The 57671-nt window shown below is 70.1% G+C and carries 41 protein-coding genes and 7 pseudogenes (1 of these 48 running past the window's edge); 30 read left to right on the top strand and 18 right to left on the bottom strand.

What is annotated here, in order from left to right:
* Positions 1-49, bottom strand: partial view of a tetratricopeptide repeat protein gene (locus ACFVWW_RS00240; protein ID WP_386879292.1) — the start only. The gene continues 3599 nt to the left of window position 1, outside the view; only the first 49 of its 3648 coding nucleotides appear in the window; its start codon is at positions 47-49; the stop codon falls past the left edge of the window.
* Positions 50-141: 92 nt separating this feature from the next.
* Here ACFVWW_RS00240 and ACFVWW_RS00235 point away from each other — a divergent pair, with 92 nt between their 5' ends.
* Positions 142-447: a trypco2 family protein gene (locus ACFVWW_RS00235; protein WP_384180402.1), complete on the top strand. Its 306-nt coding sequence runs from the start codon at positions 142-144 to the stop codon at positions 445-447.
* A gap of 50 nt (positions 448-497) precedes the next feature.
* Here the strand turns inward: ACFVWW_RS00235 and ACFVWW_RS00230 are convergent, their stop codons facing one another.
* From ACFVWW_RS00230 to ACFVWW_RS00215, 4 genes are all read right to left on the bottom strand, one after another.
* Entirely contained in the window at positions 498-935 is a 438-nt protein-coding gene (locus ACFVWW_RS00230; protein ID WP_386879291.1) for a VOC family protein, read from the bottom strand.
* A 178-nt stretch (positions 936-1113) separates the two neighbouring features.
* On the bottom strand, positions 1114-2202 hold the full coding sequence (locus ACFVWW_RS00225) for an ABC transporter ATP-binding protein (RefSeq protein ID WP_386879290.1): 1089 nt from the start codon (positions 2200-2202) through the stop codon (positions 1114-1116).
* The gene (locus tag ACFVWW_RS00220) at positions 2199-5045 is read right to left on the bottom strand and encodes an FtsX-like permease family protein (RefSeq protein WP_386879289.1); all 2847 of its coding nucleotides are present in this window, start codon (positions 5043-5045) and stop codon (positions 2199-2201) included. Before ACFVWW_RS00220 ends, ACFVWW_RS00225 begins: the two co-directional genes overlap by 4 nt.
* 1 nt (position 5046) lies before the next feature.
* Positions 5047-8418, bottom strand: a complete 3372-nt coding sequence (locus ACFVWW_RS00215; protein WP_386879288.1) for an FtsX-like permease family protein — start codon at positions 8416-8418, stop codon at positions 5047-5049.
* A gap of 134 nt (positions 8419-8552) precedes the next feature.
* On the opposite strand from ACFVWW_RS00215, the gene ACFVWW_RS00210 reads away from it, so the two are divergent.
* A complete protein-coding gene (locus tag ACFVWW_RS00210; protein WP_386879287.1) occupies positions 8553-9281 on the top strand; it encodes an ABC transporter ATP-binding protein in 729 nt (242 codons plus the stop codon).
* A gap of 114 nt (positions 9282-9395) precedes the next feature.
* On the opposite strand, the gene ACFVWW_RS00205 is transcribed toward ACFVWW_RS00210, so the two are convergent.
* Positions 9396-9899, bottom strand: a complete 504-nt coding sequence (locus ACFVWW_RS00205; protein WP_384180413.1) for a hypothetical protein — start codon at positions 9897-9899, stop codon at positions 9396-9398.
* A gap of 405 nt (positions 9900-10304) precedes the next feature.
* Between ACFVWW_RS00205 and ACFVWW_RS00200 the strand changes: the two genes are divergently transcribed.
* The 4 genes from ACFVWW_RS00200 to ACFVWW_RS00185 all read left to right on the top strand — a co-directional run bounded on the left by ACFVWW_RS00200 (position 10305) and on the right by ACFVWW_RS00185 (position 15469).
* Positions 10305-11261 (top strand): hypothetical protein, encoded by a 957-nt coding sequence (locus tag ACFVWW_RS00200; protein ID WP_386879286.1) that lies wholly within the window; start codon positions 10305-10307, stop codon positions 11259-11261.
* A 125-nt stretch (positions 11262-11386) separates the two neighbouring features.
* Complete coding sequence (locus tag ACFVWW_RS00195; protein ID WP_386879285.1) at positions 11387-12421, top strand: NlpC/P60 family protein; 1035 nt, start codon at positions 11387-11389, stop codon at positions 12419-12421.
* 338 nt (positions 12422-12759) lie between these two features.
* Entirely contained in the window at positions 12760-13950 is a 1191-nt protein-coding gene (locus ACFVWW_RS00190) for an RICIN domain-containing protein (protein WP_384180418.1), read from the top strand.
* A gap of 661 nt (positions 13951-14611) precedes the next feature.
* Complete coding sequence (locus ACFVWW_RS00185; protein ID WP_384327248.1) at positions 14612-15469, top strand: methyltransferase domain-containing protein; 858 nt, start codon at positions 14612-14614, stop codon at positions 15467-15469.
* Here the strand turns inward: ACFVWW_RS00185 and ACFVWW_RS00180 are convergent.
* Both ACFVWW_RS00180 and ACFVWW_RS00175 read right to left on the bottom strand, forming a co-directional pair.
* Positions 15436-15588 (bottom strand): hypothetical protein, encoded by a 153-nt coding sequence (locus ACFVWW_RS00180; RefSeq protein WP_386879284.1) that lies wholly within the window; start codon positions 15586-15588, stop codon positions 15436-15438. The genes ACFVWW_RS00185 and ACFVWW_RS00180 overlap by 34 nt on opposite strands.
* A gap of 11 nt (positions 15589-15599) precedes the next feature.
* Positions 15600-15946: pseudogene (locus ACFVWW_RS00175) on the bottom strand (transposase); the annotation flags it as partial.
* On the opposite strand from ACFVWW_RS00175, the pseudogene ACFVWW_RS00170 reads away from it, so the two are divergent.
* From ACFVWW_RS00170 to ACFVWW_RS00140, 7 genes and pseudogenes are all read left to right on the top strand, one after another.
* Positions 15903-16765, top strand: a pseudogene (locus ACFVWW_RS00170) (transposase); the annotation flags it as partial. The pseudogenes ACFVWW_RS00175 and ACFVWW_RS00170 overlap by 44 nt on opposite strands.
* Positions 16766-17161: 396 nt before the next feature.
* Positions 17162-19402 (top strand): telomere-associated protein Tap, encoded by a 2241-nt coding sequence (gene tap, locus ACFVWW_RS00165; protein WP_386879317.1) that lies wholly within the window; start codon positions 17162-17164, stop codon positions 19400-19402.
* Positions 19403-19408: 6 nt separating this feature from the next.
* Positions 19409-19966: a telomere-protecting terminal protein Tpg gene (gene tpg / locus ACFVWW_RS00160; protein WP_386879283.1), complete on the top strand. Its 558-nt coding sequence runs from the start codon at positions 19409-19411 to the stop codon at positions 19964-19966.
* A 189-nt stretch (positions 19967-20155) separates the two neighbouring features.
* Positions 20156-21511: a hypothetical protein gene (locus ACFVWW_RS00155; protein WP_386879282.1), complete on the top strand. Its 1356-nt coding sequence runs from the start codon at positions 20156-20158 to the stop codon at positions 21509-21511.
* A complete protein-coding gene (locus tag ACFVWW_RS00150) occupies positions 21432-22241 on the top strand; it encodes a hypothetical protein (RefSeq protein WP_386879281.1) in 810 nt (269 codons plus the stop codon). The genes ACFVWW_RS00155 and ACFVWW_RS00150 overlap by 80 nt, the downstream gene beginning before the upstream one ends.
* Positions 22242-22659: 418 nt before the next feature.
* Positions 22660-22866, top strand: coding sequence for a hypothetical protein (locus ACFVWW_RS00145; RefSeq protein WP_386879280.1), 207 nt, complete (start codon positions 22660-22662; stop codon positions 22864-22866).
* A 154-nt stretch (positions 22867-23020) separates the two neighbouring features.
* A complete protein-coding gene (locus tag ACFVWW_RS00140) occupies positions 23021-23470 on the top strand; it encodes a spore-associated protein (RefSeq protein WP_384180427.1) in 450 nt (149 codons plus the stop codon).
* Between the two features lie 345 nt (positions 23471-23815).
* Here ACFVWW_RS00140 and ACFVWW_RS00135 read toward each other — a convergent pair.
* Positions 23816-24942: pseudogene (locus tag ACFVWW_RS00135) on the bottom strand (transposase); the annotation flags it as partial.
* A 41-nt stretch (positions 24943-24983) separates the two neighbouring features.
* Between ACFVWW_RS00135 and ACFVWW_RS00130 the strand changes: the two are divergent.
* From ACFVWW_RS00130 to ACFVWW_RS00120, 3 genes and pseudogenes are all read left to right on the top strand, one after another.
* Complete coding sequence (locus ACFVWW_RS00130; protein ID WP_386879279.1) at positions 24984-25382, top strand: ArsR/SmtB family transcription factor; 399 nt, start codon at positions 24984-24986, stop codon at positions 25380-25382.
* On the top strand, positions 25379-25864 hold the full coding sequence (locus ACFVWW_RS00125; protein ID WP_384327233.1) for an SRPBCC family protein: 486 nt from the start codon (positions 25379-25381) through the stop codon (positions 25862-25864). Before ACFVWW_RS00130 ends, ACFVWW_RS00125 begins: the two co-directional genes overlap by 4 nt.
* A 524-nt stretch (positions 25865-26388) precedes the next feature.
* A pseudogene (locus ACFVWW_RS00120) lies at positions 26389-27223 on the top strand (IS30 family transposase); the annotation flags it as partial.
* Positions 27224-27292: 69 nt separating this feature from the next.
* Here the strand turns inward: ACFVWW_RS00120 and ACFVWW_RS00115 are convergent.
* Complete coding sequence (locus ACFVWW_RS00115) at positions 27293-28333, bottom strand: vWA domain-containing protein (protein WP_384180437.1); 1041 nt, start codon at positions 28331-28333, stop codon at positions 27293-27295.
* Between the two features lie 286 nt (positions 28334-28619).
* Positions 28620-28846, bottom strand: a pseudogene (locus ACFVWW_RS00110) (IS5/IS1182 family transposase); the annotation flags it as partial.
* Between the two features lie 323 nt (positions 28847-29169).
* On the opposite strand from ACFVWW_RS00110, the gene ACFVWW_RS00105 reads away from it, so the two are divergent.
* Complete coding sequence (locus ACFVWW_RS00105) at positions 29170-29724, top strand: hypothetical protein (RefSeq protein ID WP_386879278.1); 555 nt, start codon at positions 29170-29172, stop codon at positions 29722-29724.
* Positions 29725-29795: 71 nt separating this feature from the next.
* Here ACFVWW_RS00105 and ACFVWW_RS00100 read toward each other — a convergent pair whose 3' ends face one another.
* A complete protein-coding gene (locus ACFVWW_RS00100) occupies positions 29796-30770 on the bottom strand; it encodes a glycoside hydrolase family 6 protein (RefSeq protein WP_384180440.1) in 975 nt (324 codons plus the stop codon).
* Positions 30771-31021: 251 nt separating this feature from the next.
* Between ACFVWW_RS00100 and ACFVWW_RS00095 the strand changes: the two are divergent.
* From ACFVWW_RS00095 to ACFVWW_RS00075, 5 genes and pseudogenes are all read left to right on the top strand, one after another.
* Positions 31022-31129, top strand: a pseudogene (locus tag ACFVWW_RS00095) (alpha/beta hydrolase); the annotation flags it as partial.
* 63 nt (positions 31130-31192) lie between these two features.
* Positions 31193-31501 carry a transposase gene (locus tag ACFVWW_RS00090; RefSeq protein ID WP_386879277.1) on the top strand — a complete coding sequence of 103 codons (309 nt, stop codon included), beginning with the start codon at positions 31193-31195 and terminating at the stop codon, positions 31499-31501.
* A pseudogene (locus tag ACFVWW_RS00085) lies at positions 31498-31791 on the top strand (IS3 family transposase); the annotation flags it as partial. The gene ACFVWW_RS00090 and the pseudogene ACFVWW_RS00085, both read left to right, overlap by 4 nt.
* A gap of 56 nt (positions 31792-31847) precedes the next feature.
* Positions 31848-32069: a DDE-type integrase/transposase/recombinase gene (locus tag ACFVWW_RS00080; protein WP_386879276.1), complete on the top strand. Its 222-nt coding sequence runs from the start codon at positions 31848-31850 to the stop codon at positions 32067-32069.
* Entirely contained in the window at positions 32057-32365 is a 309-nt protein-coding gene (locus ACFVWW_RS00075; RefSeq protein ID WP_389679003.1) for an integrase core domain-containing protein, read from the top strand. Before ACFVWW_RS00080 ends, ACFVWW_RS00075 begins: the two co-directional genes overlap by 13 nt.
* A 162-nt stretch (positions 32366-32527) precedes the next feature.
* Here ACFVWW_RS00075 and ACFVWW_RS00070 read toward each other — a convergent pair whose 3' ends face one another.
* Positions 32528-34213: a discoidin domain-containing protein gene (locus tag ACFVWW_RS00070; RefSeq protein WP_384180446.1), complete on the bottom strand. Its 1686-nt coding sequence runs from the start codon at positions 34211-34213 to the stop codon at positions 32528-32530.
* Between the two features lie 453 nt (positions 34214-34666).
* Here ACFVWW_RS00070 and ACFVWW_RS00065 point away from each other — a divergent pair, with 453 nt between their 5' ends.
* The 4 genes from ACFVWW_RS00065 (at position 34667) to ACFVWW_RS00050 (ending at position 38602) form a co-directional block, all read left to right on the top strand.
* Positions 34667-34795: a hypothetical protein gene (locus ACFVWW_RS00065; RefSeq protein ID WP_386879274.1), complete on the top strand. Its 129-nt coding sequence runs from the start codon at positions 34667-34669 to the stop codon at positions 34793-34795.
* A gap of 159 nt (positions 34796-34954) precedes the next feature.
* Complete coding sequence (locus ACFVWW_RS00060) at positions 34955-36133, top strand: dsDNA nuclease domain-containing protein (RefSeq protein ID WP_386879273.1); 1179 nt, start codon at positions 34955-34957, stop codon at positions 36131-36133.
* 124 nt (positions 36134-36257) lie between these two features.
* The gene (locus ACFVWW_RS00055; RefSeq protein ID WP_386879272.1) at positions 36258-36677 is read left to right on the top strand and encodes a hypothetical protein; all 420 of its coding nucleotides are present in this window, start codon (positions 36258-36260) and stop codon (positions 36675-36677) included.
* Positions 36674-38602, top strand: coding sequence for a hypothetical protein (locus ACFVWW_RS00050; RefSeq protein WP_386879271.1), 1929 nt, complete (start codon positions 36674-36676; stop codon positions 38600-38602). The genes ACFVWW_RS00055 and ACFVWW_RS00050 overlap by 4 nt, the downstream gene beginning before the upstream one ends.
* Before the next feature lie 122 nt (positions 38603-38724).
* On the opposite strand, the gene ACFVWW_RS00045 is transcribed toward ACFVWW_RS00050, so the two are convergent.
* Both ACFVWW_RS00045 and ACFVWW_RS00040 read right to left on the bottom strand, forming a co-directional pair.
* Complete coding sequence (locus tag ACFVWW_RS00045; protein WP_386879270.1) at positions 38725-39444, bottom strand: hypothetical protein; 720 nt, start codon at positions 39442-39444, stop codon at positions 38725-38727.
* Positions 39445-39773: 329 nt separating this feature from the next.
* Positions 39774-41072, bottom strand: coding sequence for a GNAT family N-acetyltransferase (locus tag ACFVWW_RS00040; protein ID WP_386879269.1), 1299 nt, complete (start codon positions 41070-41072; stop codon positions 39774-39776).
* Between the two features lie 1005 nt (positions 41073-42077).
* Here ACFVWW_RS00040 and ACFVWW_RS00035 point away from each other — a divergent pair.
* Positions 42078-43043 (top strand): hypothetical protein, encoded by a 966-nt coding sequence (locus ACFVWW_RS00035; RefSeq protein WP_386879268.1) that lies wholly within the window; start codon positions 42078-42080, stop codon positions 43041-43043.
* Between the two features lie 344 nt (positions 43044-43387).
* Positions 43388-43624, top strand: a complete 237-nt coding sequence (locus tag ACFVWW_RS00030; RefSeq protein WP_386879267.1) for a hypothetical protein — start codon at positions 43388-43390, stop codon at positions 43622-43624.
* Between the two features lie 85 nt (positions 43625-43709).
* On the opposite strand, the gene ACFVWW_RS00025 is transcribed toward ACFVWW_RS00030, so the two are convergent.
* From ACFVWW_RS00025 to ACFVWW_RS00015, 3 genes are read right to left on the bottom strand one after another with little or no spacing between them, the layout of a single operon-like run.
* Positions 43710-46541, bottom strand: coding sequence for a pPIWI_RE module domain-containing protein (locus tag ACFVWW_RS00025; protein ID WP_386879266.1), 2832 nt, complete (start codon positions 46539-46541; stop codon positions 43710-43712).
* Entirely contained in the window at positions 46538-49912 is a 3375-nt protein-coding gene (locus ACFVWW_RS00020) for a hypothetical protein (RefSeq protein WP_386879265.1), read from the bottom strand. Before ACFVWW_RS00020 ends, ACFVWW_RS00025 begins: the two co-directional genes overlap by 4 nt.
* Positions 49913-49914: 2 nt before the next feature.
* Complete coding sequence (locus tag ACFVWW_RS00015; protein ID WP_386879264.1) at positions 49915-51108, bottom strand: hypothetical protein; 1194 nt, start codon at positions 51106-51108, stop codon at positions 49915-49917.
* Between the two features lie 402 nt (positions 51109-51510).
* On the opposite strand from ACFVWW_RS00015, the gene ACFVWW_RS00010 reads away from it, so the two are divergent.
* Together ACFVWW_RS00010 and ACFVWW_RS00005 are read left to right on the top strand one after the other, a co-directional pair.
* Positions 51511-56358 (top strand): type II toxin-antitoxin system prevent-host-death family antitoxin, encoded by a 4848-nt coding sequence (locus tag ACFVWW_RS00010; protein WP_389678998.1) that lies wholly within the window; start codon positions 51511-51513, stop codon positions 56356-56358.
* Positions 56358-56978: a hypothetical protein gene (locus ACFVWW_RS00005; protein ID WP_386879262.1), complete on the top strand. Its 621-nt coding sequence runs from the start codon at positions 56358-56360 to the stop codon at positions 56976-56978. Before ACFVWW_RS00010 ends, ACFVWW_RS00005 begins: the two co-directional genes overlap by 1 nt.
* The last annotated feature ends 693 nt before the right edge of the window (positions 56979-57671 follow it).

Here is a 57671-nt window from a genome sequence, read left to right as displayed (position 1 = left end):
AACTCTCCCTGCTATGAGCAGAGTTGGAAGCGCCGCTCGGCTCGGTCATACTGCACAACCATAGCCACAGACGGTGACAATGGGATCCCGTCGCGCGACGGGGGACCATGTCTGCCCTTCGGGGCACGGGGGAGGAACGCGGTGGGCGAGCAGCGCGACGACACGGCGGTGGCCGGACTGGCCGAGGTGATCGGCCAGGTACGCCACGAACTGGAACAGGCGCAGCACAGCGGCGCCGAGAGCGACCTGCGCTTCTCGGTGGAGAGCGTGAACCTGGAGTTCGCGGTCCAGGTACGCAAAGAGGGCTCGGGCCGGGCCGGCGTGCAGATCGGCGTCATCGCCGTGGGAGCGGGCGGCTCAGCGTCCCGCGATACGACCCACCGCATCACGATCGAACTGAAGCCGCACGGCCGGGACACCTCGCACTACAGCGTCGGCGGAGAATAACCGGAGCCCCGGCCCCGCGTAGCCGCCGGCGAGGCCCCGCCCGCCGACGGCTACGCGGGAAGGGTCTGCGAGGTCACCATCCAGACATGGCCGTCCGGGTCGCAGAAGGCGCCCGCGTATCCCCACGGCTGCGGCCCGGGCGGTGTGACGACGGAGCCCCCCGCGCGGTGGGCACGCTCGATCACCTCGGCGACCGCGGCCTCGTCGTCCGCGTGCAGGCTGAACACGCACTCGCTCTGGTCGCGGCCCGCCACCTCGCGGCCGCCGATGACCCAGCCGAAGCCGCCGCTGGGAACCAGCATGAGGCGCAGGCCGTCGTTGAGAGCGAACTGCAGCGGTTCGGGCACACCGTCCTGCGCCGCCTCGCCGATGGCGTCCAGGCCGAGCCCGTCACGGTAGAACGCGAAGGAGGCCCGCCGGTCGGCGACCGGGAGGCTGACAATGACACGGGAGAGCTGCATGGACGGGCCCTTCTGAAGGTCGTTCACCTTGCGCGATTCCAGGAACTCCGACCCGGCGGCGGCACAAAACTCATCGGCCGGCCAGGAACACGTCAGAAGGCAGCCCGGTGTCAGCACCTGCCGCACCTGCCCCGCACCTGCCCCTTACGGGCCCGCGAAGCGTTGTCCGGCGCGTGAACCCGCCGGCCGGCAGGACGACCGGGACCTACTTCCCCTCCGCACCCTTCCCGCCCGCGTTCTTTCCGCCGGTGCCGTCGGGCCACACCCCGATATGGTCCTGCTCCAGCTCCAGCATCACCCGCTGCTCCATGCCCAGGGACGCCGTGTACTCCGCGGGCAGCTGAAGCCGTCCGGCCCGGTCCAGCATCGCGTACTCCCGGGCCACCACCGACTCCCGGCCCTCCGCGTCGATCTCCGTGCGGCGCAGCACCTCCGACGACGTCCGGCCGTCACGGATCGCCACCGTACGGCGCACCTCGCCCGCGACCGCCTGGTCGTGCGTGACGATCACGATCGTCGTGCCCAGCTCCTCGTTGGCCCGGCGAAACGCCGCGAAGACCTGCTCACCCGTCGCCGAGTCCAGCTCGCCGGTCGGTTCGTCGGCGAGCAGTACGGAGGGGGAGTTGGCCAGCGCGACGGCGATTGCGACGCGCTGCTGCTGGCCGCCGGACAGCTGGTGCGGACGCCGGTCGCCGCAGTCGGCGACACCGAGCATCGCCAGGAGCTCCTTCGCCCGCTCGGCTTTTGCCCGGGCACCCTTCCGGCCGCCGCCGCGTCCCCGCAACTGCATCGGCAGCGCCACGTTCTGGGAGGCCGTCAGGTAGGGGAGGAGGTTGCGGGACGTCTGCTGCCAGACGAAGCCCACCACCTCGCGGCGGTAGTTCAGCCGGGCCTTCGCGTCCATCGTGAGCAGATCGCGGCCCGCGGTCCTGGCCGCGCCCGCCGTGGGGACGTCCAGGCCCGCGAGGATGTTCATCAGTGTCGACTTGCCGCTGCCGGACGCCCCGACCAGCGCCATCAACTCGCCCTCCTGGACCGTGAGATCCAGTCCCTGGAGGGCCTGCACCTCCACCCCGTCCGTGGTGAAGACCCGTACCAGCCGGTCGCAGGTGATCAGCGCGTCATGCCCGTACGAGGGGCGGTCCCGGCTCGCCGCCGCCCGCCGCTCCAGCTCCGCGAGGGTCTGCCGCGCACCCGCCGCCCCGCCCGCGGGATCGCCCGCCGCTCCGCCCGCAGTCCCAGCCACAGGATTGCCTGCCGGATTGCCTGCCGGGCCGGTCGTCGTATCGGTCATCGCGTGTCTCCTGCTCTGAGTTCGGTGATCGATCCGCGCCGCCCCGCCCACCAGGCCTGCCCGGCGGCCACCGCGCCGGCCAGCGCCACCACACCCGCCGCGGGCAGCGCCAGCGACCACATGTCGGTCCGCAGCGACACGTCCTGCACCGGCGCGAGAGCGGGAGCGGCGGCCACGGCGAGCCGGGCCAGGTCGATGCCGGGAGCGAGCAGCCGGATGGTGGCCCAGCCGACGAGAATGCCGCCTCCGGCGGCGAGCAGCGCCTGGGGCAGCGCCTCCAGGCCGAGCAGCTGACGGCCCTGGCGCCTGGTGAGACCCATGGTGCGCAGCCGGGCCAGCAGCGTGGAGCGCTCCGGCGCGGACTGCAGCAGGGAGAGCACCAGGGCGATGACCGCGTAGGCCGCGCCGGCCGCGACGGCGGCGGCATAGATCCGCTCGGCGCCCGACTGGAGCGGAGAGCCGGTCAACGCCGCCCGTTCCTCGCTCCGCAGCCGCACGTCGAGCTCCGGCCCGGCGCCGAGGGCGGCCGCCCGCAGCGCCCGTGCGTCCAGTGCCTCACCCGTGGCCAGCAGCGTCGTGGGACCGGTGTGCTCCAGGCCGGCACGGTCGACCAGCAGGAATTCGGAGCGGGGAGCGGCCGGCGTGCGGGGCCGTACGGCGGTGATCCGTACGGTGATCTCGCCGGCCGGCGAGGCGATCCGGCGCGGTGCGGTGCCCAGCCGCGCGGCGACACCGGGGGAGGCGACCGCGTTCAGCACCCCGCCCGTGTCCTTCAATACGCCGGCGGGGAACGCCCCGAGGTCCAGCTGCCGGGCCAGCCGGCTGTACGACCCGGGCTCCACACCGATCAGCGTGAGCGGCTTCCGCGCGTCGGCACCGGCACCGGCACCGGTGCGGTTCGCGTCGGGTGCGAGTTCCGCCGTCCATTCGATACGGACGGCCGTCACCTCCTCCACCCCCGCCGTGTTCCGCACCGCCCGTTCCGCGTCCGCCGGCAGCGCTGTGGCCTCTCCCTCGGTGGAGACCCGCGCGTCCGCGCCGACCGCCAGCAGCGCGGCCCGGTCCCGCGCGTCCGCGACCCCCGCCAGCACGGACCCGCCGAACGCCGCCGTCGTCAGCGCGATGAGCAGCGCCAGCAGCGGCAGCGCCCCCGTCGCCGAGGACCGGCCCGCACGGGCCAGCGACAGGAAACCGATCGCTCCGCGCAGCCGCGCGGCCGGCCGGGCCGCCCATCGCAGCGGCAGCGGATACAGCCGTACGAGCACCAGCGCGGCGATCAGGGAGACGAGGACCGGGGCGGCGCTCACCAGCAGGTCACCCGAGCCGGAGGCGCCGCGACGGCGCAGGGCCACGACCGAGGCGACGGCCAGGGCCAGCAGGGTCAGTTCGGCGACGGTGCGGCGTCTGCCCGGCCTGGCCCGGACGAGGTCGTCGCGGTCGTCGTGCGCCCGCGGCCGGCGGTGCAGCAGGACGGCCCGTACCGGCAGCGCGGCACAGGCGAGCAGTGCCACGCCGCTCGCACCCCACACGGCCGGCAGCAGACGTGCCTCGTCGACGGCGAGCAGGGCCAGCAGCAGGCCGGCCCCGGCGGCGGGCAGCGCGATCACGGCGGTCTCGGCCAGGAGCCGTCCGCCGATGCCGCGCAGGGAGCCGCCGCGCGAGCGCAGCAGGGCGAGTTCACCGGCGCGGCGCGCGGCGACCAGAGCGCCGGCCATCGCGAGGACGACGGCGGCGACGGCGCCGATCCCGAAGGCCGCGACGGTGACGATACGGGTGATCGCCGCACGCGCCGCGAGGTGCGAGCCGAGGACCGTCTCCAGCCCGGTGCTCAGGACCGCGGTGCCACCGGCGATCTCACGCATCCTCAGCAGGCCGGGCCCGCTTTCGAGGGAGGTGACCTCCCGCAGGAGCGCCGGCGTGTCCTGGGCGGCCAGCCCCGTGGTGTCGGGCGCGAGGCGCCAGTACCTCTCCGGCATCGCCTGGGTGCCGAGGAGCGCCGGCGCGGCGCCGGGCGCCAGCAGGAGGCCCGCCTCCCACCGGTACTGCGGCGGAGCGGACGGCAGGACGGCCAGCCCGGGGGTGCGCAGGACCGGTTCGGCGGACCAGTAACTGCCCTGCGGACGGCGTGGTTCGACGATCCCGGTGATCCGTACGGACAGCGCCGTGGACCCGGTGGGGCCGCTCAGGCGGATCACCGAGCCGACCCGCAGGCGCATCACGCGGGCGGTCGCCGTGGTCGCGGCGGCCTCCACCTCCTTCGTCTCGGCCGTCACCCGGCCCCCGGCGGCGGGCAGCCGCCCGCCGCGCACGGCGGCGTGGGCGGCGAGCTCCGACTGCGCGGCCATCGTGAAGCGGGGCCCGATCCCGTCGGGACGCGGCAGCCAGGTGTCCGTGCCGGTGAGCGCCTCGGAGGTCCGTACCCCGTACGCCGACTCCGCGGCGTCCGCCCGCACCGGTGCCGGCAGGCTCGCCAGCACCTTGCGGTGGACGGCCGACAGCGCGGCGGGCCGCATCGCCTCCTCGCGCGCGGACCGCGGAATCTCCAGCCCCGGCTGGGGCGCGCTCAGCCCCAGCACGGTGGCGCCCGGGGGCGCGCCGCCGATATCCCGCCGCAGTCCCTCGCTCTCGTAGGCGTCGACAGCCCGCGGCAGCACGGCCATGAGGAACGCCGTGATCAGCACGAGCACACCGAAGGCGACAGCCGCCCCGGGGGCGGTCCGCAACCGCGTCCGCACCCACGGCGCGACCGCGCGCCCGGGACGCTCCGGGCGCCCGGGACGACGCTCCGTGCCGCCGGGGCGCTCCGTGCGCCCGGTCCGTACGTCAACTGGCCGGCGGGTCATCTCAGTTCTCCCCCTGGTGGCGAAGCGAGAGCGCGGGATCGGCGCGCCGGACGGCGACGGCCGCGGTGATCAGCAGGGGCACGGCGGCCACACCGGCGAGGAACAGGGCCACCTGGGACACCGGGAGTTCCACCAGGACCCGGGGGACGGGCTGGGCGGCCTGCGAGGTCAGTACGACCAGCGGGACGACCGCCCGGGTCAGCAGCGCCCCGAGCCCCACACCGGCGAGCAGACCGATCCCGATCAGCAGGCCCTGTTTCGCCGCGACCAGCCGGGCCAGAGTCCGGCGGGAGGCCCCCAGGGCGCGCAGGACGGCGAGTTCGGCGGACTGCTCCCGCAGGGAACCGGCGGCGCTCACCGCGAAACCCACCGCGGCGAGCGCGGCCGCGGCCACCGCGACGGCGATCAGCGCCGAACGGGGCCCGCCGCCGAGCGGGTCACCCAGCAGGCCGGCCGTGGCCTCCGCACGTACCAGCACCTGGCCCGGCTCACTGTCCGGGCGGTCCCGCAGCGCCGACGCGACCTCCGCGGCCGTGCCGGGAGCGGTGCTCAGCCACCACTCGGTGGGCGCGAGTCCACTGCTCCCGCGGTCGGCCAGCACCGCGTTGACGGCCCGCAGATCGATGAGCAGCGCACCACCGTCCGCCACCACGCCCGCGCCTGATGCGGTGTCCGCCGTGCCCCCGCCCTCGGCCCCCGCCGGGCTCCCCGACGTCGGCAGCTCCCGTACCGCCTTCACGAGGGTCACCCGCAGCTGCTCTCCCGCCAGCGTCAGATCGACGCTCTGCCCGGGCTCGGCCCCGGCCGCGCGCAGGAAGCTGTCGGTGGCGGCGGCCGCGATCCGCGGCCGGACGGGGGCGGACGCGACATCCAACTGGACGGCGAGATAGTCGCCGCTCTCGTATCCGGCCCCCGTCGTGTACGAGACCGTCAGCGGCGCCGTCTTCGACGCGGCCGGCCGCAGGGCCACCGGGGCGCGCTCCTGCCCGTTCTCCGTCATGGTCCCGCTGCCCTCCCAGCGCTCCGGGCCGGGGAGGGACACCGGCCGGCCGGCCCCGTCCGGCCCCGTCACCAGCAGCCGTTCGATACTCAGCCGGTGCCGCTCGGGCCCCTTGACGGGGGCGGTCCCGCCGAGCCGCAGCCCGCTCACCCCGAGCGGCCCGGCAGGGGCACTGCGCGTGCCCGAGCCGGTCACATCGAGGTCGAGGACGACGCGGTGGACCCGCCCGTCGACGGGCACCTCCCCGGCGCTGAGCCGGTAGGAAAGGCCGTAGCGGTCCACGACCACGACCTGGAGCAGCGGCGCGAGCCCCGACGCGGACCGGCCCGAAGCCGTCCTCTCCTCGGTGATCCGCACATCGAGAGCGAGCCGGCGAGTGCCCTCGGGCAGCGCCACCACCGCCCCGGACGGGGCCTTCGGCGGTGCGAGCGCCCGCAGCAGCCCCTCCACCGGCTCATCGGCGAGATCACCGCGCATCAGCATCCGCTCCCCGGCCCCCGCCGTATCCAGCGCGAGGACCGTAGCCGTCCGGCCGCCGGACAGATCCACAGCCGTACGGTGGGCGGGAGCAGCCTGCCGCACCCCCGGCAACGACGTGTACAGACCGGCCTGACCGGGGCCGGCGGGCCTGCCGTCCACCACCCGTACCGACGCACCCGTGGCGAAGTCCGCCTGGTCGCGCTGGGACCGGTCCCACGACGCGCTCTGGCCGATGGCGAGCATGCCCATCGCCACGGCGAGAACCAGCAGCAGCACGGGCCCGGCGCCGCGCAGCGACCGGCGGCTCAGATGCCAGCCCGCCAGCGCGGCCGGCAGCCCCCGGCCGCGCGAAGCGAGCCGCTCCGCGAGCCGCGCCGCGGGGGGCAGCAGCCGCAGCGTGAGCACCGTGCCGGCGAGCAGCGCCAGCGCGGGCGCCGTGACCAGCAGCGGGTCGATACCCAGATCACCCTCACGGTCACCGCTGAGCGCCCCACCGCCCGACGTCCCGGTCTGCCGGTCCAGTTGCCAGTAGGCCACCGCCGCGATCAGCAGCAGCCCGACATCCGCCCCGGCCCGCGCGGACGCCGGCAGCGCGGCGCCGCGGCCACCCCGCAACCCGCTCCCGGCCGTCGCGGCCAGCGCGGGCGAGACGACCGCCGCCGCACAGCAGACCGCGACCGCCGCCGAGACCAGCCACACCGGCCCGGACGGTACGTCACCCAGCCGCGGCCCGGCCCCGTCACCGAGCGCGGAGCGCCGCGCGAACATCCCGGTCAGCGGCCCCGACAGCAGCGGCGCGCACAGGGCCGCGGGAACCGCCAGCAGCAGCGCCTCCACCGCGGCGAGCGCGGCGAGCCGGCGCCGCGAGGCACCGCGCGCCCGCAGCAGACCCGTCTCACCCGCCCGCTCCGCACCGAGAACCCGCGCCACCAGCAGCAGCGCGTACCCGGCCAGCACAAGCAGCTGCAGGGCCACGATCAGCAGGGTGGACCGGGACACCAGCAGCGCCCGCTCGGTCCGCTCCAGCAGGGACGGCAGCGAGGTGCCCACCACCGCACCGCCCCCCAGCGCCGGGTCCGCGCGCAGCAGCGCCGGCACCCGCGTGGACGCGGCACGCAGCGCACCGATCCGCCCCGTGGTGACCGTGCGGTAGTCGGCGGCGGCCACCCAGGCGGTGGCACCCCGGGAGACCCGGCCCGAGGCGAGGACGGACGGATCCGTGAGCAGCGGACCATAGGTGGTGAAGTCGACGTCACGGACCCCACGGCCACCGAGCGTGTCCAGCCGCCAGTACGGATCCGTGGTGTCGGTGGCCCGGTACACACCGGTGATCCGCACCGTAAGCCCCGCCCCGGCCAGGCGGTCGGTGAGCGCGACACGCGCTCCCGGCCCCAGATCCAGCTGCCGGGCGGCGGCCTCGGGCAGAGCGACAGGCACAGCACCATCAGCGGCGGGCGGGCCGGAGCCGGGCAGCTCACCCGACACGAGAGTGATCCGGGAGGGGTCCAGAGCGGCGAAGTGCGTCAGATCCGGCTTGTCCCCGGCCACAGCGGACACCCGAGCGGACGCCCGCAGGGACGCCGGCAGCGCGTACGGCCCCGAACGCTCCAGCTTCCGCAGCGTCACCGGCAGCCCGTCGAAGGCCTGCCGCGCCCCCCGCACCACGGCCTCCTGGGCCGCGCCCCGCCGCTCCGGCGCGATGTCCGCGCTGACGACGAGCGCCGCGGAAGCCGCGCCCCGGCCGCCCAGCGTCTCCCGCAGCGCCGTATCCGAGAGAGAACCCGAGAACGCGGTGAGCGAGGCGAGCACACACGTGGTCAGCACCACCGCGAGCAGCGCGGCCGCCAGCAGAAGCCGGTGCCCCGCCGCCCGCAGAAATATGAAACCCGCCACCCGTCCCCCCACCCCCGACACCACGGCTCTCTCACAAGAATCCGCACTCCGGCACAGAGAATACGGCCGTTGCCCACACCCGAGGCGCCCGCCCATACTGGGCCCGGACCGAATCACGCACGGGGGGCCCACCAATGACACAGCACCACACCACCCAGGCCGCCCCCACGACAGGCGGCCGGCCCACCACCCCCATGGTCAGGGCGGAAAACCTGCACCGTTCCTACGGCAGCGGCCCCGCGGCCGTCCACGCACTGCGCGGCGCCTCCCTCACCCTCACACGCGGTGAACTCGTCGCCCTCAAAGGACGCTCAGGCGCCGGGAAAACCACCCTGCTCAACCTGATCGGCGGGCTCGATTCCCCCGACCGCGGACAGGTCGTCATCGACGGCACCGACCTCAGCGGCCTCAGCGAGAACGGACTCCTCGAACTGCGCCGCGACCGCATCGGATTCATCTTCCAGTCCTTCGGCCTGATCCCCATCCTCACCGCGGCGGAGAACGTGGGCGTACCGCTGCGCCTGCGCGCGACCGCACCGCGCGAACGCGAGGAGCGGGTGGCACTGCTGCTCGCCCTGGTGGGCCTCACCGACCACGCGGCACAGCGCCCCGGCGAACTCTCCGGCGGCCAGCAGCAGCGCGTCGCCATCGCCCGCGCCCTCGCCAACCGGCCGGCCCTGCTGATCGCGGACGAACCGACCGGCCAGCTGGACACCCAGACCGGCCTCGCGGTCATGGAACTGCTGCGCACCGTGGTCCACGGCGAGGGCGTCACCGCCCTCGTCGCCACGCACGACCCCCAGCTCCTCGACCTGGCCGACCGGGTGCTGGAACTGAGCGACGGCGAGGTCGTCGAACACTGAACGCCCCGGCCGGCCCGACGGCGCGCCCCCACCCCCCCTTGCCGCCCTTGCCGTCTTACCGCGCGCCCGGTCCGCCGGCTTTCCGGCCGGCGGACCGGGCGCTCCCTGGGCGGGTCAGGGCTTCCAGGTCCTGCTCTCGCCCCGGTAGCAGGCGACGATGACGTTCACCTTGCTGTTCTTGCCGCAGTACTCCGTGTTCGGGGACCAGGAGCCGGCCCGGGGCACATAGGCCTCGGGGCCCTTGCCGAGGGTCTGGTACTCGCTGACGCCGGCCTTCCAGGCCTCGACGCGCTTGCACTGGCTGTTGAGCCGCCAGTAGTACTCGCCTCCGTTCGAGCGGAAACGCACCCTGACCGCGTCGTTGACGTAGAACCAGCCGGAGGTCTTCTGCCAGAGGAAGGTCTTACGGGGCTGGTACCTCTGCCAGGAGGTCATGCAGTCCGGCACCCCGTTCTTCGCCTCGGCGGCTGCCACCGAAACGGTGTCGGCGGCGGGGGAGGCGCCGCTGTGGGTGAACGCCCCGTTGATCCCGGCCAGGCCGGCGCCCGCGGCCAGCAGTCCCGTCAGGGCTGCGGTGATCGCGAGGGGCCGGGGCCTTCTGGTTCGTGTGAGGGTCATGCTGATGCTCCCGTGTGTCTGAGGACCGCTGAAAAAAGAAGGGGGGACCGTGCCGGGCTCTGCGGCCTTCGGCGGTTCCCTGCGGACGCCCGGCCCCGGTCGTCGACACCGGTGTGCGGCAGGGGCCCCGGCGACCGGTGCGATGACGTCTTCGACGGGGCGTCACCGGCCGGTGCGGGGCGATGGGAGAAGCGTTGCGGTCCCTCACGGCGCGGGGCAACGGATCGCGGCGGCTCGGACAGTCCGGAGACGTCCGGCCTGGTCAGAGGCGGTGTCTGCACCTGTCCGGCGGCACAGTCGCAGGTGTCCGCGCACCGCCGGCCAGGTGCGCCGGCGTACGGGCCCGCCCAGGCGGTGAGCGGGTTCGGGTCACCGCTGCCACCGCGCTTGCCTAAGCTGCCGGGGATGACTGATCGCCGACAAGCAATCCGGGAGCCCGGAGTGGAGAGCGGGCCACCACAGCCGCGGGACGCGGATACTCCCGCGCAGTTCGTCGCGGTGATGCGGCAGTTACGCCAGTGGGCGCATCTGAGCTATCGCGAGCTGGAGAAACGGGCCGAGGCCGTGGGGGAGGTGCTGCCGCGTGCCACGCTCGCCGGCGTACTGAACCGTCAGGAGCTGCCCAGGGAAGAACTCCTCGCGGCGTTCGTCCGGGCCTGCGGCGGTGACGAGCCCGCCGTCCAGGCATGGGTCCGGGCCCGCAAGAACCTGGCCGTCGAGCGCGAGCGCCCCACCCCCGATCCGGCCCCCGCCCCGGGCCCGGACCTCGTCCCCGAGGCCGATCCCGATCCCGAACCCGAGGCCGAGTCCGCCCCAGAGGCCGGTTTTCACGGCGTCCCGGCCGAGGCCCACGCCGGCGCGGGCTCCACGGACACCGCATCGGACACCGCACCGGAGGCGGAGAAGCCGGCCCCGCGTCGCCTCCGACGACCAAACCTCGTCCTCACTGCCGGCGCTGTGCTCCTGCTCCTCGCGGCCGCCGTCACAGGAGTCACACTGCTGCCCGACGACGGCACGGGTGAGCCGCACATGACCCCCACCGGCGAACCGGCGGTCACGACCACGCCGTCGGGAACATCGGGCCCCGCACCGGACCGTGCCCCGCCCGCCGAGGCCGTTCCCGACGACAAGCCCGCGCGGAGCAGGGCACCACACACCACGCCCTCCACGTCCACGGCCCCGGCCAAGGTCACGCCCTCTCCCGCCCCCGAGCGCACTACCGCCGAGCCGAGTTGGCCCGAACAGGGGCAGGGACCGACCGCGTACGAACCGCCTCCGCAGCCCTCCACGTCATCCCCCGCACAGAGCCAGGACCCCTTCCCGGAGGAAACCTGCTGGGACGTCACCGACGGATGCGTGTGATCCCCCACGGCCCGCGCCCTGACGGCCAACCCCTCCCAATCGGCCGGCGGACAGGGCTCTGAGCTGCCCGGACGTACCCGGACTGTCCGAGACGCCGCAAGCTCTGGCCGGACACCACACTGCCGATGAAACCTCCTTACCGGGCCACCACCGAGGCCCCCGAGGAGGATGTGATGACGCACCTGACGGACCGGACCCGCCGGACCCGCCAGCCCGCCACGAAGGCGGGCGCAGCCCGCGAGCAGCCGCTCACCACGCGGGCACGCCACGCTGTGCGGGCCCCGTGGACGCAGGCGCTGAAGCCGGTGAGCTGGGCACGGACCGCGACCGTTCTGGGCCTGCTCTTCCTCGTCTCGCTGCTCGTCGGCTCGGTCATCGGCGTGTACGGACCGGCGACCTCGGCGTCCCCGCCCGCACGTCCGCCGGTCACACTGACGCCCCCCGAGGCGCCCGGCGGAGAGACCCCTCAGATATCTGACGGCGAAGCACCCGAAGCACCCACGGCCGTGCCCGGGCCCAAGCCCACGAAGAACCCGGCCGCGGCGGCCGAGAAGCCCACGAGCACAACAAAGCCCACCAAGGCGGCCAGGGCCGGCAAGAAGATCGTGCTCCGCCACGGCGACACGCTCTTCGCCCTGGCCCAGCGGCACGGCACCAGCGTCCGGACCCTGCAGCAGCTCAACGGACTGGGCACCTCCACCCTCATCTACGCCGGCGACACCCTGCGCGTCCCCGCCCCCTCGCCCACCGCCGCCGGGGCGGCCGCTCCGCCGCGCGGCACACCGCCCCCCGCCGCGGACCGGGCCACCTCCGCGCCCCGGGCGGTCACCGACTACGCCAGGGCGCAGCTGGGCAAGCCCTACATCTGGGGCGGTGTGGGCCCGCGGGGCTTCGACTGCTCGGGGCTCGTGATGCGGGCCTGGCAGGCCGGGGGAGTCTCGCTGCCGCGCACCACCTTCAGCCAGATACACGCGGGCACGGCCACCACCCGGGCCGGGCTGGTGCCCGGGGACCTCGTACTGTCCAACGGCGGCGGCCACGTCGGGCTCTACATCGGTGACGGCCGGGTCATCCACGCCCCCCGTCCCGGTGCCACCGTCACCAGCGCACCGCTGCCGCCGCCCTCGCAGGTCGTCGGGTACCGCCATATCCGGCGCTGAACCGGCGCGATCAGCCATCCCTCTTCCCGCCCCTGGCGTGCCGACCGCATGCCGTACCGCGTGACGGCGAGGCAGCACCGTATGACCGGACAGCATCTGCACCGCCTCCTCCTCTCCCGCCCACTGGCTAAGGGCTGTCCCGTAATCCGTGGCGGGCGCACGACGACAGCTACGGCACCTCGCTGCGTTGTCGGAACGCCCGAATACATCCAGTATGCGGACGTCCCTCCGCCTTGCGATGCACCGCATCTGACGCCGTGCGCTGATCCACCACGGACTACGGGACAGCCCTTAGGCTGCCGCGATGGCAGTTCGAGGTCGAGGGAGAGGGAGCGGTCATGGGAGAAAGACCCGACCCGGAAGCGGCACACAGCTCCGCGGAGTTCGTGGCCCTGATGCGGCAGTTACGCCGCTGGGCGGATCTGAGCTACCGGCAGCTGGAGCGCAACGCCGTCCGTGCCGGACAGGTCCTGCCCCGCGCGACCGTCTCCGGGGCACTCAACCGCGACGAACTGCCCCGTGAGAACCTCCTGTCCGCATACGTACGGGCCTGCGGCTGCGACGAGGAGACCGTGTCCGCGTGGCTGACCGTACGCCGCCGGCTGTCCATATCCGGCGAGAGAGCGGAACCGCCCGCCGCCCCGGCGCCCGCCGCCCCGGACGCGGCGTTGTCCGAAAGCGGCGCCACGGACCGGACACCGCCGGGAACGGAACCTGCCGGCGACGACGAACACGGCGAACACACCGGCCCGGCCCCGGCCGGCCCCGGGACCGGAACGCCGCCGCGGCGCCGGTACAAGCCGCTGATCGCGACCGGCCTGTGCGCCGCCGCGGGAGTCCTGGCCCTGGCCTTCTGGCCGTTCGGCGGTTCCTCCACCGACGCCTTGGACGGACCACGCCCGACCACCCCGTCCACCGGCGCCCCGGCCCCCACCACGGCCCCGCCCGACACCTCCAGCACCCCGCCCACGACCGGCGACGCCGAAAGCCCCACGGCCTCCACACCCGCCGGGCCTGCCGCCAACGCCCCTGCTCCGGCCGGCCCCACTGCGACAAACCGGCCCCCTACCGCCGACGCACCTCGCACCCCGGCCGCGGGCTGGACGCGTATCCATCCCGCCACGGACCCCGCCCTGTGCCTGACCGAGGGCCGGGAGCGCAACGGACGCACGGACCGTCCCATCGCGGTCCAGCACGCGTGCGCCGACGCCGCCGTGCCCCGTGTCTACCTGGAGGCACTGGGCGAGGACATCTACCGCATCCAGTGGCACCACCCGGAGTACGACAGGGGCTGCCTGGACGTCGACGAGGCCCTGACCGGCCCGGGCGCCCTGGTGTCCCCGAGGGACTGCGCGGACGCCGACAACCAGAAGTTCCGCCTGCAGCCCTCCCACGGAGGCTTCCGGCTGCGCCCCGTGCACAGCGGCCTGTGCATCGGTTTCCTGTCACCCGCCACCGACGGCGCCGAAGCCGTCCAGTCGGCCTGCACCGGCACCGCCGGCCAGGCCTTCCGCTTCACCGCGACCTGACCCGGGCGGATCTGGCCGGGTCAGGGAACCCCGGCCAGGCCCTGTCCGGCGCAATCCCGGCCGCCGCCGGACGGCGGCCCCCGGCGAACGGCCGTCCGCAGGACGGGGGACTCTACCGCCCGGACTGGATACACATCATCCGCTCCCAGGCCTTCGCCAACCTGTGGACGAAGGCACTGAAGGCCCACCACGAGGGCCTGGCCGTCGTCCGCGCGATGGGCACCGAACACTGGCTGCGGCGCGAGGGTTTCGCGCCGCAGCCAGTTCTGGACCGGCCCGGGCCGGTAATTCGGTCACCTCCCGTGCCAGACGGCAGGATGACCATCCGGCTTTGGCGGGTTCTTCCGCTCGTGCTCGGGGGCGAGGCGGTCGACGATGGCCGCGCAGGGCCGGGGGTCGGTGAAGGTCTTGGTCCAGCCAAGCCGGATCTGCGTCACCCCGATCGGCCACTTCCAGCAGATCACCGATACCACCGACCTCGCCCGACACAGGCGATTCAGTGACAGGACCGATCTGTGCTTCCGTGCGCCCCGATGTGGGGCCATGCCCTGCACCCGCCCCGGGGAAATAGTGGAGGTGGCGGGCCGCTCTATCGGGTCGGCACGGCCCGCTGTGATGTCACCGCACCTGGGTAGCCCCACCTGACAGCAAGGAGTTGGATATGACCGATCCATCGGCGCAGGAAGTCGGCGACTGGTACGACCGCTTCGGGGATCTGTACGGCCTGACTATGGGCGACAGCATGCACTTGGGCATGTGGACCGACGGCGTGCGAAGGGAGACAGAGGAGCTGACAGCCGACGAGACATGGCAGGAGCTGACCCGTGCCCAGGACTCCTGGACCGGCACCCTCATCGACGAGGTCGGGCTGCTCCCGGGACAGCGGATGCTGGACGTCGGCTGCGGCACCGGCCGGCCCACCGTGCGGATTGGCGCCACGTCGGGCGGGAACGTGCTCGGCGTGACGGTCAGCGCCGCGCAGACGCAGGCCGGCCACGACCGCGCGATGCAGGCGGGGCTGTCCGACCGCGTGACCTTCGAGCAGGCGGACGCTATGGCCCTGCCTCAGCCGTCCGAGACGTTCGACGCCGCGTGGGCGATCGAGTCGTTCGCCCACTTCTCTGACCGGCCCGCCGCGATCCGCGAGGTGTGGCGTGTGCTGCGGCCCGGGGGGCGGTTCGTCCTCGCGGACTGCTACGAAGCCGTGCCCTTCACACCAGAGGAAATCCAGCTGTTCCAGGCTGCGTTCGCCCTCTCCCGTCTCCCCGCCGGAGCCGAGGACTACTCCCGCATGCTCAGTGAGGCCGGCTTCGACATTCGAGATTCCCGCGACATGTCCCGCGAGTTCAAACCCACCTACGACCTGATCCCGCGCCTGTTCGCCGCCAGGCGCACCCAGATCGCGGAGCTGGTGGGCATGGACGCGATGGCCCAGCTCGACGTCGTCTACCCGCGCATTCTCACTCTGTGCCGGGACAAGATGGGCTACATCATGGTCAGCGCGGTGAAATCCCCGTAGGAAACGCTGCTCCGGACGCGCACCAGGTCGTGAAAGCGGTAGCCGGGCTCCGAGGCATCGCTCCTGTGCGCCTCCATCAGCCCCACCATGACGAGTTCGTCGGAGACGCCTCCCGTCATCGCCGCGGTCGGCGGTCCACGGGCGACGGGCCTGTGAGTTCGCCCCCTCTTTTTGGCCCTTACATGGGCCGAGTCGAGAACCACACGTGACAGGTCGAGCAGGCCGCACTCGTCGATCCTGTCGACGGCCTCATGCAGCCGCCCCCAGACGCCGGCCCTCGACCAGATCACGAAGCGCCGGTGAGCGGTCGACTCCGAGACACCGAATCAGGGCGGCAGAGCCCGCCAGGCACATCCTCTCACCAGGGGTGTCCTGCGTCCCACCGCCCTGCGGCCGCACCCTCGAGGCAGGAATCAACGGCTCCGCGATCTCCCACAAGCCGTCCGGAACAATCCAACTCCACGTACCCCGCCCCACGCACAGCCCAACGAACCGTCTGGCGGATGTGGGCATGCTGCGGGCCGCCTCGGACCCGACCGTCTCCCGGCTCATCGCCCCCCTTGCCACGGCCGGGCCTATGGCTCTGACGGCGATCCGGCACGGCCCGTTCCGAAGTCCGCCAACGCGTCTGTAAGTTGGCCGCGGATTCCGCTCCGGACGCGGAGGGTCAGGTGACCGTGGACCTGGGCGCAGTACTCGTGATCGCACACTCCGACAAGCAGGACGCGCCTGCGACCTGGAAGAAGAGCTTCGGCCATCACCCGCTGATGGGCTTCGTCGACCATGGCCGCGGCGGGTCCGGGGAGCCGGTGGCCGGGCTGCTACGGCCGGGCAACGCCGGGTCCAACACTGCTGCCGATCACATCGAAGCCGCGAAACTCGCCGTGGCCCAGCTGCCGAAAAGGTACCGGCGTGGGCGGCAGACGCTGATCCGCACGGATTCCGGCGGAGGCACCCACGCATTCGTCGAATGGCGCGCGAAGCAGGGCTGGTGGCTGTCCTACTCGGTCGGCATGACCATCACCGAGCAGATTCACCAGGCCGTGCTGTCGGTCCCGCCCTCCGCCTGGACGCCCGCCGTCGAACCCGGCGGCGAGATCCGCGACGGCGCCTGGGTCGCCGAGCTCGACGGGGACTGCCTGACCAACTGGCCGAAGGGGTTGCGGCTGCTTGTCCGAAACGAACGGCCGCACCCGGGTGCCCAGTTAGGTTGCGCAGGCCGATGGCGCGCGCATTGCGGATGCGGTCCTCGGCGCGGGCACGCTGTCGGTGCCGCAGCTCCAGCTGCGCGATCGGGGTGTCCTCGGTGTTGGTGGCGAAGCAGGTGAGCCGCAGGCCGTCGGCCGGGCCCGGCGCCGTGCCCGCGCCCGGCCGACGTCACTCCGGCAGCCCCGTCCCCGGCCGCGCCCACCGGCTCGGCGAGGACCAGGGAATGGCGTGCGAGGGCTACCGCCGCGCGCTCGCCGTGCACCAGGAAGCCGCGCCGCCGCGCGTTCCCCGGAGGCCGACGTCGTCCCGGACCATGCGCCGACCCCGATCGAGGCGGCTTGTACGGAGCGCCGCCACAGTCGGCCCCGCTCCAGGCGTTCGCAATATCGCTACACCCCCCGAACGCGCTTCGTACGCTATCCGTACGGTGAACGTACGTGGTTCGTACGTTCCATGAGTAGAGTGTTAGTCAGGAGGTGTTCCATGTCCGAGTTGTTCGACGCGGTCGACGCGCTGGTCGCATCCCGCTCTCCGCTCCCGCCACCGGCAGAGCGCAAGCGGCTGCGCGCCGCGCACGGCCTGACGAGTGACGAGGTGGCCACCGCGCTGAAGGTGCGCCGGGCCACGGTCAGCGGCTGGGAGTCCGGCAAGACCGAGCCGCGCGGCCCGGAGCGTGAGGCGTACGCGCGGCTGCTGGAGAAGCTCGCGGAGCTCTACCCCGCCCCGGCCGACGCGGCCGCACCCGCCCAGGACGTTGCGGTGCCGGCTACGTTCACCGGCACGCCTGCCCTGACGGAGCAGTCTCTGTCCACAGGGCCGGCGCCCGAGGCTGCGGCCATGACTGCATCCGAGAACACCCAGATCAGCCCTGCCCCCGTCGCCGCCGCTCCGGCGGCCGCGCCGCGTCCGACGCGCACCACCAGGCCGTCGTCGACGTCGCGCCGTCCGGGCGCGCGGAAGGCTGCCCCGGCCGGCACCCCGGCGGCCGCCGCCGACCCGCGGTTCGAGAACGGCCCGCTCGCGGTCGTCGACGCCGACTCCGACGGCCAGGTCCTGGCGTACTGCGTCGGCGGCCTGGTCCTGGACGTGCCCGCCAAGTCCATCCCGGCCCTCGTCGACTGGACGCTCAAGGAGGCGAAGCTCGGGCAGCCGAAGCTGTCCGGGCCGGGCAAGGACGCCGATCCGCTGCTCGTGCTCACCGAGGCCGCGTTGGAGCGCTACGGACTCCCGGTCACCCTCACCGAGGAAGAGCGGCTCGCCGGACGGCTCCCGGAGGGCCACAAGGTCATCAAGCAGGTGACGCGCGCCGACTGGAAGCTGACGAAGCGCGGGTTCGGGCCGTGGGCGAGGATCTACCGCCCCACACAAAGCTCGGAGCGTGCCTGCGTCCAGCTGTGCATCCCGTCCTGGAACGCGCTCGACACCCGGCACTGGGGCGAAGCCGGGCAGCTCCCGCCGGCCGAACTCGCCCGGATCCTGGGCGTGTTCGCGTCCCGGGTGATGACGCCGCGCGGCTCCACCGCCGTCACCGGCCTTGAACTGATGACCGCCCTGCACCCGCCGACCCGCGCCTCCGAGCCCGATGAGACGGGCAAGCGGCACTCCGAGCACAACCCCGGCAGCCTGGGAAAGGACCCGGTCGACCCGGCGCCGTGCGAGGCCCCCGACGGGCACCCCCTCCTCAAGGACCTGCCGCGCTTCCACGTCCGCGGCCCCGAGGAGAAGCTCTTCGAGGAGGCGTACGACTGGGCGCGCCCGCTCACCGACGCCGAATGCCTGCGCCGCAACCTGGTGGGCATCGACGTGAACATGGCCTTCGCCGCCGGAGCCAACGGCCTGATCGTCGGCCTCGGCAAGCCGACGCACGTCAAGAACCCGGTATTCGACCCGAAGCTCCCGGGAAGCTGGCTGGTCGACCTGTCCCACGTCGACCTGTCCCGCGTGAAGTCGGGCAAGGAGTGGGTGGAACTGGACAGCGCGCTGCTGCCCAGCCCGTTCACGCCGAAGGGCGAGCGCCCGGAGGGCCCGGGCTGGTACGCGACGCCCACCGTCGCCTACGCGGTGGAACTCGGCTACGAGGTGCGCCCGACGGAGGCACACGTCCGGTACGAGAACGGCCGCTACCTGGACGGCTGGTACAACCGGCTGCGCGACGCGTACATCGCCACGATGGCCGACCTCGGGGTGCCCGTCGACGTTCCGCCGGAGGAGTTCCTGGCGGCGATGGACGGCTACCGGCAGCGCGACCCCGGACTGGCGATCGTGGTGTCCGCGATCAAGGCAACCGTGAAGGGCGGCCTGGGCAAGCTGCGCGAGCGCCCCCGGGGCGAGGGCTGGCGACCGGGCGAGCCGTGGCGGGCGCTGTCCCGGCCGACGTGGAACCCGCACCTGCGCGCGTCGGTCATCTCCCGGACGCGGATCAACGAGCACCGCAAGATCGTCAGGCACGCCGCCTTCACCGGGCAGTACCCGGTCGCGATCCTCTCGGACTGCGCTGTGTACGCGGTCGACGGCGAGAGCCCGCTGGACTTCCTGCCGTATCGGGAGGGCAAGCCGCTGCCGGGCGGCTTCAAGCTCGGGGTGAACCCGGGTCTGGTGAAGCACGAGGGTACGCAGAGCGTGTTGTGGGGCGAGGGCGTGAGGGAGCAGTTCAGGGCCCCGGAGCTCAACCTCGCCCGGTACATCAAGGACGGCACCGTCACCGACCAGGACAACGGGGAGTAGCAGGCGATGAGCATGTTCGGGGACGGCCTGGACCAGGCGGTGCAGAAGGCGTTCACCCGCCCCATCCCGAAGTCGGCCGGCGCGCAGATGCGGTACCTGGTCACACAGCTCAAGGGCACGAAGGCGGTCGCCCAGATGCTGCGGGTCTCCCAGCGCACCGTCGAGCGGTACGTGAAGGACCAGATCAAGAAGCCCCGCCCCGCCCTCGCCTCGCGCCTGGAGCGCGAGGTGAAGGCCAGATGGCAACCGCAGATCCGGGCGAAGGCCCGCGAGAAAGCGGCGACGACCGGCGGCATCGTCATCGACACCCGGGCCCGCCTCGGCTACACCGCGCCGATCGGATCGACGGACCAGGACCGGATCCGGCACCTGACCGTCGCCCTGCCCCCGCACCACGCCGCCCGCCTCTTCGATGCCCAGGACCAGGGCGCCAACGACCAGCAGTTGCGGGAGATCGCCGCCGAAGCGCTCAAGGAGGTGTACTTCCAGGACGGCGGCCGCCGCGCCGGAAGCCTCGAAGAGGTCCGCTTCACCGATGTTGAGCACCTGGAGTTCGACCTGTAGAGGCCGCGCCCCGAACAGCAGTGAGGCCCCCGATTGTGATCCGGCTACCCGACCACACCGATGTGGCGGCCGAGCCCACGCTGCCCACGAGCCGTCAGGCACCGACTGACCCGACCAGGTAAGTCAAGCCTTACTTTCGATCTCTTTGCTTCGCATACTGGATGACCTGCGGAGAGGAGACATCTACGTATGCGGGTGGACAGCGGCGTGGCGCAGCAGGTCGAGCAGCAGGTCGAGGTTGAGCGGCGGCTGGTTGATGCGATGTATGACCGGCTCGACTCCGAGATTGCTGACGCTCTCGCCGCGCGCGGCCGGGTGCTGGCCGGCCCGGCCGAGGGTCCGCAGGAGCTGTATGCCCGCGATGTCGAAGTCGCCCGCCTCACACGCACCGTACGCGAACTGCGGGCAGCGGAACGCTCACTGTGCTTCGGGCGCATCGACAGTACGTCGGGCGAATCGGTGCACATCGGCCGTACCGGCCTTCGCTCTGCGGACGGCGCCTTGCTGCTGGTGGACTGGCGTGCAGATGCCACGCGGCCGTTCTACGCGGCGACGCCGGCATCCCCGCTGGGGCTGCGTCGCCGCCGACACTTGCGGCTGAACGGTCGCAGAATCGTGGATGTCAGCGACGAGATCCTCGACGGCTCGTCACCCACACCCCAGGATGTCGTCGGCGACGGTCCCCTCGTCGCCGCACTGAGCAGGGCACGAACCGGTCGGATGCGTGAGGCGGCGGCCACGCTCCAGGCCGAGCAGGATGCGATTGTCAGGGCACCTCATCGCGGCGTCACCGTCGTGGACGGCGGCCCCGGAACCGGCAAGACGATCGTGGCACTGCATCGGGCCGCGTACGTGCTCTATGCCTTCCCGGCCCTCACCGGACAAGGCGTGCTCGTGTTCGGCCCGAATCGGCGGTTCCTCGACTACATCTTCGAGGTGCTGCCCTCCCTCGGCGAGAACGACGTGCAGATGGCGACCTCGGCCGATCTGACGGGCGTCGAGCCGACCACGATCGAGTCCGACTCCGCCGCGCGCGTCAAGGGACGAGCCCAGCTCGCCACAGCCCTCACGCGCTGGGTGCGCGACCACCAGCCGCACGGAGTGCCCCTCGACATCAGGATCGGGCAAGAGACGCTCGTTCTGGACCCGGAATCGGTGGATGACGCTCACCGCCACGCCACCCAGGGCGGACTCGCCCACAACCCCGCTCGCGAGGCCTTCAAGGAATACGTGGTCAGTGACCTCGTGAACCTGCTGGAGAAACGGACCACCGAGGCGCTCACCGAGATGGACGATGAGGTGGCTGCCCTGCTGGGCATCGACCTCGACCAGGCCGTCGCCGAGGATCTGCGCGCACTCGGCCTCGATGGCACCATCGCGGCCACGGGCGATCCCGAGATCGACTGGGACGGCATCCGCGACGGGCTCCTCGAAGACCCCCGGCATCGACCTCGCCATCGAGGCGGTGTGGCCGCGGCTACACGCCACCGACGCGCTGCGGCGGCTCCTCGCCGACAGCACCGCGCTCACCACCTCGCTGCCTGATCTCTCCGACGACGAGATCGCGATCCTCACCCTTCCCCGCAGAACGGGATACACGAACGCCGACCTCGCACTGCTGGATGAGGCGCGAGCGCTGGTCGACGGCCCCCCTGAGCAGGTGTACGGCCATATCGTGATCGATGAGGCGCAGGAGCTCTCCGAGATGCAATGGCGGATGCTCATGCGCCGCTGCCCGGCACGTTCCCTGACCGTCGTCGGCGACTTCGCCCAGGCGGGATCGGCGACGACAGTCCGATCCTGGACCGAGGCCCTTGGGCCGTTCGTCGGAGAACGATTCGCGCACCACACCTTGACGGTCAACTACCGCACCACCGCCGAGATACTGCACGCGGCTGCGCCCCTGCTCGCGCGGATCGCCCCAGAACAGCAACTCTCCCGCTCGATCCGGCACGGTGAACGCCCCAGCACTGTCCTCGTGACCGACCCCGGCATGGATGAGTTCATCCGTGAACTGGTCGAGCAGGCAGCCGACGCCCACCCGGACGAGCTGATCGGCGTCATCGGTCCATCCGATCGCATTGGCCGGCTCACGACAGTGCTCGACGGGACCGGCGCCGTGGTCGTCGCAGCCACGGATACACGAGGGTTGGAGTTCGACAGCGTGTTCCTCATCGACCCGGCCGCCATCGAAACCGCCCGTCAAGGCGGCGCCCGCGACCTTTACGTGGCCCTGACGCGCGCCACCAAGCGCGTCTTGACACTTCAACTCTGAGCCACCTGACCAGCCCTCGGCGGCAACCGCCATGTGAAGCCTCCCCGATGCCGAAGGAATCTCGCGAGGCCAAGCGGGCACGGAAGGCTCCGGCAAAAGCAGCGGCGCGCCCGTGCCGCTCGCATCGTCGCTGGTGAGATGCCCGACTACCTACGGCAGCCGATCACGGCTGACCAGGAGCCTCAATTGCCCAGGCCGCGGCACAAGGTGGTCCCGGCCCCATCCGAGCAGCCTGCCACGGCGCTCATCCCCCCCGGCGGACACCCCGCTTCGACCGCGGGATCGGGAACACTACGCGGACAACACACAGCCGGTCTGGGCGAAGGAAGGGCCCCTATGCCCAAGATGGCCAGCGGCTCGGCCCAGTCGTGGCATCCGGGAATGACCACAACCTCGGCGTAAGCGCGTCGCCCGCCTGATGCCCGAGGCCGGGCTGACCGATGTGTACCGCCGCACCGGCCGGGCCTCGCTCACTCGCCAGGACCGGCAGGCCACGGCCGCCCCCGACCTGATTGGCCGCGACACCGAGGCCCTCGCCCTGGCGGTCACGTCCCGCAGACCCCGCCCCGGCCTCGGGCATCACAGCGACAAGGGCTCCCCAATACACCAGGCGCCGCTGCCGTGAGCGCTGATAGCTCACCCAGGCCCCGAACGTGATCTTCCGCTGCTCCTGGTCCTCGCATCCGCTTACCGCAGCGTGAACCCGGCACAACCATCCATGCCGCTCGCGGGTCACATCAAGTGAGAGCAAACAGCTCTCAGGGGTACAAGGGGGAAATATGAGAATCGCACGCAATATCGCGGCCGCCGGGGCGTTAACCGCACTGGCGGTGGGCGCCACGACCGCGTTCAGCACGACCGCCTCCGCCGCGCCCAACGTCACACCGCAGGGCGTCTGCGGCAGCGCCTACAAGACCGTGAACTCGGCGCCCATCGGCTCGCTGGGCACCGTCTACCTGACGTACAACTCCTCGAACGGCAAGAACTGCGTCGCGACCATCCGCGCCAACCCGGGCGCGGCCAAGTACATGTCCGCGTACATCTACGTCCCCGACACCGGTGAGTGGTCCGGGGACTCCGGGAATTACACCTCATACGCGGGGCCGTCCTACGTCTACGGCAAGGGCTACTGCGTGAGCTGGGGCGGCAGCATCGACAACGTGTACGTGTCGGTGGAAAACTCCAACTGCGCCGCCCTGAAGGAGCACCGGGTCACCGAAATCCGCTGATCCGGCTCATTACCCGGCCAGCGAGTTCCCGCGCCGCCGCCTCCCGCAGTTCGACCTTGCGGACCTTGCCGCTGACGGTCATCGGGAAGGCATCCATGAGCCGCAGGCGGCGCGGGATCTGGGGAACTACGCGGGATGATCGACGGGATGCGGGAGGCGATCGCCCCCACCTGGCCAACGAGCCATCACCCGACCGCACCCAATACCTGATCAGCCCGATCCACTTCCCCGTCGAAGCACCGCCGACCGAGACCGGCGCCGATAACACACTGTCCCCGTGCCCGGTTTGCCCCGAAGCCCAAGCCGCACGACCAATTCCGCCACCGAGAATGCTGATGCACCTTCCTACGCATCATCGGCGGTCTCGGGGGCCCGCAGCGGGCGCAGGCCCCCAGGCAGGTCGGGCGGCTGGAACGAGTACCGGCCGAGCATGTTGACGTGGTGCCGTACGAACGGGGAGAGGCGGCCCACGTCCTTGTCGCGGACGTCGAAATCGTCCGCCCACGGCTGGGTTACCGCCGCGTCCATGTACCGGGTGGTGAACAGCACAAGGGCGTTGAGGACCAGTCCGAGTGCGCCGATCATGCCGTCCTGGTAGAGCTGTCCGGCCCGGCCGTGGAAGATCTTCCGGGCGAGCGCGTGGCGGCCCTCCTGGAGGTTGGCCTGCACCTTGATCTGCCTGCTGCAGCCGGGCTCGTCGGCCAGGCGCAGGATGTGCAGGGTCTTGGCGATCCGCCCGTAGTGCGCGCTCGCGTCGCCGAGCGGGGTGGGGCGTCCGTCCCGGGACAGCATCCGGATCACGTCGTAGGCGCGGACGGCCCCGGCGCGGATGGAGCCGATGATCCGCAGGATGTCCTCCCAGTGCCGCTCGATCCGGGCGAGGTCGACCCGGCCGCGGGCCGCGGCCTGGAAGGCGCCGTAGTCGGCGGCGCGGTCGACGCGCCACATCTTCAGATCCGGCAGGTCGGCGAGCTGGGGTGCGTACGCGAACCCGGCCAGGGCCAGGAGCCCGAACACGATGTCGGAGTACGAGGCGGTATCCGTGACGACCATCTCCAGGCGCTTGCCGCCGTCGCGGTCGTAGAGCACGTCCAGCACGTACAGCACGTACAGCGAGTCGCGCGGGGTGCCGGCCACGACCTTCCCGCCGAGCCCGGCCGCCTGATCGTTGATCATGTTGAGCCAGGTGGCGCCGCCCCGACGCCCGAAGTACTTCGGGTTCGGCCGCGCGTACACGCTGGGCACAGGGACGACGAACCGCATCCGTCGACTGAGGCGACCAGCCCGCCACCCCACGCCTGGGCGAGCGGGATGGCCGCCTGGTGCTCGATCAGCGTGGCGTTCGCGGCCCGGTACGTGGCGAGCCGCAGATGCGTCTGGTCGACGTGGGAGAGCCGCCCGTACTTCAGCACGTCGATACCGCCGATGACCGGGGTGCAGCCGACGTTGCAGCCGTACGCGATCAGGGCGGCACGCCGCTTGACGTATGCCTATATCGGCATACGATGGAGTCATGGCGAGAGCGGCGACCACCACCGACGCGTTCAACGCCGTCGCCGAACCCCGGCGGCGGGAGATCCTCGACGCCCTGGCGCGGGGCGAGCGGTCCGTCACCGACTTGGTCGAGCAGCTCGGCGTGGCACAGCCGGTGGTGTCCAAACACCTGCGGGTGCTGCGCGAGGTCGGGCTCGTGCAGGTCCGCGACGAGGGCCGGCAGCGGATATACCGGCTCGAACCGGCGCCGCTGCGCGAGGTCTACGAGTGGGTCAAGGACTACGAGCGGCTCTGGACCGAGCGCTTCGAACTCCTGGACGCGGTACTCGAGGACCTCAAGGCGCAGCAGGCGGAATCCGGCCGCCACGGCTCGCAGCCAGCTCAATCGGAAACTACGGACAAGGAGCGGAAATCATGACTGCGACGAACGACCGGCGGGCGACCGTCACCACCCCCACCGACACCCAGATCCTGATCACGCGCGAGTTCGACGCGCCCCGGGACCTGGTATACCGGGCCTTCACCACCCCGGAACTGCTGCGCCGATGGTGGCACGCGAACCGCTCCGAGGTGACCGGCGTCGAGATGGACGTACGCGTCGGCGGCAGGTGGCGCTGGGCGGCGAAGGCTTTCAACGGCTACGAGTTCGCCTTCTACGGCGAGTACCGGGAGGTCGTCCCGGACGAGCGCCTGGTCACCACGGAGACCTTCTCCGGCGTCCCGGACGCCCAGGCGGTCAACACCACGACGTTCGTCGAGAAGGACGGCCGGACCTACCTGGAGATGCTGGTCGAGCACCAGACCAAGGCGAACCGGGACGGCCACCTGCAGTCCGGCATGGAGGACGGCATGCAGGATGCGCTGGCCCTGCTGGAGGAGCTGGTGCGCGAGCAGGTATGAGTCCGCGCGCGGCCTACCTCGCCGCTTCGGTTGGCCGGGACCTCGCCGGGTTCCGACGCCCCCATCGGCGAGGCCCGCCATGCACATCAGCACGCACGCGGTCCTGTACGACCCCGACGGACTGATCGAAGCGGAACTCCCGGGGCGTTGGCAAGCTACTGCACCAGGTGAAAGCTGCTGGAGGAGAAATACGCTCGGCACTCACGCGCCTACGGAGGCTTACAGCATCGTGCCCGTGATCGCCCGCCGCGGTACCCGGCGCGGAGTCGGGCCGGGTGCCTTCGCTGGATGATCGCTTCGATCCAATTCAGCCAGGAGCCGTAGGTCGGCAGGAAGACCAACTGGATTTGCCGATCGGGCGCCCAGGCTGTCGACCGAGGGCCCGCAGCCGTTACCGGCCACGGGCCCTGGTCATGTCATCATGAGCTCTTATGAGCCCACAGCCGCTGAGCGCCGGGGGCGAAGGGGTTAGGGCTTGGTGATCCTGTACGTGCTCGTCCACGGCCTGAGGGCGGTACCGCTGCCTATCTTCACGCAGGTGTAGGGCTTGCAGCGGGCGTCGCCCGTCCACAGTCAGCCGGGAGATACGCCGCAACGGCATGCCCCTGCGCGGTGACCGCACCCGATGGGTCTACCGTCCCCACGCCGCTCAGCGCCGGGGCCGGCCAGCGCCGGCCCCGGCCCAAGCCCGGCAAGATCGGCCAGAACGCTGAGCTGCGTGACTTCATCCAGGCCCACCTGGCAATGCGGTGGAGCCCGGAACGGATCTGCCACGCTCTTCGCAGACGGTTCCCCGACCGGCCGGAGATGCACGTGGTCCACGAGACGATCTACCAGGCCCTCTATGTCCGAGGCCGCGGTGAACTCCGGCACGAGCTGGCCAGAGCCCTGCGGACCGGACGGGCCCGGCGCAAGCCGCACCGCCAGAAGGACAGTGCCTCCGCCATCGGCACCCTGGTCGAGCGGCGGGCCACCCGATACGTCATGCTCGTCCACCTGCCCAAGGGCCGCGGCGCCGAAGACGTCAGCACGGCCTTGCAGACCACCGTCCAGGCCCTGCCACGCCACCTGGCCAAGTCACTGACCTGGGACCAGGGCTCCGAGATGGCCGCACACCGCGCCTTCACCGTCGCCACCGATGTCCCGGTCCACTTCTGCGATCCGGCCAGCCCCTGGCAACTGGGCTCGAACGAGAACACGAACGGCCTGCTGCGGCAGTACTTCCCCAAGGGCACCGACCTCTCCGCCCATGGCCCCGACCAACTGGCTGCAGTTGCCGCCGAGCTCAACAGCCGCCCACGCAAAACGCTCGACTGGGAAACCCCAGCCGAGCGCCTGCATAAACTGCTCGCGGCCTGACCAACCGACCACGTGTTGCAACGACCTCTGGAATCCGCCTGCCGGCGGGGCTTTCCTGAAAAACGGGCGTCAGATCATGAGCAGCAGCCGGGTGTGGGGGACGAGCTTGCGGTTGACGCTGGTGCTTTGGACGAAGATGGTGAAGTCGTCGTTGTGGTCCGGCTTGACGCGGACCTCGGTGTCGGGCAGGCCGAGCAGGGTTCGGGCTTGCGGTCCGGTGTAGACGCGGTCTGTCTTCTTCTCGAGCACCGCGATCTGCTTTCGTGCCTGGACCTTCTCCGGCTTGCTGAGCTGGTAGAACGCGCAGCCGGTGCGGTAGGTGTGTCCGCATTCGGTGACCCAGTCCCGGATTCCCGCTTCGCGAGCGACCGGAATCAGCTGGTACTCGGATGGTTTCACCGGGGTGAGGCCGGCTGCTTTTATGGTGTCCTTGTTGACAGCGTCGGCACCGGTGGAGAACACCGCTCGCGACCCGCGGATGCCCTTTGCGCGGCCCACCATAAAGTTTTCGGTTGCCTGCTGAATGACCTGCCCAGCCTCCTCCAGACCCTGTGTGCTCGTGGCGTCCCAGATGGCGATGTTGTCCTTGGGGAAGCCGCACTGCATGGCCTCGCGCTTGCCCATCTGGTCCGGCACCAGGACGGCCAGCGTCCAGTTGTCCGCTTGAGTCTGGGTCAGCTTGGCCACGGCCTGGACCAGTTCCCGCGGATCCGTGGCGGGGGCGTCGGGGCAGCGGTGGCTTGCGTTTTCCTGTCCGTCGGTCAGGACGAACGTCAGGAAGCTGTGGTCGCCGTAGAGTTGAGCCGTCTGCGCCAGCTCGTTCTGCGACTTCAGCGTGGCTGCGAGCAGAGCCGTCATGCCGCCGACCCGGTAGAGCTGTTTGAGGGACGGCATCCGCAGCACGTCCTTGTCGTAGACGACGCACTCCACCTTGTTCGCGAAGACGTACACCGTGACGCGGGTTTCCTGGTCCAGTTCCTTCGACCGGCGGGCCAGATAAGCGATCTGCTGGTCGGCGACTTCAACGACCTTGCCGCTCAGGTGTGACATGGACGAACTGGCATCCAGCACAAGAGCAACGTGATTGATGTAGTTCTGAGTTCCGGACATGAAAAGCTCCCCCTTTTTTCCGGCTCGATGCACTGATCGTCTCACCCACCACTGACAATCGATCTTGGTCCGCAGGGGGGCAGACAGTAGGCGCCCGGGGCCGGGGTGTGCACCGGATGGATCCGGGCCCGGGGCCGTCGCACGGGCCGCCTGCCTTTCCGGGGCGGGGCGTGGCGTGGCGGGGTGTTGATGGGGGTGCGCCGGTGTCGAGCACTGTGGGAGAGGCTGATGAGTGGGCTCGGCCGGGTTCAACGGCTTCCGCTGGTGCAGTGCCTTAGACGGTGCCCTATGTGGTGAGGCGGACAAGTCGTCTGTAGCAGCAGAGTGTGGCGGCGAGGCCGAGGAAGGCCAGGTAGTTGCGGGGTTGGCGTTCGTAGCGGTGGTTGAGCCTGTGGTAGCCGGTCAGCCACGACATGGTCCGCACCGCCCCCAGCAGCCGGACCCGAACCGCGGGCCAGAAGCCGGCCGCTGAGCGCCGGGTGCGATGCCGTGCACCCACCGGGCGCATATCGGTAGAGGAAGCCCGTTGGTGCCGTCACGGACGAATGAATGAGCTGCTGCGGCGGCCGGTCAGCTGTACCGGTGGGCCGTCCTGACGGCACACATCCTCACGCAGAAGGCCCGCTACCGCTACCGTTCCCGCTGCACCGGCATCGGGCACCAGGCCGGCCTCCAGCACCTCCAAGCCCTCCAGGGGCAAGACCCGGTGCCGGCCGTCAGCCGGGACCAGGCCCGCCTGGAGGCCGCCGTGTTCGAGCGACTGGGCGGCACGATCGACTACTGCGCCCACCCCGCCGGCATCGCGCACGTCCGTCCCAGTGCCGGGCCACCTGGCCGTGGAGGTCGATCCCAAGCTCGGCCCCGAGCACTCGCTGTCGGAGCACTGCCTTCAAGCTCTCCTGCCCACCCAGCACACCGGGTCTGACGAGGACGAAGGTCGGGAGCCGGGAGGCATTGCCGGGGTCAGGCTCCTTGGGATCGACGCGGCCGGTCTCCACCTCGGCCTGGCAGGCACCGACGCCCGCGTCACCCTCACCGGACCGGTTTCCAAGCAGTGGCGGACCATCGTCACCGAACACCGGGCCTCATGCCATGACGACGACCTCGTCCCGCTGTGGGACGCGCCCGCGTTGACCCCGCTCGAATCTGCCTACCTGGCCGCAGACCCCACCTGGTGGGAGGAGCAAGCAGACCACGCGTGGGTCGCCAGCGGCCTGCTCCGCCGCATTGCCCTCTTCCACACGGTGACCAAGCCGTACTCCGTCAAGTACTGGCCGCAGGATCGCCGGCAACCCGGCCAGCGAAGTGATCACCACGTTCGGCCCGAACTGGTTCAGCCGCCGCGAGAACCTCAACCCAGCGTCCCCGCGGTACCGGGCTGCATCGCCTGAGCCCGGGACGGGACCGATGACTGCGGGCTGCGACCGGGAGGAAGCAGCCCACAGTGACGAATCGGGCGGTCTCAGTATCCGTAGATCATCTTGTACGCGACTTCCGGGAGGAACTGACCGGCCACGGAGCCGGCGCCGACTCCGCAGTTGCCGTCGGACTCGCCGGGGGTCTTCAGCCACAGCAGCATCTCGGCTCCGCCGCCTGTCTGGCTGACGGCCCCGGTCCTCCGCCCGGCGGGGTTGCACCACTCGCCGTTGGAATCGTTGCCGTTGCGGCTGGTGTCGATGACGAACGGCTTCGTGTAACCGTAGGACGCCGACAGCGCCGAGTTGATGGCGTTGCCGTAGCTGATGTTCCGGCCGTTGCCGTAGTAGTTCGAGATGTTCGACGAGAAGCCGTGCGCCTGTCGGGCCCCGGCGCCGTCGAGATGCCGGGCCATGGTGCCCGCGTCGATCCAGGCGGGGTTTCCGGCATCCAGGTACGTCCACGTGTTGGGAGCGTGCGCGGAGAACTGCGCCAGGGCGTCTCTGAGCATGGCGTTGCGCTCGTCGATCTGCTGCTGGGACAGACAGCTGTAATCACCGAGGGAGTCGGGCTCGATCACCACCAGCGCCGGTCGCCCGCCGATGGCCGAGGCGAAGGCGGAGATCCAGGTGCGGTACGCCGCCGGAGAACCAGCCCCGCCGCCGGAGTGGCCGCCACAGGCGTCGCGGCCGGGGATGTTGTAGGCGATCAGGACGGGAAGCTTGTCGGCGGCGTCCGCGGCTCCCACGTAGGAGCCCACCGCGGCCCCGATGTCACCGCTCCAGGAACCGAACCACCGGGCCATGGGGCGCGCGGCGATGTTGTCCCGGATCGCCGGCGCCCGTCCGTCGCCGGGGTTCGCCGCGACCCATGCGGCCGGAGTCGAGTTCGGGTCCGCGTAGAACCCGCTGGTCATGCCGATCGGATCGGCCAGGACGCCGGCGTCGGCCTGCCCGGTGCCGAGGGGCAGGAGCAGGCACGCGAATGCCGACGTGACGAGCGTGCGCATCATCTTCCGCATGAGTGCAACCCTCTCTGGGAGCGCTCCCACATCGGCGGTGACTCAGCTGCGAGGGAGACGCGGGGGTGGGGGGAGGATCGAGCGGCGGTCCCCTCGGGGCTTCCTCCGAGAACTGCCGCTGTCAGACGAGACAGTGACAGGGGGGCAGTTCGCTGTCAATGAGTTCGGTGAGGGCCGCGGGATGAGGGGCGGGGCGGTGGCGGGCGTTAATCGGGACGCGTCCCGAGCAGCCGCTGCGTAGGGTCTGCCGGATGACGCTCTCTCATGAGGTGGCCGGAGACGGTCCTGTGCTGGTGCTGTTGCATTCCGGTGTGTGTGACCGGCGGATGTGGGATGCCCAGTGGCCGGCCTTGATCGACTGGGCTTGATTCGCTTTGGCGGACATCCGAGATCAGGGGTTCTGCCCCGGGAGGATGTCCATCATGGAGAGCATGGGGAAGAAGAAGCCTCGGCCTCGCCGTTCGTTCACGCCGGAGTTCAAGGCCGAGATCGTTGAGCTGTGCCGACGCGGTGACCGCTCGGTCGGTCAGATCGCCAAGGACTTCGATCTGACGGAGACCGCGGTACGTGACTGGGCCAAGCAGGCCGATGTCGACGCGGGCGAGCGGGACGGTCCGACCAGCAGTGAACGTGAGGAACTGGCCGCGCTGCGGCGGGAGAACCGCCGGCTGCGCGAGGACGTCGACATCCTCAAGCGAGCCACGGCTTTCTTCGCGAAGGAGACCCGGTGACGGTGCATCCGTTCATCGAGGCGGAGAAACGCGCAGGCCACAGCGTCAAACGGGCGTGTGAACTACTGAAGGTCTCCCGAGCCGCCTACTATGCCCGCCGCACCGGCGCCCCCGGTCGCCGCGCGGTCCGCGACAGCGAGCTGACTGAGCAGATCACCGCCGTCCACACGAGGTCGCGTGGAACCTATGGCGCCCCACGCGTCCATGCCGCTCTCAAGCGCGACGGCGCCGGATGCGGCCGCCGCCGTGTCGCACGGTTGATGCGCGCAGCCGGTCTCCAGGGACGGCACCGCAGACGACGGCACCTGACCACCGTCCCCGGGCCGCCACCCGCCCCGATCTCATCGTGCGGGACTTCCAGCCCGACCCCACCGGGCTGGATGCCCGCTGGTGCGGCGACATCACCTACATCCCGACCGATGAGGGCTGGCTCTACTTGGCCACCGTTATCGACATCGCCTCACGACGCGTGGTCGGCTGGGCGACCGCCGGCCACATGCGCACCGATCTGGTCGCCGATGCCCTCACCCCGCCGCCAGCCGCCACCGCCGCCCGATGCGTCCCGTGATCTTCCACTCGGACCGCGGAAACCAGTACACGAGCCAGCAATTCGCAGCTCTGGCGGACCAGTTCGGAGTTCGCCTGTCGGTCGGCCGCACCGGGCAGTGCTGGGACAACGCACTCGCCGAATCGTTCTTCGCCACCATCAAACGCGAACTGCTCGACACGACCGCCTGGCCCACCCGGACCGCCGCACGCACCGCGATTTTCGACTTCATCGAGAGCTGGTACAACCTGCACCGCCTGCACAGCAGCCTCGGCTACCTCAGCCCCGCCGACTACGAGACCGCACTCGCAGCCTGACCACCACACCAATGGTGTCCGCCAAAGCGGAACAAGCTCAGCGCCCAGGACACCGGCCTCCGCCGCGATCCGCGTGGCGTACGGTCCGGCGACCGGGTAGATGTGCTCCCATCAGCCGACGGCGACCGCCCCGCCCAGCATCATGGCGATCAGCACGCCCCGTCAGTCCGCGTACACGCTCAGTCCCGCGAGCTGCCCCGCCGGCCAGCCGCTGTTCCCGGTGAATTGGATCCGTACGAACCGCGCCGACGAGCCCACGGCGACCGGGATCGTCACGGTGTTGCCGCTCGCCGGGTTGAAGACGTACGCGGCCGAGGCGCTCAATGGGGACATGATGCCCCCGTCGGCCACCGTCGAGCCGAGGACCGACAGCGTCTGGGTACGGGTCGCCCAGGCGGGGTTCGGGGGCAGCGACAGGACGACGCGCTTCACCGGCCTGACCGAGCCGAGGTCGACCTGGATCCACTGCGGGAAGGCGGCGTTGTTGGCGCTCTCCCAGTAGCTGTTGCTGTCACCGTCGACGGCGTTGCCCGGGGCGTAGTTCTGCGTCTGGCTGCTCGCGCTCGCGGGCCTGCGCAGTGCCAGGTCCCCGGTCGGCGGCGGAGTCGTGCCGCCCGGCGGGGTGGGGCGGACCGGGGTCAGTGCCAGTTCGCCCTTCAGCATCCGCCCACCGTCCCCGGTGAGCCGCAGATAGTAGTCCGACGAGCAGGCCGTACCGTCCTCGTCCAGGGCCCGGATACCCGAACCCACCGGGATCTGCGAGGAGTTCTCGGCGGTCTTCGCGATCTGGTTGCCCTCGTTGAACTCGTCGAACATGGAGATATAGATCCCCGCGACCCTGAGCCGGCACATGTTGTAGAGCTGCCGCCACATGAAATCGCCGTGCGCACGGTGCCCCGACTGGAGATCACCGGGAAGGACACAGGGCTGGTAGTCGATGCCATGGGCGTCGCAATGTGCCTGGTCGGGCGAGTTGACGTTGGTATAGAAGTTGTCGGCGTCCGCGATGGTCCCGATCCGGCCGACCATCCAGGGCGAGAGCATGTCGAAGGCGTGGTACACGTCCAGGTACCCGGCCCGTGAGTCCTCGTTGCCGCTCCGCCAGTGGGTGGGCACCCCGCCCATCACATAACAGCCCTGCGCCTTGAACCAGTTGACGACATCCAGACAGACCGGCGCCGACCAAGCCTTGTTGGGCTCGTTGAAGCCGAAGCCCCAAATACCCACCACCGGCTTGCCGTTCTGCCGGGCATAGGCGGGCGACGCCGTGTACGCCTTCATCTTCTCGAGCCAGTCCGCCTTCATCTCCGGCTGCATATTCGTCCAGCTGGTGGCGTCGTACATGATGTAGAACTTCCGCCCGTGCTTCTCCGCGGCGCTGCGCACCTTCGCCGCCATGGCGTCCCTCGTCGCACCCTCGCCACCGTTGGGGTTGAAGCGCTGGAGGGCGGCGGTGTCTATGCCGTACTGCTGCATCCACGAGAAGTGGGTGTCGACGGTCTGCTGGTCGTACGAGGAGAACAGCGTGGCCGGCTGACCGCTGCCGAGCGCCGGATAGGCGGTCCGGTAGGTGTGGGTGTAGTCGCGTACGTCGGGCCAGCTCACGATCGCGGTATTGGTCGGGGAGGGCGACTGGCCCCAGTTCTGCGACCAGTGCCACCAGCCGTTGATGGGCGCGCCGTCGCCGGAGCAGGCAAACCAGCCCTGGTAGCCGACGGTGATCTTGCCGACGACATCTCCCGGCGGGGAGGCCGCCGCCTGTGCGCTCTGGGCCTGGGCCCCCAGGCCCGCAGCCGCTCCGGCACCTGCCAGTGCGGACGCGATGACGGTCCGTCGGGAAACAGCCATGGGATTCCTCGCAATCGGCTCGGTCCGGTCCGTGTCCCTACGTCCCGGCGCGTGGTGCGAACGCCACTCAACGTAGGGACACGGAAGGCCATGAGCAAGACGAGGAACCGAAAGTTTTCGACCAACCGACGTCAGGAGCTGACAGATTGAGCGAAATTAATTTTCAATACGGGTACGTAAACCTGCGGGAGTATGGGAGTCGGAGACACAGGAGTCCGTGCCACGGCAGTCGTGGATCAGGCATTTCACCGAGACGGCGGGCACGCTGTATCGATCGAGCGACAGCCGCGGCCGGCCCGAAGCAAGCGCCTCGGCGGGCCAGGCACCGTGATCGTCCGGGCCTCGTCCGGCAACAGCCCCAGATAGTTGTCGCCCTGCAGGGCCGGCAGGCCGATCCTGGGCACGACCTGCTTCGCCTGCACCGGCCCCGGCGCGCCGTCTACCACGTCCACGATGTCCGGCTGCAAGCACCAGGCCCAGGCCGCCGCACGGCAGGCCCAGGTCGACAACGAGCGCCAGGAGCAGGACCGGGCCGTGCCCGAGCAGAAGGCCGGCCGCTGGCTCTCGCGCCTGCGCACCTGACCCGACCCCCGGCAGTGTGGGCAAGCCCGAAGCGGCCCTGGGTGAGCCCCTGTCGGGAGCGCCTGAGACTGGACACATGGAGTGGATCTCCCGGCCTGTCGACTGGAGATCACAGACCCCCTACGCTGCGTGGTCGGGGAGTAACGACATGGGGGGCGGATGACCGATCCGATTGAAACCGAAGCACCGGATGACTCAGGGGCAGTCACGTTGCGACGGTACGAGTACCAGGTACACATCGCCGTGCAAGCGGTCCTGGAGATGCTGGCGGGCGGATCGGTCATCCACGTGACCTGCGAGCACATCGAGGACATAGTCGTGGCCCGCGGCGGCGACCCCCGGTGTACCGATGGCGGTTCGTTCTGGGATTTTCAGCAGATCAAAACCAGGGATGCTGTGGAGCCCTGGACGCTAACGGACGTGATCGCTAAGAAGCCCCTCAAGAGCCTCTGGCGCACGCACGAAGCCGTGGCAGGTACCGGCCTGACCTATCAGCTGACGGCCGGCATCGAGGGCCATCTCGACCCAGCCGACGCCGCGGTCGTGGCCCTGTCCAAGGGGGAAGGAGAAGACAACGACGCGTGCCGGAAACGGGTCGCGGCACACCTGAAAGTCAAAGAAGCCGCACTCACCGACTTCCTGCCCCTGGTGCGTATAAGGCCTCTGCCACGACGCGACGACATCGAGCTCCGCAACACCCGGGTCCTGGCCGATCTCGGCCCAGGTCTCACCATGGCGATGATCGACGCCCTCTACACGGAGTTGCTCCGGCGTACTCGCGATGCCACCCAAGGACTTCCCGTCGCCCGGTGGACAGAGCTGCTAGCCCTCGACAGCCCGCCCGCCGCAGTGCTGAGCAAACGCATCACCGCGGCGACGATTGCCGACGTACGCCAGCGCCTGACTCGTCCCGACCATGTTCTGCTGGAAGATCTTTCCCAGCAACTGCACGGTCCTGAGACCGCGCTTGTTCGCAAGCTCCGTATGGGAGCTGCCTCCAGGGAGGTCATCGAGGAGGCGCAGATGCTGCGCGCCCACGCTGAGCGCCACCGGTTCAGAGAGCTGGCCCTGGGATCCTGGCCTGGCGACCAAGCCATCGAGACAGACCTCGATCAGCGCCTGCTGCTACTGGCCCGCCGCACCGGCCGGTCGCACAAGGGACAGAGCCAGCCCGCTGACGCCATCTTCGACGAGCTGCAGCGCACACTCGAGGTCAGCCCCGGCACGTACGACCGCCATCCCCTCTACGCCCAGGATGGCGTGCTTCTGATGGGCAGGGCGTGCGCGATCTCGGACGAATGCAGGTTCGACTGGGGGAGCGACCGAGATGCCTCTTAGCGCTACCGCGCCCACTACCGCTGTGCCGCCCTCGCGACTGCCTTCTGCGGATGCCCAAGCCCGTCTGCTGCTCCTTATCGACGTCTTCTCTGCAACCAAGGCGAGCAAGGGCATCGAAGGCCGCATGAAGCTGGCCAAGCTCGACTTCCTGCTCCGCTACCCGGACCACTTCAACAGGCTCATGGCTGTTCGACGGCCCGATGTCGACGCCGGCGAGGACCCGTGGCTGACGGGAACGATTGAGCAGAGCATGATCCGGTACAAGTACGGGCCGTGGGATCCCGCCTACTACGCGTTGCTCGGCGCCCTCACGGGCAAGGGCCTCATCGAGCCCAAACACGAGGACGCCATCGCGACCTACTGCACTACCCCCGCCGGGCGGGAAGTGGCGCGTGCTCTCGCTGAAAGCGAGAGCTGGCGTCCGGTTCGGGACCGTGCAGTGCTGTTGCGCCGGTACTTCAACCTAACCGGCACCACCTTGAAGAACCTGATCTACGAGACGTTCCCCGACATCGTCGAGGCGGACTGGGGGACCCACCTATGAGACTGCGCATCGAAGAGATCACCCTGGTCGGCACCAGCCGCACGATCCGCTTCGAACCCGGCATGAACGCGATCGTCGGTTCCATGAGCGGCGGCAAAACCGCCACCGTCAGCTGCCTCCGGGCCCTCCTGGGTGCCGACGTGAGTGTCGTCCCCGAACTTCGGGGACGGACGATCGCCGGCACCGTACTGGTCGGAGATCGCCGATTCCGCATCGTCCGCCCCCTGGTCACCACCCCGAACGCCATGGTCGAGATCGCCGAAGTCGGCGGCCGCAGGGAAGTCTGGCGGCTGCCCGCCAGCCAGCTCCAAGCCGGGTATGACGAGACCTTCCGTGACTGGTGGCGCAACGTACTGAGGCTGCCCCGCCTTAGCGTCCCGCGCGCTCCCAACGATGACAGGAGCCCCCTTGTTCCTGTCACCATCAGTGACTACCTCATGTACTGCGTCCTCAGGCAGAAGGAGATCGACTCCTCCGTCTTCGGGACCCCCGACAACTACTCCAAGAACATCAAGCGCAAGTACGTCTTCGAGATTCTCTACGGCCTCTACGACCCCGAGGCAGCTGGACTACGCGACCGCCTGCGCGAAGTCACCACAGAGCTGGCAGCCCTCACCGCAGATGCGAACACCCTGGAACGGATTCTCCTGAGCACTGCCTTCGTCTCCCGCGCCCAGCTGGAAGTCGAGCGCCAGGAAACCGAGCGGGAGCTCACCCACGCTCGCCAAGCCGATGTCCGCCTCACCGGTAACATCAACCTCACAGGGCCGACCACCGTCACGCTCCGCGAGCGGATCGCCGAGACGGAAGCAGAGATCGCCCGGATCGCCGGTGCGACCGAGGCCGAAGCCGTCTCCGTCACCAACCTCCGTGAACTGCATGGACAACTCATCGCCCAGAGCCGTCGACTCACCCGCGCCCTGGTCGCCGAGCGACTTCTCAACGACTTCGAGTTCCACACCTGCCCCCGCTGCGGAGCCGGTGTAGCAGACAGGGGAGACGAGCACTCCTGCCGTCTCTGTCTCCAGGCCCCACCCCACCTGCCGGCGCCGTCCTCCCTGGCCGCGGAACAAGACCGGGTCATCGAGCAGGTCACAGAGACCGAAGAACTTATCGCCCGGAGCACCCACCGCCTCGCTCAACTCCAGACAGCCCTGGCTACCCAGACCCAGCACCGGACAGACCTCGGTGCCCAACTGGACCGAGCGACTTCCACCTACATCACCGATCAGGCAGACCGCATCCGAAACGTCGCCGCCCAGCAGGCCCGACTCGAGGAGCACCTCGCCCGTCTAGACGACGGCCTGGCCCTCCACGACCGGCTAGCAGGACAGGCCGAACGGGTTGCGGAACTGGAACGCGAGCAAGAAGACCTCAACAGCAAAATCGACGCCACCCGCCACAGCAACCAGGCCGTCAGCGTACGCCTGCGGAAACTCGACGGTGCTTTCGAAGCCGCCCTCCGTAGCTTCGACGCACCCCGCTTCGACGATCAGCCAGGCTCCTACATCAACAAGAAGACGTACCTGCCTGTCGTGGACGGCCGCCCGTTCTCTGACCTGCAGTCGCAAGGCGTCGAGGTACTGGTCAACGTCGCCCACGTCCTTGCGCACCAACACGTGGCACTCAACGACCCCGACATCCCCTTGCCCAATCTCCTGATCATTGACGGCATCAGCAGCAACGTCGGCCACGAAGGCGTCGACCTTGAACGTCTGCGCAAGATGTACGCGAGTCTCCTGCGCACTGCCACCGAACACGTTGACCGTCTGCAGATCATCGTCACCGATAACGACTCCCCTCCCATCGAGGGCATTCATCGGTCGCTGGAGCTATCTGACACAGACCGACTCGTTCCTATGCCCCCTACCGAACCCGGTGACGAGCAGCCTGCAGACGCGTCGTCAGAGGAAGCTGGCACGTGACGACCGCAGCGGGGCCGGTCAGAAGTACGGTGGGCCCCGCTGCCCCGTACGGCTACGTCCACCGCATCCCGACCTTGGACAGCTCCTCCACCCGCTCCGGGGTCAACGTCGCGGCCCGCCGCCTACTCGCCCCGCCGTTCAAGCGGGATCGGGGCGTCGAAGACGTCTACGACGAACTCCGAGGTCCCGCTGCCTTCGAAGTCGACGTCGTAGCGGCTGTGCAGCAGGGTGTGGATCCTCACCCACCTGCCCTGATCCGTTGCATCCGCCGCCACCTGGAGCGCGCCGAGAATAGGACCGGCACCGCTGGCCCGCTGCTTACTCGTCCATGTGTGCAGGAGCTTCGCCCCTGCGGGGACAGCCCAGGTGCGAAGCTCGCCGTTGGCTGGAACGGAAACCTCGTCACTGAGCAGCCGGATGACCCACCCGACGCCGCCATTACGTCCGCGCTCGTTCGACATGCGGATGCCGAGTCCGATCGTGTAAGCCCCTTCGAGGTACTCCTTGAGTTCCTCGTCGATCCCACCGAAGATGACAGTCTCACGAACGACCTCGACTGGCCCGTACCCGGTGAAAGCCCCAAGCATCGGCGGGCACTTGTCTTTGAGGTACTGCTGCGCGGCCATGCGCACGGGCTTGGGGATCCGGTCCAGCACCTTTCCGAGGGCGCTTTCGTCGCGGTCAGCCAGGAAGGAGTTGAGCGCACTGACCAGTTCCCTGGTCAGGTGGAGATCGATGGCTCCCAGTGTGGTCACCGCCTCCAGTTCGTCCCCAGGCCGCCTCACAAGGGCGAACACCCTGCTTCGTCCGGGGCTCGTGTGCGCGATGAACGAATGAATCATTTTTCTATCTCACATCACATCTCAGAAGCGGTTCCCGGCACGAAAACGCGCCGGGAACCGCAGAAGAACGAGGGAACCCCGCCAACCGACGTGTCGCACGAGCTACCGGCTCGTCCGCATGGGTCAGAGGTGAGTTGCTGTCAGACCCGGCGCTTCAGCCCGGGATCCGCATGGCTATCGGAAGACTACCCACGCGGCATCAGCGGTGGCAACGACGCACCCAGGCGCGGGGGCTGTCGACGAGTATGTGATGGTGAGGTGCTTCGATCGCCGCATCCGCGGGGCCCATGTCGATGCCTCTTGCGCGCCACGGCGACGGTCAAGCTGGTTCAGCTCACCCAGACACCGTCGGGTGAGAGTCGGCGTGCGAGCTGCCGGCCTGATCGGCTGACCGGGGTGGACCAAGACACATCGGCGATGGGGGAGCCGAAGTCGTCGGCGAGCGCCTGGACGAGCGTGGCGCCCGCTCCCTGGCGCCGGTAGGCGTCGGCCACCCAGATCAGGCCGATTTGAGGCCTCAGGGTGTCATCCGCCTCGCCGAACTGCGACTCGTCGACAAGATCCCACGGCCGGTGGTGGTCGGTGTCATGGGCCGCGAGGTAGCCGATGACGTGCCCGTTCGCCTTCAGCAGGTACGCCCGTACATTGTCCTCGGTCTCTTCGGGCTCGCCGAGGTGGGACCAGGACCGGAAGTCGTAGTGGTTCTCCCTCTGCGGCATCTTCGCCACCTTGTAGACGAGCCTGCGCCACGCGATGGAGGACTGTGTCGTCACCACCGCCAGGTCACCCAGCCAGTCGAGGTTCTTCGGTACCCGCACTCCGAAGGCCCACTGTGCGTGGTGGGAGGCGTGCTCGCCGCTGTTCCAGTCCTCCTTCAAGCTCATCCCACACCGGCAGTCACTGCCCACGGAAGGCTTCACGGTTCGGAATTGAACTGGCGTGGCGCGATGGCTGAGGTCCTGCTCCCGGCCGCCCACCCAGGGCCGGTAGGACGTGCCATTCGGTTCGACATGATCGCTCCACCGGTTCACCCAACCGGGGTACTGCTCGGGAAACATCTCCCGCAGATGCTTCTGTGCCAGCGGCAGCATCGGGCGCACCCACACGCTCCCGGCCGTCGCCCGCCCGTTGAGACGCAGCCCGCTTTTCCGGGCCTTGCCGCGCAGGAATCGCAGGAACACGGCAGGAGACGAATGGAAGTCCACGCCCCGCACCAACTCCCGCTCACCGGGAGCCAGCCAGTCATCCACGGGCAGCGCCAGCCGGCCGGCCAGCTCTGCAAGCCCGCTGTAGTCGTGGTCAAGCTCAGCCACACGCAGGGCTTCGACCGCAGCTTCGACCTCCGCGTACGGAACGGGCAAGGTGACCCAGCGAGAACCGCTGCTCCAGGCGAAGTCGCCCGGGTACCCGTCGTACCAGAGACGGTCGACGGCCGCAGCCTGGACCTTGTCGACGGCTTCGGTGTAGCGGTTCGGCAGCTCGGCCGTATGGCCTCTTGAAGACGCGGCGTCGACGTACCCGTCGCGATCGAGTTCGACTGCGGCGTACCAGCGGTGCGGCCGGACACGGATCTTCCGGCTGCGCCAGTCGCGCGGATCAGCATCAAGGCGGATAGTCCGCTCGCTCATCAGCTGCTCCTCGTCCTGCCGTCTCTTACCGGTGTGTTCATGTGCGCCGCACGTGCACAGACTGCGTGCCGGGGCGACGCGGTGGTGTCTGGCCTGCTCAGGACGGGGTCCAGGCAGCCCACTGCAGAACCTCGGCGCCCAGCTCCCAACGGGATCCGTCCCCCAGGTCACGGGGCAAGATGCTCAGCGGCGGCGTGCCCGCAGGCCCCGACCGTGCGACCACCTTATGGGTGCGCTCGTTGGCCTGGGGCGGGAGAAGACGATCTCGACGAAGAGAGAATCACCATGGCGTGTGAGGCCCCTTGGATCGAGAAGCGACGTTACGAGTGCGACGGTGGACGCTATGTCGGCTGTGGAAACTGCGGCGGGGCCTGTGTACCGCCTGCAGATTCAATCATCTGCAGCCGAACGACGTGCACTTCGAGTTCAACGACGACAACGTCTGCTCGGACTGCAGCCCAGACCGTTGATCACAGGCCATGCCCAGCCGCAATACGCAGCGGCTCCTGCACCGCCCACCGCGAGGGGCACTGCCCGGCAGTCCTGGGGCCGGGCGAGGCCGCCACCCTAGCCGGAAGGCGCTGGCGCGCATCGGTGCGGGTGCCGGGCCCGCCAGCAGCTGGCGCACCTGTCAGCCAACAAGACGTTTTAAGAACACGTCGAGTCGTTCACCGGGGCGGACTCCCCAGTGGTTCTTCGTGAAGTGCAGCCACGCGCTCAACGCTGCCTGTGGCTCGATCACGGCTGTGCGGTAAAGGACTTCTGCTGCCGTGCCGACGTGCAGCCGCACGCCTTGGCCGGTCACCGTCCACCCCACGGGGAGCCGACGCGCAGGAGTGATCGGGGAGCCGTGAGCGAAGGTGCGCGGCATCGCTGCGACGCGTGGCGGAAGCCCTGATTTGGCAAAGCTGCCGCATCTGCCCTGTAGGACCGAGACGATGGGATTGATACGTATGGCAGTCCTACCGCCGGTCCGCGCCTGGAGAGAGGAACGATGGATTGTCCTTGACATCCCAGATTGATTCGCCCGACAGCCCGTTCACCCGATTCACCGTGTTGCACCTGCCACGTCCGCGTGCGGCGATGGACACCTACCGCGCCGCAGCCCGCGCCGTGCAGCGGCCAGTGTCCTTGCCGGTGCCACCGCCTGGAGTGCGGCCGGCATGGGGCACGCTCGGCGCGGCGATCGACCACCGACTCCGCTACGCCTTCACCTGCCATCAGATGATCGATGGTGCGGTTCGCGAAGGTCTTGCGAGCGCGGCCGCCTGGTGCGCGAGTATGCGGCGTTCCGACGTCGCTGAGGCGATTCTGGCAACAGGCCGTGACCTGGAGCGTGAACTTCGCCTTCTGCTCAACCAGGAGCGGCCCGATGACCGGAACCAGCCGATATTGCTGGCCGCCGCGGCTGAGGAGCGGCTGGTCCGTCTGTGCGTGGCGATGGTGTGGTTCGAGGAGGTCTACCGCTCCGGCGTGCTGTACCCGGGGTCGGCGATTGTGCAGCTGGCTGCCGAGCTGACGTTGCCCGCGTTGCTCGCCCAAGTTCCCGATTACGTGGTTGACGACATCACGGCGCAGGTACGGCTTGCGGAGGATGCCCTCCGTGAGCTGCGCGTCGGCACCAAGGCCGCAGAGTGCTTTTCGGGGCCTACCTTCGCCGGCTCGCCCGCGGTGGGCGGTGCGGACGCAGACCTGATCGCCGGTCGACTGCTCCTGGACTTCAAAGCGCTGAAAGATCCAGTTCGACTCCCGCCAGCAGCGGCGTACCAATTGGCCGGGTACGCATTGCTGGATTTTGAGGATCTCTATGGCCTCGAGCGAGTCGGCTTCTACCTCACCCGCAGCGGGCAGCTGGTCAGCTGGGGATTGGGGGAGTTCACAGGCTTGCTGGGTGCTCAGGCCCCGGTGCCCGAGCTACGGGCGGAGCTGTCCAGCCGCCTCGCCAGCGAAGGTCCGGACACCGAGGTGTAACTGGTGCTTGGGGCAGTGCTCCCAGGATGTTTCCGTGCGCGCGAAGGCAACAGCGTGTCGACCTGAGGGCCGTCCGCCGCGATCAGTGGTCTGCGTGCCTCCCGCCGTGCCCTTCCTCCTTATCCGCCCCATGCTGCATGTCCTCGTCCCGGGCAGTCAGTGCGCCCGGGACGTCTTCGAGGCTGCAGGCCGGCTGTCAGCGGATGTCCCATGGTTGCCTTTGCCGGATAGCTGGCGTGCCGAGCGGACGCGGAGTATCTGGCCGAGCGCTTCGGGGTCGAGGACAGCACGGCCATGGGGGTCAGGCTCCGCGAGGCGTTCACTCGACGGCAGGACGCAGCGGCGTGATCCTTCGCCATCTCGTTCTTGAGGCGCTCGCGGAGCTGTCGGGGAACCGGCAGGTGTTCGTACTGATCCGCCGTGCTCATTTCGAGGCGGAAACCCGCTTGTGGGTGCCGGTCCTCTCAGCCCTGGAGGCGTACCATGCCCGTCCAGGGCTGGCCGAGCACATCGGTCACTGCGGTCACCGGCTGGAGAACCCTGGCGCCGTCTGCAGCACGATGGCGATGAGCACACCCTGATCGCGCAGACCGGTCGCACCATCGCACCATCTGCGGGGAGACCGGTCGCGCGACAAGGGTTCTCGGGCCTCTGCGGGGCTTGCTGTCAGGGGATGTACTCCTCCATGAGTTTGCCCAGGTGCAGGATCATCGGCAGCCGGGTCGCCTTGTCGGTATGCGTGTGGAACCGGCGCAGTGCCTGCACGTACAGCGCCAGTTGGTCCGGATCGTCGCCGTCCTGGAGAAAGGAGGCGTGGATGTGCAGCGAGGTGGGGTTCTGCCCATTCTTGTTGTCATTGCCCGGACCAGACAGCTTGCTCACGCCCTTGGGCAGCTGGCTGGTGTGGGGGCGGGGGTTGATGGCCAGGTAGCCGCGGTCGTTCCAGCGTGCGACACCGGAGATCCGGCCCCACCCGTAGGGCAGTTCGGGCAGCACCGTGACCGGCTCAGTCTCGGAGGCGTCACCGTCGGCGGTGACGCCTCCGGCGTCGTTCGATGCGCTTTGGTCCTGGGTGCCCCCTGCCTGGTGCTCCGCCTGTTCCTGCCTGTCGCCGGCATCCTCGGTGCCGACGGCAGGCTCGGCCGCTTCCGGGGCCGGGCCGATGCCGAAGCCGTGGGGCAGCTCGTCGTTGGTGTCGTTGATCCGCACGACACGCAGCCCCGGCAGGCTCGCCGGTGTGCGTGGGACCGGCGTCACTGCAGGGTCGGTGAGCGAGATTCCTGGCCACACGAGTGCGTCCGGGGTGATGTGATGGTTGGACAGCCAGGGCCAGAGTCCCTTGTTCCGCAACGTTGCGGCGCGGGCGATGAAGAGCCGGTCGTGGGTGTCGTCCTCGGCGAGCGCGCCGCGCAGGAACCGGGCAAGTGCTTCCTGGTCGGTCCGCTTCACTTTTCCGCGCCCCTCGGCCAGAGCCGCAGGAAGCAGTTCGAGGGGGATCTCCGGTTCGACGGGGTGGTTCTGGCTGGGGATCAGCTGACCGGTCGCGGTCCCGTCGGTACGCATCCGCAGCAGCATCGGAACGAAGTATGGGCCCGCGTGGGCCAGCCACAGCGCGGCGACTTCCAGTGGCGCGGTGCCGGACAGCGGCGGCAGCGCGGGGAGGCGGCCCAGCTGCCTCAGCAGGTCCCACAGCGCAGCAGTGACACGCTCGATGTCCTGCTTGCGTACCTCGGTGTTCTCGAAGGGGTGCAGGCCGGAGCTCTTCGCGTCCGGGTTGGGGTCACGGTTGACGGGTTTGACGATCTGGACGAGCCGGTTGCAACGCGGCGGCAGAGCGTTCTTCAGCGGCTTCTTCGGGTCCTCCAGCCGGGCGGCCTTGTAGTAGCCCGGGCCCTCCAGCTCGATGAGGCAGCCGACCGGCCGGTCCTCGGGAGGGAACGCGTCCTGCCAGATCCGGGCGCGTTCCTGGAGGGCGGCCTGGCGGGCCTGGCGGCGTTTGTCCGGGTCGCTGTCGGTGGCTCTGGGCCAGCCGGCCAGCAACAGACCAGGCTTGACCAGACGCAGCCGGACACTGAACTCCTCGCCGCGGTAGCGGCTGGTGGTCGCGTCGCCATCGTGGACAGGGGTGTGCTCCAGGCCCAGGACCTGGGTGAGCACGGTGTGGACGGCGTCGGCGGTGCGCGGCGTCGCGTGCCACAGCTCGATCGGATACTCCACGCCCACCCGGGCGCGCTTTTCCGGCAGCCGCTGCGAGCGTGGCTTCACCTGAGCCGCCGGGGTGACCGGCACGAGGTGGTGTTCGTCGAGGACCGGGGTCAGGGCTTCGAAGACAGTCAGGTGGTCGATCGGCTGGAAGCCGGTCCCGACGGGATGCCCGCCGGCCTCCCTCACTCCGTCGTCGTTGTCCTCGTCGTCCTTGAAGTAGTTGTAGCCAGTGCTGTGCTGCAAGAACGCCTGAGGTTTGGGTGCTTGATCGTCTCCGCTCTCGGGCCGGGAGGCGAAACTGGCCGGGTCTTTGCGGACCTGGTCCGGCAAAGGGAACAAATCTGCACTGGGGAGGCGTGACAGGATCCGCGGCAGGCCAGGCTTCCACGTCCACCGCATGTCGTCCCGCGCCCCGGTCACGGTGACCGGGGCGCGCAGCAGCGTGTCCCGCTCGGCACCGCGCAGCACGCCGCTCGGTGCGTGCAGCAGCATGGTGGCGGTCGCGGGCTCGTACTGGCTGCGCCGTGGGATGTAGGCGGGCTGGGTGGCGGCCATGCGCGTGACGTGCGGGACCACGCGCAGCAGCAGCCGTTCGTCGTGGGGGAGTGTCACCACGTTGAAGCGCAGGTAGTGCGTGCTGTAGCCCTGTTCCCCGCCACGTGAGAGGCGGGTCGGCGGCCACAGGAACACCGACCGGTCACCGTCGGGCGAGGCCGGTCCCATGATCCACGAGGATCCCTGGTCGGTGTCGCGGCCGCCCAGTTTTCGGCCTTCGTCGACCCAGCTGGCGGCAAGGAAGGTCGCCAGCATTTTGTAGGCGGCCTCGCTGGGTTCGGCGGTGCCGTTCGGCCGCACGCCGCGTTCGAGCAGGTCCGGCCGGATCGGCTTCCACTGCAGCTGCAGCGCCTCGTCGATGATCCCGCCCCAAGGGACGTCGGCCTGGTGGGGGGCGACGTGTCCGCACACCCAGGCCTCCAGCGCGAGTGCCACCACGGTGGTGTCGGCAAGCGGGCGCACTGCCCGGAGCCAGGTGGTGGAGCGCAGGTCGGTGGCAACGGCCAGCAGCTGCGGCTCCAGCTCCAGCAGCAATTCTGTCAGCGCCCACGTCGGCAGGCGGTCCTTGCGGCGCGCTTTGGGATTGGAGGCCCAGGCTCGCTCCAGGCGGGGGAGTAGGGCGGTGGGGAATGCCGCGCTGTGCAGCTCGTACGGCCACCACCCGTCCGGCTTCGCGGCGAACAGCGGGAACTGGATCCCGCTGAAGGAGATCCTCGGGCGTTTCGGTCGCTCGGTCATCTGCCCCAGTCCATGGTCTCGAAGAGGTTGTCCAACAGGCCCCAGGTCGCACTCGCGATCTCGTGCTCCAGCTGCCGCTGAGATGGCGCACCCGGCTCCGGGGCGTCGAGCAGGCGGTTGATCAACTGACGGCCGGCAACCAGCACGCTGGTGCGGTCGGTGTCCTCGGCTTTCTCGCGCAGATTGGCGGCCCGGGGCGCGAACGCGGCGTCGATGAGGTAGATCCGGGTCGGCACGTTGCCGCGGATTGTGCGTCCGAGCGTCTGGTACAGCTGCACCATTAGATCGCTGACGAACGCCCGCCGCAGGTCGAGGCGGGCAAGGCGGGAGAAGAACAGCGGCTGTCCCATCAAGGTCAGCCACAGACCGCGGGCGTTGGAGCGCAGCAGTCGGGCCTGCTTGGCCAGGTCCGCACCCGGGACTAGTCCGTCCGCCGGGTCCAGCAGCCGCTGCATCGCGTACTGGTTGAGAACAGCGAGGGGGAACGACAGGTCGTCGGCGGGCGGGTGCAGCCTGGCGAGGTAGAACAAGGCGCCGAAGGCCGCCACCCCGTGCTCGTTGAGGACGTTGTGGCCGCGCTGCAGCGATCCCTCCGGGGCGAGCATGACATCGGCGTCGGTTGCGGCGAAGCGTCCGATCCGCCGGTAGGCCAGCCCGTACCGGCCGGGCGCGGCGGAGTCGGGTGTGACGTGACGGGCCGCCAGGCGGGTTTTGAGGTTCATGTGCACTGCGCACGCGGCCGCGTCCTTGCCGCTGAGGGTGACGAACGCGAGCCGCTGACGATCGGGGTCGAGCCGATCACGCACCTGGTCGACCAGCGACCTGGAAGCCCCGGGTGCAGGGTTGCAGATCGCGTCCAGGATGTCGCGCAGCCCGTCCTCACGCTGTTGGCGGCCACCGGCGCCGGATACGAAGACGCCCTTGTGATCGCCCAGGCGGTACTGCGGCCGAAACAGCATCCGGCTCTGGCGCAGCGCCTGCGCGCACGCTTCGGGCTCGCGCAGGATCAGCTGCGGGGCGATGTCCACGTGGTAGCGCGCTGAGCCGGGCATCCAGCTCGTGGCGGAGGTGAGTACTACGTTGGGGCCCTCGATCCCCTCGCACCCCAGCAGGTCGTGCAGATGGTAGAGCAGCCAGCGGCCCACTCCGCGCAGCCACAGGATCTCCAGCGAACCGCTGCTGTTGTCCCGGTTGGGTTTCCACTGCAAGGCCAGCATGTTGCCCATGGCCTGCTCCGGCACGAGCATCTGCAGGTCGGGCGGTGGCTGGTGCTTGAAAAAGCTGTCGGCTGCCTCCATCGGCATCTGTTTCTGTACCGCGGGCAGCAGCGAGTTGGCGCCGAAGAAGCTCGTCGTGATCCGTGCCGCCCAGATGCCGGCCATGAGCAGCCGTACCAGCTGTGGGAGCAACTGCTCGACCCAGTCGCTGATGTCCCCCTTTTCATTCTTCGGCGCGTGGTCAAGCAGCCACTCCTCCGCTGCTTCTGCGGCGGACCACTCGGTGTCGTAGCCGGCCGTCATCGCGGTCAGCAGGCGGTCCAGGTGACCGGGAGGTGCTTTGAACGGATCCCGGGCCAACGGTGCGAAGAACGCGTCGAAGAACCGGTCCGCGGCCTCTTCCTCTTCTGCCTGCTCTGGCCTCTCCCTCAAGGTGGTGATCCCGTGCAGGGATCTGGCCAGTCGGCTCAGCAGCGAAAAGCCGCTGAACGGGCCCTCTGCGGCGATCTCCGCCAGCAGGTCCTCCCCACCCTGATTCCTGCCGCCTCCTTCTTTGCTCTTCCTCTTGTTCTGTTTGTCCGGTGGCGTCACCAGCAGGGGGTACAGGCCGGCCAGCGCCTGGTAGTGCCGCAGCATGTGGCCCTGGTAGCGGCGTACATCAGGGTGGGTCAAAGGCTGGTGCCAGGCGGCGTCGAGACTGTCATGGCAGGCGATCGCCGTGCGGGCGCTCCAGCCACCGGGGAAAGTGAGTGGCTCTTGCAGCAGGAACCGCTGGTCGAAATCGCCCATCACCTTGTCGGCCTCGTCGACCAGCAACAGGCCCAGCTCATGCTGGATCGCCTCGATCTGCCGCGCCTGGTAGGAAGAGCCCTCCATCCGGCTGCTTACCAGACCAGATGATGTCATCACCCATACCTGCGCGTCGGGGACCGCGCGCGTCGCAGCCTGCTGCGGGCACACATGCGTCAGCGGGCAGTCGTGCAGCTCGCGCTTCTTCGGCAGCTTCAGCCGCCCGCGGCAGGGGAAGTCCTCCTCCCGCAAAGGCGCGTCACCGCGCCCGGCTCCGGTACGCAGTGGCTCGAGCAGGCACATAGAGGTGGTGAACTCCGCCGCCGGATCCAGCTCCGCACCGGGCAGGGCCTGTCCGCCGTCCACGTCGTACAGCTGGTCGCGCCAGTAGCTCTCCACGTGACGTTCGCGGGTAGTCCGGCCGATGAGCGGCACCGCGCGGATCCCGAGCGCGCGCAGGAACCGCACCTTGGCCAGCGCGGCACTGATCGACGGCATCACGTATCCCACCCGTAGCCCACGCCGGACACCGATAAACCCCAGCCCGTCCAGCAAGGTGCTCTTGCCCGCGTTCATCAGCCCGACCGTATGGGCGATCCCGTCGACGGCGAACACCCCCAGGCCATCGACGAGACGCTCACCTGCTTCGTCGACACGCGAGAACGTCATGCTCTGAAAGCGCCGCTCGAAGTTGCGGTCACTGATCTCCGGATGCGCCTCCAGAGCCCGGTCCATCTCTTTGAAGGCCTGCGCCAGATCGTCCCGGGTGACGGGGAACGGTTGCCGTACCCGGCTCGCGCGCGCAGCGAGCCGGGTCGCCGGTGGGGCAGCCGGAACCCAGGACGGGATCCGTAGGCTTTCGACCGCTCCGTCGCGCCGTTTGAAGAAGCACGCGGCGCCTGGCGGCACCGGTTGATGTTCCGGACCGACGGCGTAGGGAACCGCGTCGGTGAGCGCAGCCTGGTAGACACTCTCTCGCTGCGGAAGATGCGGCGAGGGATACCGCTCGAAGAGCGTGCCGCTGAGGATCCGATGCCCGGGTGGGCCGGAGGTGGTGAACATCCGCAGCTCGACCGGGACTTTGCGGTATTCGTTCAGCCGCTCGCGCCACTGGCCGCCGCGCGCTGCGTCTCCCATCCGAAGCCGCGCCCTCCGGGCGACCTCCAAACCGCCTGGGCCCAGGTCTGCATAGTGGTTCAGCGCTGTCCACAGGGCGCCGACCGCCTGCCCGGCCAAATGCTGGTCCAGGTAGAACAGTCCCAGTTCGAGCTGGCAGAACTCCGCTGGCGACAGGTCACCCAACCGGGCGTCGAGACCGGTCTCCTGCATATCGGTGACCAGGTCCTCGTACCACTGCGAGCCCATCCTCACCACGGTGTGCCACCAAGAGCCCGGACGCGGGCCTTCGAGACGAAGTCACCCTCGGAGACGACCCGGACGCCGTCGCTACGGCCCTGCATCTCCCGCTTGAGGTCATCGACATAGTGCTTCTGCTCGAACCGGTGCCAGGGCAGGATCAAGAACCGACGCCCAGCCCGCATGCGCTGGTTCCATGTGAACGAGCGCCCCAGCATCGTCGCGCTCGTGCAGTCCTTGGCGTCCCCGGCCCACCACTCGGACTGGTCCGGATCATCCGGCGCGGCCGGATCGGGAAACTCCACGGCTACGTCGCAGGCATCTATGCCCGGCCACCTGTGCAGCCGCGCACGGCCTTCGGGCAGATCCCCGAGCGCATCGAACAGGCGCTTTTCCACCAAACCCGGGTCGTGCATGCAGACCCGCACTCCGCGGTGCTGCACGTAGTAGCCCTCCAGCACCTTCAGCCGCCTCATGATCGGAACCCCGGCACAACCGGGCGTCCCACACACGTCAACGCCCTCATGCAAAGGGTTGCCGCAGTCGTTACAGACCCGGCACGAAGCGACCCCGCCGGTCTTGCGGTACTGGTAGGCAGCGTCGAAGAAGTCCCGCACATACAGGCGACCGTGACGGTCCACCGCCTTGAACCGCCCCGTGAGCTTGTTCAGCTCGAGGTCGGATACCACCGGGGCCTCGATCAGGAACAGCCGCAGCGCCACATAGGCCTGCTGGACCTCCTCCTCCGTACGCCCGTGCATCTCCGCCGCAATCTGCAGCTTCGCGAACGCCCGGTTCTCCGTAAGCTCCGCCTCGGCATCCGACTTCGGCGCAAGCCGCGCCGCCTCGTCCGCGAACGCCGACAACTCTTCGCCGTCGATCAACAAGCTCTCTGCGTCGCTGCCAGAGACATCCAGCTGCACAGGCCAGTGCCCCAACGGCCGACGGCACCAGGCGAATACCACCATGTCGCTGACCGGAGGATCGATCCCCTGCTCCAGCGCACGCCACCACAACCGGGTCATGCCGCTGCGCCAGGCCAGCGGAAGCAGGCCAGTCGTGGGCTCAGCTCCCTCGCAGACACGCTGGCGCTCCCACAGGATCCGTGCCAGGCCAGCTGCCAGCAGTTTCAACGTCATGTAGTCGTCGGCGATGTTGCTGCCGACCTCGGCCAGCCGCTCGTGGGCTGCCTGGTGCACCGTCACCCGCGCACCGTACACACACGCTGACGAAGAGCAACGTTTCTGTTGACTGCAGGTCACCCTTTGGAGTGTTGGGACCTAATGTGCGCAAGGGGGAGTGTGGTAGAGCAACATTGGCCGAGCCCGCCTGACGCGCAGCTCCGGGTTCCGCCTCACTCCTCCCGGGCGCGTCCCTGCCCGTCTGTGTACCGCGGCCGCGCCCTCGCCGCCCCACTTCCACCCACATCACCCTCACGCGTTACAAAAAACCACCCCGGTTATGTACCGGAGGGCTAGACTCACCCTCAAGGCGTTACACCCCTGTGCGGCGTGTGGCCGACCGCTGCGCGCCTGCCCTCCGCCGGCCCCGGCCGCCGCCCGCGGCCCGCCCCACCCCACCCCGCCCTGCTTCTGCTGGAGTTGCCCGTGTCCTCCTCGCGTTCCGCCTCCGCCGCCAAGACCGGGGCAGCTACGGGCCTCCTGCTGCCGCCCGCCGACGACCCGGTGTGGGGGAGTGTGCCGCTCGCGCTGCGTCAGAACCTGTCCGTGCACGCCCACCGCCTGGTGAACCCGCCGCGCGGGGGGCTGGCGGAGAAGTCCGGCCGCCCGCTGCGCCTGGCGCTGAATGCCGCCGCGAATATGCGTACGACCGGCCCTCACTGGCACGTGCTGCTCACTGCCCCCCGTACCGCGTTCGGCGGCCCCACCAGCGACCGCGCCGGGCGGGCCTACGCGCTGCTGCAGCAGGTCGTCGTCGACTACCTGCGCCCCGCCCTGGCCGCGCCGCCCGGAGCGAGCGGGAAGGCCCCGGCCGAGCAGCCCCCGGCAGCCCCGGCCCCCGCCTCCACCCCGGCCGCTCCCGCAGCCGTCCCGGCCAAGCCCACCGCCGCGCCGGAGTCCGCCGACGGCTTCCTCCCCGATCCCGCTGCCGCTCCCGACACGGTCGTGGCCACCGGACCCGAGGGCGGCGCCGTCGAGGAGGCACCCAACCCCCTTCCGGCCGCCGACAAGTCGGCCGCCGACGAACTGGCGGCCGGTGAGCTGGCCGGCGCCCTGCACGAGATCACCGAACACCGCACCGTCCTGGTTCTCACCAGCCCCCACCCGGACGCCGCCCACACCGCCCTCGCCCAGCACCTGCCCGCCGCCGGCCTGCCGGCCGTGTCCGTGGCCGGCGAAGACCGCGCCTCCCTGGCCCGCGCCCTCTACACGCAGCTGGGCCTCGGCCGCCGACAGCGACGGCCCCACGCCCTGAAAGACGCCGAAGACCTGATCGTCGCCGAACTCAAGCGAGCCCCCCGCCTCATCATCGCCACCACCGCCCCCGGCCTGCGCGCCTCCGCCCTCCAACTGCTCTACAGCCTGCGGGCGCGCGAGAACTTCGCGCTGGTCCTGATCGGCGACACCAACCTCACCACTCTCCTGTCGCGTTCGGACATGGCGAGCCTGAACTCCCGCGTGCCCCTCCGGCACCACGTAGCGCCGACATCCCCGGACACCCCCGCGCCGAGCGGTACAACTCCGGCCGAGCAGCAGGACCCCCTCCCCTCACCGTCACAGCCGGCACCCGCCGAGCCCGCCACCACCCCGGCACCGCCCGACACCTCCCCGCCCGCCGGCCCGGCACCCGCCGACCCCGCAGCCCCTGCCGCGGTCACCGGCGACGCGGTCACCGGCGACCCGCGGACCGCCCCAGAACCCGCCGACACCGTCCACGGCGAGGAACTGGCCGACCACGTACGGGAGATCGCCCGGGCCCGCGCCATCCTGACCGTCACCGGCCCCGACGCCACCACCGTGCACACCGCCCTCACCCGCACTCCCAGCCTCCCGAACCTTCCAGCCGTGCACACGGGCGGCAAGGACCGTTCCTCCCTGGTACGCGACCTGTTCGTACAGCTCGGCCTGGACCAGCGCGTGCCACAGCCCGGCACGCTGCGGGCCACCGAGGACCTGATCGCCGCCGAACTGCGCCGCGCCTCCCGGCTGGTCATCGTGCCAAAGGCCCACGAACTGCCCACCGCGGCCCTGCGCATGCTGTACGACCTGTGGTCGGCCGAAAACTTCCCGCTGGTCCTGGGCGGCGACGACCGCCTCGACGACGTCCTTCAGCGTCGTGCCCTGGCGAGCCTGAGCTCGTGCGTGCTCCTGCACCACCACCTGGACCCGGCCGGCGAAGACGCCCCCGTCTCCACCCCGGCCGACGGCCCGAACGCCGCCGCCCTCGTGCCGCCCGCTCCCGAGCCCGGGGCGACCGCCGCACCGTCCGCAACCGGCCCGGAACCTGCCACCGCGCCCCCCACCCCGACCACACCCTCCGCCCCAGACCGGGCCACCGGACCGCTCCCCGCCACCGACGCACCCACAGCGCCACAAGAACAACCCGCCCCCCGGGCCGCCGACACCGCCCCGGCCCCCAGCCGGCCCGCCGTCCCGCCCTCCCACGGCGCCGCTAAGCCGCCGGCCCCCGCCACGCCGGCGCCCGCCGCCGACTCCGACCAGCCTGCGACCACCACAACCGAACCGGCCCCGCCGCCCGGCAAGACCAAGGCCGTCCCGGGCAAGACCCCCGCCACGCTCCACCAGGCCCGCGCCGCGCTGCCCGACCTGATCCGCGCCGCCGCCGACGGCACCCCCACCCCCCTCACCCGCGAAGACACCGACCACGCGCTCCTGACCACCCCCGACGCCGCCACCACCCTGGGCTGGGACCTCGAGCACGCGCCCGCCCACGGGATCGCCGACGCCCGCAAGAAGCTCGGCGACCTCATCCACGAAGCCGCCCAGGGCCACCCCCAGGTCCTGCGCCGCCACACCACCCCCGTCGCCGTGCTGCTCCCGGCCACCCCCACCGGCACCCCCCACCCGCCGACGACCCCCGCCCCCGCCACCGCGGCGCCCCCGGCCACCGCTGCCGTCCCGCCTACCGGGCCCGCGCCCCTTGCGGAGCCCGACGGTCCCGCCCCGACCGGCGCCGAACCAGCACCGTCGCCCCAGCCCGCCCGTACGGCCGCGGCCGACACCGCCCCGGCGTCGGCCGAACCGAACGACCCGACCCCGTCCGAACAGCGCCCCCACCCGGCCCCCTTCACCCCGGCCGCCGACCCGAAGACCGCGCCCGACACCACCGATGACACCCCCGCGGCCGCCGCCCTGCACCACGTGCCGCCCACCGACACTGCCCCCGCCCACACCGGCGTCCCGGCCGCGCCACGCGCCTCACGCCGCCTCGCCCCCCTCGGCGAGGCCTTCGACACCGTCCTGGCCCCCACCACCCCGGACACCGAACCCGCCACCGACACAGTCGCGTCCCCGCGCGGCCTGTCCACCGGCATCCCCAGCCTCGACCACGCCCTCGGCGGCCTCCAGCCCGGCCGCTTCTACCTCGTCGCCGCCGCCCCCGGCACCGGCGGCAGCCTCCTCGCCACCACCGCAGCCCGCACCACCGCCCTCGACCACCACCAGCCCGTCCTCTACGCCGCCTCCGGCCTCACCCGCGCCGACATCGCCGCCCGCATCGTCGCCGCCCACCTCACCGTCGACTACCGCCGCCTGCGCGCCGGCCAGCTCACCGACACCGAACAGGCCGACGTCGCCGCCCTCCACCACGACCTGGCCGCCGCTCCCCTCTACATCGACGACGGCACCGACCTCACTGCAGCTGCCATCGCCGAGACCATCGCCGACCTCACCGGCACGGCCCTCCTCGTCGTCGACCGCCTCCAGGCCGCCGACGACCCCCACCTGCCCCTGTCCGGCCCCCGCCTCCGCGACGCCGCCCAGACCCTCGCCCACCTCGCCCGCACCCACCACCTCCCGGTCCTCGCCGCCCTCGACACCGACCACCCCGACCTGATCAACACCCTCGGCCTCGACACCGTCCTGCACCTCACCCCCGACCCCGACCACCCCCACCACCGCGTCCAACTCGCCATCACCGAACGCGACCTCGGACTCCAGACCACCCTCACCCTCCACGCCGACCGCGCCCACGCCCGCCTCACCGACCCCACCGACTTCGACCCCTACGCCCACGACCCCGAACCCCCCGAGCAGACCGCCCCCGAGCCCACCCCCCAGGCCCCCGCCGCGCCCGGAGCCTCCGCCTGGCCGCCCGTAGCCGTCCCCGGCCGCTCCGCACCCCCCGCAACCAGCGCGCCGACCAGCACCCCGCACACACCCGCGCCAGAACCCACTCCAGACCCTGCGGCCACCACCAGCGACCCGACGCCGCACCACACCCAGCCGCCACGCACCACCGCCAGCAGCGGCACCTACGCCGGCCGCGACTACTCCCACTACACCGGCCAGATCACCCGCGCGGTCGACCAGGCCCTCCAGGAGCACGACGGCGACGTCGAAGCCGCCACCGCCGCCCTGGTGAAAAAGGCCGTGCCCGACGCCATGGCCCTTTTCAAAGAAACCCGCGTCGGCTCGAATTACGACCACACCGTCTATCCGGAACTCCTCGAAATTCTCCGAAAAAAGACCAAGGACGGCTCAGACGAAATCTGGGAAGGACGCCACAACTGGACCAACACCCACCTCACCGACCAACTCAACGCCGGCGCCCTGGACCCCGTCACCGTCGTCGCCCTCGACACCAACGCCTCCTTCATGTCCGCCTTCAAGACCCACCTGCCCATCGGCGCCCTCAGGCACAACCCCCACGGCGGCTTCGACCCCAAACTCTCCGGCGTCCACCTCCTCACCCAGCGCCCCACCTGGCACCACCCCCACCTCCCCGACCCCATCGGCAACCGCCGCGAGACGGGCCCCGTCGTCCTCACCGAGGCCACCATCCGCCTCCTCATCCGCTGCGCCCGCTACGACCTGTGCGACCAGCCGGTGATCGCCGAGAGCTGGACCAGCGGCGCCAGCGAAGGCCTGCTGGAGAAATTCCGCCGCGTCCTCACCGAAGCCCGCCACACCGCCCTGGAACGCGAAGCCGCCGGATACGCCGACGGAACCGTGGCCGTCGAATACGTCAAGGCCATGTACTCCAAATTCACCTCCACCCTCGGCGAATCCAACGCCAACCTCGAAATCCGCCGACCCGAGTGGATGCACATCATCCGCTCCCAGGCATTCGCCAACCTCTGGTACAAAGCCCACCGCGCCCACAAAGAAGGCCTCACCGTCGTCCGCCTCCGCGGCACGGACGAACTCCACGTCACCGGCGGAGACTGGCGTACCGTATTCACTGAAGGCCGCAGCCCAGTTGAAATGAAACCCAAGGACCAGTACACCCTGCCGAGGAAGACCACCGCCTGATGTCCACCGACGGATGGAAAAACTTCGGAAAATACGGGGCCAACCGCGACCCCGGAAACATCCACGGCAAATACGCCCTCGGCCGCGCCCTCGAAGACGCCCTGGAACGCATGATCATCCACGGCGGCATCAGGTCCCCCGCCAGCACCCGCCGCGGCCTCATGGCACGCATGAACTACCTCACCACCACCGGCGGCGGCGCCCAGGCCATGGCCGAAGCCGGCATCACCGCCACCCGCCCCACCATCCGCGCCTGGACCAGAGGCACCCAACACCCCCGCCCCGAGAACCAGGAAGCGATCGACACCGCCTACTGGAACCTGCGCGCCACCAACATCCTCAACAACCCCGGCGCCCTGAAACAGCACCTCAACCGCGGTGGCCACGGCACCGAAGTGGAGATCCACCCCATCAACCAGGACGTCGTCGAGGCACCGCGGCGCCGCAGCAACCTGCGCGTACGCCGCTTCCAAGTCCGTTACATCTGGGATGACGCGGTCGACGCCTTCGTCGCCGGCGACGTCGCCGGGCTCGAAGAGATCTGGGACGGCATCATCGGCGAGCTCGACTCCGACTGGGGCGCCTACACCTACGTCTCCCACATCGGCCTCGGCGCCTGACCGGCCGGGCCGGCCGCCTCCAACCGGCCGGCCCGCAAATTCCCACCCCCGGCGCCCTCCTCACGCCCTTCCTCGCACTGCAGAAAGACCTCACCACCGGAAAGCACGAAAGACAGACCTAGCAATTCGCCACGCTCCGGGATGAGAATTTAGACGGCAGAGAAGGCCGGTACGTAACATATCCCCCCCGGCAACAGCGTGAGAATGTAACGCCATTCGCAAACCCAGGTACATAATCAACGCCTACCCCCGATACCCCGTTGTTCCAATTGCTAGAATTAGCAAGAGGTCTAGACCTCTACGAGAGAGGGACTGTAACGACGAGTCACCGTTACAGAACTTGCGCGGTACACAACGGCGTGACATAATCAGGTACACAAGACGCCGAAACCGGGAGCCCGACACGATGTGCAAGTGCGGATCAGACACCTACACGAGCCACGTGGAGCGCACCAGCAAGGGCTACCCGGCTCACGTCTACACCGGCCACTACTGGGCCCCCAGGGATGACCGGTAGGGCGAGCTCGCAGTACGCGGCCGGCACCGCAGACGCCGACTCAGCGCTCCCGAAAGATGTAACGTCACCCCCGGAGTGCCACCCCACCTCCACCTAGCCAGCGCTCTTGAGTCGCGGAGCGACGTTACAACTTTCCGTCGCGTAGTGACGGCGCGTCATGTCTCCGGAGGAGACGG

The sequence above is a fragment of the Streptomyces sp. NPDC058198 genome, from assembly GCF_042882605.1.
In the GTDB taxonomy this organism is placed as follows: Bacteria; Actinomycetota; Actinomycetes; order Streptomycetales; family Streptomycetaceae; genus Streptomyces.
This window is presented reverse-complemented; position numbering and strand designations above follow the sequence as displayed.

What these genes read in the sequence shown, in the direction of transcription:
- ACFVWW_RS00225 (WP_386879290.1), bottom strand. Translation starts at nt 2,202, where the DNA reads ATGACCGATACGACGACCGGCCCGGCAGGCAATCCGGCAGGCAATCCT.
- ACFVWW_RS00220 (WP_386879289.1), bottom strand. Translation starts at nt 5,045, where the DNA reads ATGACCCGCCGGCCAGTTGACGTACGGACCGGGCGCACGGAGCGCCCC.
- ACFVWW_RS00210 (WP_386879287.1), top strand. Translation starts at nt 8,553, where the DNA reads ATGACACAGCACCACACCACCCAGGCCGCCCCCACGACAGGCGGCCGG.
- ACFVWW_RS00205 (WP_384180413.1), bottom strand. Translation starts at nt 9,899, where the DNA reads ATGACCCTCACACGAACCAGAAGGCCCCGGCCCCTCGCGATCACCGCA.
- ACFVWW_RS00200 (WP_386879286.1), top strand. Translation starts at nt 10,305, where the DNA reads ATGACTGATCGCCGACAAGCAATCCGGGAGCCCGGAGTGGAGAGCGGG.
- ACFVWW_RS00195 (WP_386879285.1), top strand. Translation starts at nt 11,387, where the DNA reads ATGAAACCTCCTTACCGGGCCACCACCGAGGCCCCCGAGGAGGATGTG.
- ACFVWW_RS00190 (WP_384180418.1), top strand. Translation starts at nt 12,760, where the DNA reads ATGGGAGAAAGACCCGACCCGGAAGCGGCACACAGCTCCGCGGAGTTC.
- ACFVWW_RS00185 (WP_384327248.1), top strand. Translation starts at nt 14,612, where the DNA reads ATGACCGATCCATCGGCGCAGGAAGTCGGCGACTGGTACGACCGCTTC.
- ACFVWW_RS00180 (WP_386879284.1), bottom strand. Translation starts at nt 15,588, where the DNA reads ATGACGGGAGGCGTCTCCGACGAACTCGTCATGGTGGGGCTGATGGAG.
- tap (WP_386879317.1), top strand. Translation starts at nt 17,162, where the DNA reads ATGTCCGAGTTGTTCGACGCGGTCGACGCGCTGGTCGCATCCCGCTCT.
- tpg (WP_386879283.1), top strand. Translation starts at nt 19,409, where the DNA reads ATGAGCATGTTCGGGGACGGCCTGGACCAGGCGGTGCAGAAGGCGTTC.
- ACFVWW_RS00155 (WP_386879282.1), top strand. Translation starts at nt 20,156, where the DNA reads ATGCGGGTGGACAGCGGCGTGGCGCAGCAGGTCGAGCAGCAGGTCGAG.
- ACFVWW_RS00145 (WP_386879280.1), top strand. Translation starts at nt 22,660, where the DNA reads ATGCCCGAGGCCGGGCTGACCGATGTGTACCGCCGCACCGGCCGGGCC.
- ACFVWW_RS00140 (WP_384180427.1), top strand. Translation starts at nt 23,021, where the DNA reads ATGAGAATCGCACGCAATATCGCGGCCGCCGGGGCGTTAACCGCACTG.
- ACFVWW_RS00130 (WP_386879279.1), top strand. Translation starts at nt 24,984, where the DNA reads ATGGCGAGAGCGGCGACCACCACCGACGCGTTCAACGCCGTCGCCGAA.
- ACFVWW_RS00125 (WP_384327233.1), top strand. Translation starts at nt 25,379, where the DNA reads ATGACTGCGACGAACGACCGGCGGGCGACCGTCACCACCCCCACCGAC.
- ACFVWW_RS00115 (WP_384180437.1), bottom strand. Translation starts at nt 28,333, where the DNA reads ATGTCCGGAACTCAGAACTACATCAATCACGTTGCTCTTGTGCTGGAT.
- ACFVWW_RS00100 (WP_384180440.1), bottom strand. Translation starts at nt 30,770, where the DNA reads ATGCGGAAGATGATGCGCACGCTCGTCACGTCGGCATTCGCGTGCCTG.
- ACFVWW_RS00090 (WP_386879277.1), top strand. Translation starts at nt 31,193, where the DNA reads ATGGAGAGCATGGGGAAGAAGAAGCCTCGGCCTCGCCGTTCGTTCACG.
- ACFVWW_RS00075 (WP_389679003.1), top strand. Translation starts at nt 32,057, where the DNA reads ATGCGTCCCGTGATCTTCCACTCGGACCGCGGAAACCAGTACACGAGC.
- ACFVWW_RS00070 (WP_384180446.1), bottom strand. Translation starts at nt 34,213, where the DNA reads ATGGCTGTTTCCCGACGGACCGTCATCGCGTCCGCACTGGCAGGTGCC.
- ACFVWW_RS00065 (WP_386879274.1), top strand. Translation starts at nt 34,667, where the DNA reads ATGTCCGGCTGCAAGCACCAGGCCCAGGCCGCCGCACGGCAGGCCCAG.
- ACFVWW_RS00060 (WP_386879273.1), top strand. Translation starts at nt 34,955, where the DNA reads ATGACCGATCCGATTGAAACCGAAGCACCGGATGACTCAGGGGCAGTC.
- ACFVWW_RS00055 (WP_386879272.1), top strand. Translation starts at nt 36,258, where the DNA reads ATGAAGCTGGCCAAGCTCGACTTCCTGCTCCGCTACCCGGACCACTTC.
- ACFVWW_RS00050 (WP_386879271.1), top strand. Translation starts at nt 36,674, where the DNA reads ATGAGACTGCGCATCGAAGAGATCACCCTGGTCGGCACCAGCCGCACG.
- ACFVWW_RS00045 (WP_386879270.1), bottom strand. Translation starts at nt 39,444, where the DNA reads ATGATTCATTCGTTCATCGCGCACACGAGCCCCGGACGAAGCAGGGTG.
- ACFVWW_RS00040 (WP_386879269.1), bottom strand. Translation starts at nt 41,072, where the DNA reads ATGAGCGAGCGGACTATCCGCCTTGATGCTGATCCGCGCGACTGGCGC.
- ACFVWW_RS00025 (WP_386879266.1), bottom strand. Translation starts at nt 46,541, where the DNA reads ATGACCGAGCGACCGAAACGCCCGAGGATCTCCTTCAGCGGGATCCAG.
- ACFVWW_RS00020 (WP_386879265.1), bottom strand. Translation starts at nt 49,912, where the DNA reads ATGGGCTCGCAGTGGTACGAGGACCTGGTCACCGATATGCAGGAGACC.
- ACFVWW_RS00005 (WP_386879262.1), top strand. Translation starts at nt 56,358, where the DNA reads ATGTCCACCGACGGATGGAAAAACTTCGGAAAATACGGGGCCAACCGC.